The organism is Hwanghaeella sp. 1Z406 (assembly GCF_048892425.1).
In the GTDB taxonomy this organism is placed as follows: domain Bacteria; phylum Pseudomonadota; class Alphaproteobacteria; order UBA8366; family Aestuariispiraceae; genus Pacificispira.
The window spans coordinates 1-57,671 of the sequence record NZ_JBLZHU010000004.1; the positions used below are offsets into that span (position 1 = coordinate 1).

General features: G+C 53.6%; 51 protein-coding genes and 1 pseudogene (1 of these 52 running past the window's edge). 23 read left to right on the plus strand and 29 right to left on the minus strand.

Going from position 1 to position 57,671, the window contains the following annotated elements:
• From ACOSDR_RS09420 to hemP, 3 genes and pseudogenes are all read left to right on the plus strand, one after another.
• A pseudogene (locus ACOSDR_RS09420) lies at nucleotides 1-121 on the plus strand (ISAs1 family transposase); the annotation flags it as partial.
• Nucleotides 84-533 (plus strand): sensor histidine kinase, encoded by a 450-nt coding sequence (locus ACOSDR_RS09425; RefSeq protein ID WP_420731280.1) that lies wholly within the window; start codon nucleotides 84-86, stop codon nucleotides 531-533. The pseudogene ACOSDR_RS09420 and the gene ACOSDR_RS09425, both read left to right, overlap by 38 nt.
• Before the next feature lie 207 nt (nucleotides 534-740).
• Nucleotides 741-923: a hemin uptake protein HemP gene (gene hemP / locus ACOSDR_RS09430; protein ID WP_420731067.1), complete on the plus strand. Its 183-nt coding sequence runs from the start codon at nucleotides 741-743 to the stop codon at nucleotides 921-923.
• A 31-nt stretch (nucleotides 924-954) separates the two neighbouring features.
• Here the strand turns inward: hemP and ACOSDR_RS09435 are convergent, their stop codons facing one another.
• A complete protein-coding gene (locus ACOSDR_RS09435) occupies nucleotides 955-1,695 on the minus strand; it encodes a GntR family transcriptional regulator (protein WP_420731068.1) in 741 nt (246 codons plus the stop codon).
• Between the two features lie 130 nt (nucleotides 1,696-1,825).
• On the opposite strand from ACOSDR_RS09435, the gene ACOSDR_RS09440 reads away from it, so the two are divergent.
• The 5 genes from ACOSDR_RS09440 to menC all read left to right on the plus strand — a co-directional run bounded on the left by ACOSDR_RS09440 (nucleotide 1,826) and on the right by menC (nucleotide 7,614).
• Complete coding sequence (locus tag ACOSDR_RS09440; RefSeq protein ID WP_420731069.1) at nucleotides 1,826-3,397, plus strand: hypothetical protein; 1,572 nt, start codon at nucleotides 1,826-1,828, stop codon at nucleotides 3,395-3,397.
• A 112-nt stretch (nucleotides 3,398-3,509) separates the two neighbouring features.
• Entirely contained in the window at nucleotides 3,510-4,583 is a 1,074-nt protein-coding gene (gene dctP, locus ACOSDR_RS09445) for a TRAP transporter substrate-binding protein DctP (protein WP_420722854.1), read from the plus strand.
• A 6-nt stretch (nucleotides 4,584-4,589) separates the two neighbouring features.
• Nucleotides 4,590-5,144 (plus strand): TRAP transporter small permease, encoded by a 555-nt coding sequence (locus tag ACOSDR_RS09450; RefSeq protein ID WP_420731071.1) that lies wholly within the window; start codon nucleotides 4,590-4,592, stop codon nucleotides 5,142-5,144.
• A 14-nt stretch (nucleotides 5,145-5,158) separates the two neighbouring features.
• Complete coding sequence (locus tag ACOSDR_RS09455) at nucleotides 5,159-6,499, plus strand: TRAP transporter large permease (RefSeq protein WP_420731072.1); 1,341 nt, start codon at nucleotides 5,159-5,161, stop codon at nucleotides 6,497-6,499.
• Entirely contained in the window at nucleotides 6,496-7,614 is a 1,119-nt protein-coding gene (gene menC / locus ACOSDR_RS09460; protein ID WP_420731073.1) for an o-succinylbenzoate synthase, read from the plus strand. Before ACOSDR_RS09455 ends, menC begins: the two co-directional genes overlap by 4 nt.
• 4 nt (nucleotides 7,615-7,618) lie before the next feature.
• Here menC and ACOSDR_RS09465 read toward each other — a convergent pair whose 3' ends face one another.
• The 22 genes from ACOSDR_RS09465 to ACOSDR_RS09570 all read right to left on the minus strand — a co-directional run bounded on the left by ACOSDR_RS09465 (nucleotide 7,619) and on the right by ACOSDR_RS09570 (nucleotide 35,072).
• The gene (locus tag ACOSDR_RS09465; protein ID WP_420731074.1) at nucleotides 7,619-8,710 is read right to left on the minus strand and encodes a DUF1513 domain-containing protein; all 1,092 of its coding nucleotides are present in this window, start codon (nucleotides 8,708-8,710) and stop codon (nucleotides 7,619-7,621) included.
• 4 nt (nucleotides 8,711-8,714) lie between these two features.
• Nucleotides 8,715-9,818, minus strand: coding sequence for an imelysin family protein (locus ACOSDR_RS09470; RefSeq protein WP_420731075.1), 1,104 nt, complete (start codon nucleotides 9,816-9,818; stop codon nucleotides 8,715-8,717).
• A complete protein-coding gene (locus tag ACOSDR_RS09475) occupies nucleotides 9,818-11,353 on the minus strand; it encodes a di-heme oxidoredictase family protein (RefSeq protein ID WP_420731076.1) in 1,536 nt (511 codons plus the stop codon). The genes ACOSDR_RS09470 and ACOSDR_RS09475 overlap by 1 nt, the downstream gene beginning before the upstream one ends.
• Nucleotides 11,354-11,584: 231 nt before the next feature.
• The gene (locus ACOSDR_RS09480; protein WP_420722847.1) at nucleotides 11,585-12,853 is read right to left on the minus strand and encodes an imelysin family protein; all 1,269 of its coding nucleotides are present in this window, start codon (nucleotides 12,851-12,853) and stop codon (nucleotides 11,585-11,587) included.
• Between the two features lie 92 nt (nucleotides 12,854-12,945).
• Nucleotides 12,946-14,025, minus strand: a complete 1,080-nt coding sequence (locus ACOSDR_RS09485) for a porin (RefSeq protein WP_420731077.1) — start codon at nucleotides 14,023-14,025, stop codon at nucleotides 12,946-12,948.
• A 227-nt stretch (nucleotides 14,026-14,252) separates the two neighbouring features.
• A complete protein-coding gene (locus ACOSDR_RS09490; protein ID WP_420731078.1) occupies nucleotides 14,253-15,755 on the minus strand; it encodes a DHA2 family efflux MFS transporter permease subunit in 1,503 nt (500 codons plus the stop codon).
• Nucleotides 15,752-16,960: an HlyD family secretion protein gene (locus ACOSDR_RS09495; protein ID WP_420731079.1), complete on the minus strand. Its 1,209-nt coding sequence runs from the start codon at nucleotides 16,958-16,960 to the stop codon at nucleotides 15,752-15,754. The genes ACOSDR_RS09490 and ACOSDR_RS09495 overlap by 4 nt, the downstream gene beginning before the upstream one ends.
• Before the next feature lie 486 nt (nucleotides 16,961-17,446).
• Nucleotides 17,447-19,813 (minus strand): heavy metal translocating P-type ATPase, encoded by a 2,367-nt coding sequence (locus tag ACOSDR_RS09500; RefSeq protein WP_074624822.1) that lies wholly within the window; start codon nucleotides 19,811-19,813, stop codon nucleotides 17,447-17,449.
• Between the two features lie 42 nt (nucleotides 19,814-19,855).
• Nucleotides 19,856-21,193, minus strand: coding sequence for an APC family permease (locus ACOSDR_RS09505; protein WP_063093952.1), 1,338 nt, complete (start codon nucleotides 21,191-21,193; stop codon nucleotides 19,856-19,858).
• A 7-nt stretch (nucleotides 21,194-21,200) separates the two neighbouring features.
• Complete coding sequence (locus tag ACOSDR_RS09510) at nucleotides 21,201-21,650, minus strand: c-type cytochrome (protein WP_420731080.1); 450 nt, start codon at nucleotides 21,648-21,650, stop codon at nucleotides 21,201-21,203.
• A 109-nt stretch (nucleotides 21,651-21,759) separates the two neighbouring features.
• Nucleotides 21,760-22,095, minus strand: coding sequence for a YHS domain-containing protein (locus ACOSDR_RS09515; protein ID WP_064789705.1), 336 nt, complete (start codon nucleotides 22,093-22,095; stop codon nucleotides 21,760-21,762).
• Nucleotides 22,096-22,226: 131 nt separating this feature from the next.
• Nucleotides 22,227-23,362, minus strand: a protein-coding gene (locus ACOSDR_RS09520) for an IS3 family transposase (protein ID WP_420731081.1) whose coding sequence is annotated in 2 segments (ribosomal slippage) — nucleotides 22,227-23,128 and nucleotides 23,128-23,362 — 1,137 coding nt in all. Because the reading frame shifts where the segments join, the coding sequence is not laid out codon by codon here.
• 525 nt (nucleotides 23,363-23,887) lie between these two features.
• A complete protein-coding gene (locus ACOSDR_RS09525; RefSeq protein WP_420731083.1) occupies nucleotides 23,888-25,087 on the minus strand; it encodes an ABC transporter ATP-binding protein in 1,200 nt (399 codons plus the stop codon).
• A gap of 70 nt (nucleotides 25,088-25,157) precedes the next feature.
• Nucleotides 25,158-25,880 carry a copper resistance protein B gene (locus ACOSDR_RS09530; protein ID WP_022733249.1) on the minus strand — a complete coding sequence of 241 codons (723 nt, stop codon included), beginning with the start codon at nucleotides 25,878-25,880 and terminating at the stop codon, nucleotides 25,158-25,160.
• Between the two features lie 2 nt (nucleotides 25,881-25,882).
• On the minus strand, nucleotides 25,883-27,568 hold the full coding sequence (locus ACOSDR_RS09535) for a copper resistance system multicopper oxidase (RefSeq protein ID WP_339860595.1): 1,686 nt from the start codon (nucleotides 27,566-27,568) through the stop codon (nucleotides 25,883-25,885).
• A gap of 78 nt (nucleotides 27,569-27,646) precedes the next feature.
• Entirely contained in the window at nucleotides 27,647-28,213 is a 567-nt protein-coding gene (locus ACOSDR_RS09540; protein ID WP_114090726.1) for a cupredoxin domain-containing protein, read from the minus strand.
• 154 nt (nucleotides 28,214-28,367) lie between these two features.
• Complete coding sequence (locus ACOSDR_RS09545) at nucleotides 28,368-28,724, minus strand: hypothetical protein (RefSeq protein ID WP_420731084.1); 357 nt, start codon at nucleotides 28,722-28,724, stop codon at nucleotides 28,368-28,370.
• A gap of 295 nt (nucleotides 28,725-29,019) precedes the next feature.
• A complete protein-coding gene (locus tag ACOSDR_RS09550; RefSeq protein ID WP_064789708.1) occupies nucleotides 29,020-29,403 on the minus strand; it encodes a hypothetical protein in 384 nt (127 codons plus the stop codon).
• 7 nt (nucleotides 29,404-29,410) lie between these two features.
• On the minus strand, nucleotides 29,411-31,276 hold the full coding sequence (locus ACOSDR_RS09555) for a hypothetical protein (protein ID WP_339860589.1): 1,866 nt from the start codon (nucleotides 31,274-31,276) through the stop codon (nucleotides 29,411-29,413).
• Nucleotides 31,277-31,313: 37 nt separating this feature from the next.
• Nucleotides 31,314-33,170 carry a phage integrase SAM-like domain-containing protein gene (locus ACOSDR_RS09560; protein WP_063093910.1) on the minus strand — a complete coding sequence of 619 codons (1,857 nt, stop codon included), beginning with the start codon at nucleotides 33,168-33,170 and terminating at the stop codon, nucleotides 31,314-31,316.
• Nucleotides 33,163-34,458, minus strand: coding sequence for a tyrosine-type recombinase/integrase (locus ACOSDR_RS09565; protein WP_063093908.1), 1,296 nt, complete (start codon nucleotides 34,456-34,458; stop codon nucleotides 33,163-33,165). Before ACOSDR_RS09565 ends, ACOSDR_RS09560 begins: the two co-directional genes overlap by 8 nt.
• A gap of 176 nt (nucleotides 34,459-34,634) precedes the next feature.
• On the minus strand, nucleotides 34,635-35,072 hold the full coding sequence (locus tag ACOSDR_RS09570; RefSeq protein ID WP_420731086.1) for a MarR family winged helix-turn-helix transcriptional regulator: 438 nt from the start codon (nucleotides 35,070-35,072) through the stop codon (nucleotides 34,635-34,637).
• A 176-nt stretch (nucleotides 35,073-35,248) separates the two neighbouring features.
• Between ACOSDR_RS09570 and ACOSDR_RS09575 the strand changes: the two genes are divergently transcribed.
• Genes ACOSDR_RS09575 through arsH form a run of 5 tightly spaced genes read left to right on the plus strand, consistent with a single transcriptional unit; the run spans nucleotide 35,249 to nucleotide 37,895 of the window.
• The gene (locus tag ACOSDR_RS09575; protein WP_420731087.1) at nucleotides 35,249-35,581 is read left to right on the plus strand and encodes an ArsR/SmtB family transcription factor; all 333 of its coding nucleotides are present in this window, start codon (nucleotides 35,249-35,251) and stop codon (nucleotides 35,579-35,581) included.
• 25 nt (nucleotides 35,582-35,606) lie between these two features.
• Nucleotides 35,607-36,104: an arsenate reductase ArsC gene (locus ACOSDR_RS09580; RefSeq protein ID WP_420722841.1), complete on the plus strand. Its 498-nt coding sequence runs from the start codon at nucleotides 35,607-35,609 to the stop codon at nucleotides 36,102-36,104.
• On the plus strand, nucleotides 36,101-36,781 hold the full coding sequence (locus ACOSDR_RS09585; protein ID WP_420722840.1) for an MIP/aquaporin family protein: 681 nt from the start codon (nucleotides 36,101-36,103) through the stop codon (nucleotides 36,779-36,781). Before ACOSDR_RS09580 ends, ACOSDR_RS09585 begins: the two co-directional genes overlap by 4 nt.
• Nucleotides 36,778-37,182, plus strand: coding sequence for an arsenate reductase (glutaredoxin) (gene arsC, locus ACOSDR_RS09590; protein WP_420731088.1), 405 nt, complete (start codon nucleotides 36,778-36,780; stop codon nucleotides 37,180-37,182). The genes ACOSDR_RS09585 and arsC overlap by 4 nt, the downstream gene beginning before the upstream one ends.
• Entirely contained in the window at nucleotides 37,179-37,895 is a 717-nt protein-coding gene (gene arsH / locus ACOSDR_RS09595; protein WP_420731089.1) for an arsenical resistance protein ArsH, read from the plus strand. Before arsC ends, arsH begins: the two co-directional genes overlap by 4 nt.
• Here the strand turns inward: arsH and fumC are convergent.
• Nucleotides 37,888-39,297, minus strand: a complete 1,410-nt coding sequence (gene fumC / locus ACOSDR_RS09600; protein ID WP_420731090.1) for a class II fumarate hydratase — start codon at nucleotides 39,295-39,297, stop codon at nucleotides 37,888-37,890. The genes arsH and fumC overlap by 8 nt on opposite strands.
• Before the next feature lie 150 nt (nucleotides 39,298-39,447).
• Here fumC and ACOSDR_RS09605 point away from each other — a divergent pair, with 150 nt between their 5' ends.
• Nucleotides 39,448-40,704: a D-amino acid dehydrogenase gene (locus ACOSDR_RS09605; protein ID WP_420722836.1), complete on the plus strand. Its 1,257-nt coding sequence runs from the start codon at nucleotides 39,448-39,450 to the stop codon at nucleotides 40,702-40,704.
• Between the two features lie 19 nt (nucleotides 40,705-40,723).
• Here the strand turns inward: ACOSDR_RS09605 and ACOSDR_RS09610 are convergent, their stop codons facing one another.
• Complete coding sequence (locus ACOSDR_RS09610) at nucleotides 40,724-41,683, minus strand: LysR family transcriptional regulator (protein WP_420722835.1); 960 nt, start codon at nucleotides 41,681-41,683, stop codon at nucleotides 40,724-40,726.
• A 100-nt stretch (nucleotides 41,684-41,783) separates the two neighbouring features.
• Here ACOSDR_RS09610 and ACOSDR_RS09615 point away from each other — a divergent pair, with 100 nt between their 5' ends.
• From ACOSDR_RS09615 to ACOSDR_RS09650, 8 genes are all read left to right on the plus strand, one after another.
• Entirely contained in the window at nucleotides 41,784-42,650 is an 867-nt protein-coding gene (locus tag ACOSDR_RS09615) for an ABC transporter permease (RefSeq protein WP_420722834.1), read from the plus strand.
• Complete coding sequence (locus ACOSDR_RS09620) at nucleotides 42,650-43,435, plus strand: ABC transporter permease (RefSeq protein ID WP_420722833.1); 786 nt, start codon at nucleotides 42,650-42,652, stop codon at nucleotides 43,433-43,435. Before ACOSDR_RS09615 ends, ACOSDR_RS09620 begins: the two co-directional genes overlap by 1 nt.
• Before the next feature lie 46 nt (nucleotides 43,436-43,481).
• Nucleotides 43,482-44,621 (plus strand): extracellular solute-binding protein, encoded by a 1,140-nt coding sequence (locus ACOSDR_RS09625; RefSeq protein WP_420722832.1) that lies wholly within the window; start codon nucleotides 43,482-43,484, stop codon nucleotides 44,619-44,621.
• Nucleotides 44,622-44,705: 84 nt separating this feature from the next.
• Entirely contained in the window at nucleotides 44,706-45,791 is a 1,086-nt protein-coding gene (locus ACOSDR_RS09630) for an ABC transporter ATP-binding protein (RefSeq protein WP_420722831.1), read from the plus strand.
• Nucleotides 45,788-47,143 carry an aspartate aminotransferase family protein gene (locus tag ACOSDR_RS09635; protein ID WP_420722830.1) on the plus strand — a complete coding sequence of 452 codons (1,356 nt, stop codon included), beginning with the start codon at nucleotides 45,788-45,790 and terminating at the stop codon, nucleotides 47,141-47,143. The genes ACOSDR_RS09630 and ACOSDR_RS09635 overlap by 4 nt, the downstream gene beginning before the upstream one ends.
• A gap of 13 nt (nucleotides 47,144-47,156) precedes the next feature.
• Complete coding sequence (locus ACOSDR_RS09640; RefSeq protein ID WP_420722829.1) at nucleotides 47,157-48,083, plus strand: 3-keto-5-aminohexanoate cleavage protein; 927 nt, start codon at nucleotides 47,157-47,159, stop codon at nucleotides 48,081-48,083.
• A gap of 36 nt (nucleotides 48,084-48,119) precedes the next feature.
• Entirely contained in the window at nucleotides 48,120-49,142 is a 1,023-nt protein-coding gene (locus tag ACOSDR_RS09645) for a histone deacetylase family protein (protein WP_420722828.1), read from the plus strand.
• Nucleotides 49,139-50,239 (plus strand): NAD(P)/FAD-dependent oxidoreductase, encoded by a 1,101-nt coding sequence (locus tag ACOSDR_RS09650; protein WP_420731092.1) that lies wholly within the window; start codon nucleotides 49,139-49,141, stop codon nucleotides 50,237-50,239. The genes ACOSDR_RS09645 and ACOSDR_RS09650 overlap by 4 nt, the downstream gene beginning before the upstream one ends.
• Before the next feature lie 31 nt (nucleotides 50,240-50,270).
• On the opposite strand, the gene bhcA is transcribed toward ACOSDR_RS09650, so the two are convergent.
• Nucleotides 50,271-51,437 carry an L-aspartate--glyoxylate aminotransferase BhcA gene (gene bhcA, locus ACOSDR_RS09655; protein ID WP_420731093.1) on the minus strand — a complete coding sequence of 389 codons (1,167 nt, stop codon included), beginning with the start codon at nucleotides 51,435-51,437 and terminating at the stop codon, nucleotides 50,271-50,273.
• A 171-nt stretch (nucleotides 51,438-51,608) separates the two neighbouring features.
• Complete coding sequence (locus ACOSDR_RS09660; RefSeq protein ID WP_420731094.1) at nucleotides 51,609-52,502, minus strand: LysR family transcriptional regulator; 894 nt, start codon at nucleotides 52,500-52,502, stop codon at nucleotides 51,609-51,611.
• Between the two features lie 158 nt (nucleotides 52,503-52,660).
• On the opposite strand from ACOSDR_RS09660, the gene ACOSDR_RS09665 reads away from it, so the two are divergent.
• Complete coding sequence (locus ACOSDR_RS09665) at nucleotides 52,661-54,109, plus strand: MFS transporter (RefSeq protein WP_420731095.1); 1,449 nt, start codon at nucleotides 52,661-52,663, stop codon at nucleotides 54,107-54,109.
• On the opposite strand, the gene ACOSDR_RS09670 is transcribed toward ACOSDR_RS09665, so the two are convergent.
• Nucleotides 54,106-55,752: a hydantoinase B/oxoprolinase family protein gene (locus tag ACOSDR_RS09670; protein WP_420731096.1), complete on the minus strand. Its 1,647-nt coding sequence runs from the start codon at nucleotides 55,750-55,752 to the stop codon at nucleotides 54,106-54,108. The genes ACOSDR_RS09665 and ACOSDR_RS09670 overlap by 4 nt on opposite strands.
• A 25-nt stretch (nucleotides 55,753-55,777) precedes the next feature.
• On the minus strand, nucleotides 55,778-57,671 hold the 3' portion of the coding sequence (locus ACOSDR_RS09675; protein WP_420731097.1) for a hydantoinase/oxoprolinase family protein. It continues 188 nt past the right edge of the window; only the last 1,894 of its 2,082 coding nucleotides appear in the window; its start codon lies beyond the right edge, outside the window; it ends in the stop codon at nucleotides 55,778-55,780.

Sequence of the window (57,671 nt, forward strand, 5' to 3'; positions counted from 1 at the left end):
GCGCAAGCTCGCCCTCAACATCATCAAAGCCAATGACGACAAAGGCTCCATCAAGGGCAAAATCAAACGCGCCGGATGGGATGATGCCTTCCTCACAAAGCTCTTCGCTCATATGCGATAGCCCTGCGGTGTTGGGATGCCCGAATGAGTTAAATCAAGTGATCATCAATCTAATTGTTAACTCTGCTTATGCATTGTCAAAACAACCGGCTAAAGATCCTGATCATGAAGCCTGTGCACAGGAAGATAGAATCAGAATTGCCGCGGCTTTGGACGGCAGCGAAATTGTAGTTACCGTGCACGATAACGGTCCCGGCATTGCAAAAGAGATTGCACAGCGCATTTTTGACCCCTTTTTCACAACCAAGGCTGTTGGGGACGGTTCTGGACAGGGCTTGACGATCAGCCAACGCATTATCACGAATACATTTCATGGTTCACTTCAGTTGGACGACACGGTAACTGAAGGGACACGCTTCCGTATTATTCTTCCAGTCGCGCAAAATGATGCTGACTATAGGGACCTTAACTAGCCCCAGCCAACATCTAGACCTTCTGCTTTTTGCGTTACTATTGGCCCGCCAAACCAAGCCTCTAAAACACTTTCATATTCAGTATCCTGACTGTGCTTGACATCAATCCGATTAACCATCTACAAATCACTTAAACAATGTTGCGAATAACTATCATTCGCGTTTATGAGTAAAGTTTGTAAAGAGCGAGGCGACTACAAGAAAATTATGGAAAAAGAAGACCCTATGTTCATCAAGTCTATCACACACAAAACATCCTCGGACTCTGATCCTCTGATCGTCACAAGCACCGCCCTGCTGCAGAACAGGAATGAAGTGGTGATAGAACATCGCGGGGAGCAATATCGTCTGCGCAGAACCCGCCAGGACAAGCTGATCCTAACAAAATAATCCGGCTTACAATTTAAGATTTCCACTAAAATTACGTATCACCAACACGCCGTACCAAGGCAATTCCGGGCAGGCTGGGGCTAAGGCGCGCATTTTGCAGCGCTTCAAAATTAACCCGCTTGTTGCGTCCACTGCGATAGGCATGTTCCCGAATCAACGAAGCCGCACGTGTCCCCTGACGGTTTATGATCGCGTCCAGAATCTGGTGATGATCTTCTTCCGCAGCGCGGACCTGAAGCAAGCCTTTTTCAGGTTGGGCACTGTTAAAGACGATGGCCCTGGGCCCCGCCAAGGGGACACGACATATATTCCGTATCGCAGGAAACAACGCCTTATTAGATGCGGCTTCCAGAATACCGTCATGAAATGCCGCGTTCAAATCAATCCAGCGTGTTCGCGCGGCGACATCCGTCAGCCCCTGATCTGACAGGGCAGAGGCTTCTGCCAAAATCTTGCGCATCTGACGCTCCTGCGGGGCGGGCAGGCCACGCTCGGCTGCTTGCCGTGCCGCCAGGGCTTCCAACTCACCGCGCACCTCAATTGCGTCCGCAACTTCATCGACCGTGAACAAACGAACCCGAAAGCCGCGATTGGGCATCCGAGTTAACAAACCTTCCTGTTCCAGTGCCCCCATGGCCAGCCGCGCCAATGTGCGCGACACCATCAAGCCATCGGCAACCGCAACCTCGCGCAAGGCCTCCCCCGGTTCATAGACCCCGGAAAGGACTGTCTCTCTGAGACTTTGGGTTACTTGATCCAACTGCGTCGCCATACATCCCCCTCATCTAATTCTGCATGCAATACAATCAGTCATAGTGAAAATACGCCGAATTCCTGCTTGAAATCCACTGATATTGCATGCAACTTTACCACAACAAACATTTTTAGGGAGTACGCGTCCAATGCCAGACAGTCTCGACCCCCGGTCCCGGCCTGTTCAAAAGCCCCATTTCGATACGCCGCCGCTGCAATCCAGCCGGCCGCCGCGCTGTCCTCCCTTTGTGGAAATCACCAAGTCTGATCAATTGCTACCCTATTTGGAGCATGTCGCACAACGGCCCTATAACCATGGCCTGAATGCGTGCTGGGACCTCAAAGAGGGCGAGCGTGTGATGCTGCGTGTCGACAATTGGCACAGCGAGCTGACGATTGAGGCCTGCAAAAAGATCCTTGAGAAATACAAGGTCAAGTATGAGATCAAATACATCGACCGCGGCCCGATCCCGCAATGGGTCGGCGCGGATGAAGTCGATTACTACCTGTTCCGCACCAAAGAACTCGCTGAGTGGATGGACATGTGGGAAGAGGAAGAGAAGAACCAGAAATACGATAAAATCCTGATGGGCTATGGCGGTCCGGTATTGGCCGAACGCTTCATCAAGATTCAGCGCATGCCCTTCATCACGCCGGAAATCCTGGCCTCCCCGGCCCATGCCATGCCTATTGAAGTCATCAACGCCATGGACAAATGGACCTGGGACCGGATTCGCAATGCCAAACGGGCGCGGATCACCGATCCCGAAGGCACCGATATGTCCTTTACCAATCACGATGAATATTGGGACGCCAATCGCGAATTCTACAATCCAGAACTGACCGCGCGGACCTGGACCGGGAATGAGCATTTCGGCAAGACCTACCTGCCGGGCCACATTACCGGACGCCCCTGGATGTTCCACCCGTTCAAAGAAGACGGCTGTGGCATCATTGCTGGCACCACCAACCATATCGCGCCCTGTGACTGGACCCAGTTGGTCGTGGAAAACTCCAAAATCACACAGATCAATGAAGGCGGTGAATTTGGCCGCAAACTGCGCGATGTTATGGAGCAGACCAAGGATATCCAATATCCGACCTTCCCGGACAAGGGCATCATGCATTGGTGGGAAGCATCGATTGGCACGAACCCGCATATCCATCGCCCGCGCAAGGACTTCCCGTCAGGCTTTGTGAATTGCCTGTATGAGCGGGTACGCTCCGGCGTCATCCATATGGGCTTTGGCACCATCATCTCATCCATGGCAGAGCGCGAAGCCGCCCGTATGGGTCATCTGGTGGGCCATTGGCATATCCATCTGTACTTCCCGACCTATACTTGCGAAATGGACGGGGATAACGAGAATATCATTGAAAACGGTCGCCTTCAGGCACTCGACGACCCGGAAATCCGCAAGATCTGCTCGAAATATGGCGATCCGGAACTGTGGATGGATGAAAGCTGGAACCCCGCTGTCCCCGGCATCAATATGGATGGGGATTACTGGGACCATTATGCCAAAGATCCGCTTCACTGGGTGAAGACGGAATTGGAAGTTTGCCGCAACTATCATCCGATGTTCATGAAGATGGTTGGCGCGGACGACAAATATTGCCACGGTGCCGGGGCCGATTGGTGGAAGGGCGGATGCTGTGATCACAGCGGCGTCTCTGCACCCGTCCTACCCGGAAACTGCTGTGGACATGACCACGACTGAACACAGCAAGGGGGCATCCCGCCCCTGGAGTTATCAGGGGCATGGGGCCCCCAATAAATGAGGGGCAAAAGCCTCCGAAGACAAAATTTATGAAACCCTGATGGGAGGAAGAATGATGAGTCGTATTACAAAACTGGCTGCCGTTACGCTGGCGGCCGCGACATTGGTTGCCAGCGCAAGCCTGGCTCAGGCGCAAACCCGTGTTTTGCGTTATGCAGATTTTGGCCCTGACCGCGGCAGCCGCGCCGAAGTCATTAAATGGATGGATTCCGAAATGCGCGCCCGCAGTGACGGTGCATTGGGCCTGGACATCACCTGGGGCGGCACGCTGCTGGGCGCGAAGAATGCCATCGATGGCGTCGGCAATGGCGTGTCTGATCTTGCTTCCGTCGTTCCGGTTTACGAGCCCGGAAAGCTGACCGCGTGGCGCGTGTCGGATGTTCGCCAGATCGCTGATGAATATGTCGGCATGATGGCAACCTATGAGCTTATGACCCAGAATGAAGCGGCAATTAAGAACTTTGCCGATCAGGGCGTGCACTACGTATCCAACTTCACCACCGGCCCGACCCAGCTTTTAAGCCGCGAGCAGATCACGAACCTGGACGAGCTTAAAGGGAAGAAGATCCGGGCGACCGGCAGTTTTGGTAAAGCTTTTGAGGCAGAAGGCGCGGCGGCTGTATCGATGAGCCAGCCCGACGTTTACCAGGCGCTTTCAACTGGCACTATCGACGGCACCGCCAGCTACGCCTATGTCATCAATTCATACAAACAGTATGAAGTCGCCACCCATCTGACGACAATCGATATGGGTCAGAATCTCGGTTGGGGCATCGTGATGAACAGCCGTGTCTGGTCCAGCCTGACGCCAGAACAGCAAACGATGATGGCAGAGCTGGGTCATGATGCAACGCTGTATATGGCGCAGAAAATGTACGAAGACCGCACGCAAATCCTGGATAAACTGCGAGCTGGTGTTGACGGCATTACAATTGTCGAACATGACGGTGATCCGGCAATGAAAAAAGCCCTGATCGAAGCTGCTGAATCGGCTGGCATGGAATGGATGGGCGGTGCCCGGGATCAGGGTCTTCCTGCTGACGATCTGTTGGCGGCCTTTGATGCAGCCGTTGCTAAATACCACAAAGAAATGGAAGTACAGGGCTATCCCTGGGCTAAGAAGTAACCCACGATGAGCGGGACCCATGATGGCATGCCGGCCCTGCCGCCAGGCAGCAAGCTCGGCATCCTAGATCGTCTCCTTGATCGGGCAGAGCGCGTGCTCTCCTCCATCGCCAGCATCATCTTGCTGGCGATGGGGGTCCTGATCAGTGTCAGCGTTGCTGCACGCGAACAGATCAACGTGACCATACCGGATGATATCCTGATGGTTGGGTTGGCCATGGTGGCTGTTGTCGCCTTGCCGATGGCACATGTGCAACGCGACAAGGGTCAGATTGCAGTCACAGTGATCACAGACCGAATGCCACAAAGAGTTGGCGAGATCGGCCGTTTGCTGGGGAATCTGCTTGGCTGTCTGCTGTTTGGCGCTATTGCCCTGTTGGTCATGGACTCCATCCCCAAAGCATTTGTCGAAAATCACTATTACGACGGGCAGCTATCAATCCCCGTTTGGCCGACAAAGGTGATTTTCGGGATCGGCATGGGATTGTTCTCAATCCGGTTGGGCCTGTGCATGGTCGGTGACCTGGTGACAATGAAAAATCGGCCCAAGGCCGACCATTAGAGGCATTTCGAAATATGGACCCACATCTGATAGGATACGGCGGTTTCGCGGTTGTCCTCGTCCTTCTTGCATTTCGTGTTCCCATCGCCATTGCCCTTGGCAGTGTCGCGACATGTGGCATGCTGCTGGCCTATGCCTGGACGCCCTGGTTGCCCTTCTCCCTGTCCGCCGCCATACCACCGGTCAGTTCCCTGTTGGGCTCAACGCCCCTGGATTTTATTAACTCCTATGCACTCTCGACTGTTCCCTTATTCATTTTCGTTGGTCATCTGGCGTTCCAGGCCGGCTTTACCACCGACATATATGCCGCTGCCCGTGTATGGCTGGCGCGTATGCCGGGCGGGTTGGCGATCGCATCGATCATTGGCTGTGGCGGATTCAGTGCCATCAGTGGTTCGTCCGTCGCCTGTGCTGCGGCCATGGGGCGGGTTGCTGTTCCAGAAATGCTGGACAGTAACTATTCCCGCGCATTAGCGACAGGATCCGTCGCCATTGGCGGCACGCTGGGATCGCTGATCCCGCCATCCATTCTGTTCATTATCTTTGGCGTCTTTGCAGAACAGTCCATTGCAAAGCTGTTTGTTGCCGCTGCCATCCCAGGCCTTATCTCGCTGATCGGTTACGTTGTGATCGTTATCATCTGGGTTAAACTGCGCCCGCAAGATGCCCCCCAGCCCAACCTTACAAATGCGCGTGAAGCGCGGGGTCAAGCCCTGGCGAAATGTTGGCCGATCCTGCTGTTATTCGCCGTCATCATTGGTGGGATTTATCTGGGTGCGTTCACACCGACTGAGGCCGCTGGCGTCGGTGCCATCGCAACGCTGATTCTGGGCATCGTTTTGCGCCGTCTGGATATTGCCAAGATCAAAGAAGCCCTGCGCGAGGCGGTCAGTCAGTCCGGCCAGTTATTTGCCATCGCCATCGCTGGCAAACTGTTTGTCAACTTCATCGCCCTGACCAATGTCGCAGCGCAGTTAACCGGCTGGATCGGGTCTGCGGAACTGTCTGTCTTCCTGGTCATGGGGTTGATCGTGCTGTTGTATTTGGTGTTGGGCATGATGCTTGACCCGTTGGGCATCATCCTGCTCACCTTACCCCTGACCCTGCCAGTGGTGGAATCCTATGGGCTGGACCTGATCTGGTATGGCGTCATTGTTGTGAAACTGCTGGAAATGGGACTGGTAACGCCGCCTATTGGACTGAACGTCTTTGTCATAAAATCGATTGTTGGCGACAAGATCCCGCTGGAGCGTATATTCGCCGGGGTCAGTTTCTTCCTGATCTCTGATGTGATTGTGATGGGTCTGCTGTTGGCCTTCCCGATCCTGTCGCTGTATCTGCCCAGCCTGTTATGAGCGGCCAGCAGGATACCGGGTTGAGGGTTGACGCCGTTGAGGTCTGGACACTTACCCTGGACCGGCTGACGCCATTTTCCAGTGCGAATGAAACCATCCAGCGCGAAACGCACCCGATTGTGGCAATTCGTGCGGGCGGCCTGACAGGTTGGGGGGAAGCCCCCGCTCCCCAGGCCCCGCTATATTTGCCGGAAAGTGTTGCCACCGTTCTGGATGCCCTGAAGAACCATCTGGCACCAAGGCTGTTGGGCAAAATATTAACAGAACCAGATGATGCCGCTGTCGCAATGGGTCCGGTTCGCGGCAATCTGTTTGCAAAACATGCCCTAGAAACCGCCGCACTGGACCTGATCTGCCAAAAGCAACAGATCAGCCTGGCGCGCCTGCTGGATGCGACGACAGCCCATGTCGCCGCCGGGGCAACCTTTGGCCTGCCAAAGCATCCGGAAGACCTGTTCGATCAGATTGATGAAGCACTGGATCTGGGCCATACGCGCATTAAGGTGAAAATCGCGCCGGGACGGGATGCCACCGTGCTGAAGGCCCTGCGCGACAGATATCCCGGTATCGCGCTGACCGCCGATGGCAACAGCGCCTATAGTATCCAGGACGCCGCCGATTTGATTGCGCTGGATCGCTTTGACCTGACACTGTTGGAACAACCCCTGGCCTGGGATGATTTCGTCGATCACGCCGCCTTGCAGGCCCAGATGAAAACCCCGCTGGCCCTGGACGAGAGTTTGCAGTCAGACAGTGATCTGGCAACCGCGATCACGCTGAAATCCTGCCGTGCCATTGTCTTGAAACCCGCCCATGTCGGTGGCCCCTGGCAGGCAAAGAAGATGCATGATCGTGCACACCGCGCGGGCCTGCCCGTCATGATTGGGGGCATGCATGATTTCTGTATCGCACGCGCGGCAAATCTGGCCGTAGCCGCCCTGCCAGGGTGTATCGTGCCGGGCGATGTTGGTGGCACGGATCGATACTATGGAACTGATCTGGTGGATCCGCCGCTACGCATGGCGGCAACCGGCATGCCCGTTCCCGGCCGCCTGAACGTCAATGAAAGCGAAATTCGCAGAATTGCTGAGTTTCAGTTCAAATCGACGCTATAGACAATCACGCCAATTCAGCCGGAATCGGAACCAGATGATTGTCATAGGCAATACCATCGATACTGCTGAGAATCTGTTGATCATTTGAAATTTGTCCAATCCCATCGGTGACCACAAAGGTCTGACCATCGGGGGCGGCGCCACAGACATCAGGACGCATCAATGTGTCCTGAAGGGCCTGTGTCCGGGCGTCCCAGATTCCAACAATCCCGCCTCTGGGGCTGGTGGCAATTACGCGGCGCCTGTCACCGCTGGCAACGATTGCGCCAGTATAGTAATTCATGGCGTGAACCAGTGAGGCTTGCATTTCAACCGGGCGCATCTCTGCCCCCCCCTGATGGACCCCCAATAATCCGGGGCATTCTGACAAAGACCCTTCATACTGCCCGGCTACCCAAACCGTTCCGGGTGTCACTTCTGTAAGATGGCGAATGGATAACTTCTCATAACTGCGGGGCAGGCGTACCGTTTGCAGGATTTCCCCGTCCGATGCCCGCAGATAGGTCAGGCACGGGTCCATCTGTGCCAGATTCAATTTTTCGCGGGGATAATCCGGATGGGTAGCTATGCCGCCATTGGCGACGGCAATCGTTTCACCATCAGATAATAGGATTGCCTGATGACACCCAACACCACCGCCATCAAACTCTCCGACGCGCGCATATCCCTGTGTGGCGTCATAGATACCCAAAACGCTGCGCGCTTTATCGAAATCATTTTCGGCTGCAAATAACAGCTTTCCATCCGCGGAATAAAAGCCATGACCATAATAGAGGCGGTCGTCGCGGGCAGCGATGTGATGGGTGACCGTCCGCCGCCGCACATCAAAGACCAGGATAAAATGCCCCGGTCGACGCGCAAATAACACCGCCGACCGGCCATCAGATGACATCGCCCCATCATGGGCCCGCGCCTTTAAGGGAACACGATACAGCATGTCCCCCCGATCATTGATCAAGGCGGCGGCAAAGCCACCTGTGGCATCACGCATGGATGTCAGGAACAGGCTATGCTGCCCCGCAAGAGCATCACGCGCAGCCGCAGGGGCAGCCAACGCTGTCAGAAGAGCAAGTGCGTGTCGTCTGGACAGGTGCATGGCCTCAATCTCCATCCATCGCATTGAACCCGGCAATCAGACCCAGGGCCGCAGGAACATCGCCAGTCAGCAACGTGATCGCCCCGGTCAGGGGAAGGCTGGCATAGGTCAATCGATCATAATCCTCTTGCGTGCTTAAATGCCCTTCGAAGGTTCGGTCCGCCGACACTTCAGTTTGGTTCAAGGCATCGCGTGCCATGCCCAATTCCAGCGCCAATTGCTCCGTCAGATATTGCCGATCCGCCGGCAAGGCATTTTCCAGCGACCAACTGTCGACCAGATCCGCAATCCCTTCCACATTGCTGATCATCGACAGCAGGGTCAGGTCAGACCGCCAGAATGGGGCCAGCTTTGGCTTTGCCGTATCAACAGAGTCCTGCAAGGGCGGCATCAGTTTCGTGTCACGCAGGATTTGCAATTGCTCTCGCGCAGCGCGTAGAAATTCCTGCATCGCTTCACCGGTTGATTTATACCGCACATCTTCCGGACCGGCTGATTTCATCAGGTCGCCGTAGCCGCCGGGCGCGCTCCACCCATCATACAGCGCATTCGAGATATGCAGGACGGATTGCGCCATAGTCGCGCCATACCGACACCGGAATGCTCCTTCCGGGGTGGCCTGAGCCTCATACCCGGTTCCGAACAAGACGAAATCCAGGGCCAATAGACCCTGCACGGCGACACTTTTCTGTTGCAGCGTTTCCAGACTGGTTGCGCTTTCATCCTTTTCCAGAAGAAGGGATTGTACCTGTTGAAGACCGCGCCCACGCGGGTCGGGCCAGAACAACAGTCGCTCAAACCGGTTATCATCACGCGCTGGACCGAAACGAAATGCTTCAATACGAGAGAATGTTTTGACCACATCAGCAAAACTGTTCTGGACATCCGCCAACGCCTCTTCGCTGGGAGCCGAACACAGCCGCGCATAGGCGTCGTTTTGAGACTCCGCTGCACCTTTAAACTGCCCATAGGCGGGGATCACGAACTGATCCACGGCCAAGGCGACCGACTTCTTCAAGGCATCCGTTGGAACCGGCGCCTGTGTATCGGCCTGGGCAAAACCACAGAAGGCAAAGGTTGTCAGTAAAACACACGCAAACTTTCGCATCACAGGCTCTCCAAAAACTGTATCAGGGCATTTCGGTCTTCAAGGCTTAGCTCCACAACCTTATCACGGGCGGCCTGCGCCTCACCCCCATGCCATAAGATGGCTTCCAACAGGTTGCGGGCTCTACCATCATGCAGGAAGAATGTATGACCGCTAACGACCTCTGTCAGTCCAATACCCCACAGAGGGGGCGTACGCCATTCCTGACCTTGAGCGTCTCCGACCGGGCGGTGATCGGACAGACCTTCGCCCATATCGTGCAACAACAGATCCGTATAAGGCCAGATCAACTGAAATCGGTGTTCCGGTTGATCCGCATTCCGACTGGTCACATATTTCGGCGTATGACAGGCGACACAACCGCTTTCATAGAAGACCTTCTTACCGCGCAGGACCGTTGGATCTGCCACATCGCGCCGGGCAGGAACCGCCAGATTGCGGGAATAATGTTCGACCAGATCCAGGATCGGATCAGGGGCTTCCGTATCGCCCAAATTGACTTGAACACCCGTCGCCATTTGACGACAGGCTCTTTGAGCTTCGGTGCAATCGCCCCAGTGGTTGGGAACCATGGGCGTGGAAATACCGATATCCCCGGCGAAGGCGTCTGCTGCCTGTGCCTTCAGGGAAGCCTTGGACGCCTTCCAGCCAAACCGACCCAGCGCGATACCATCTGCGACCGGATCCCAAACCATGCTGGGCCGCCCAGAGATCCCATCCCCATTAAGATCATCCGGGTCCGCCTGGGACAGGATATCAGCGGGGGCGATAGCTTCCAGCAGACCCAGTCCGATCATGGGCGGAGCGACACGCGGTGATAGCATGACGTCTGGATCCATCGGACCATAGGCCAGATCCTTCACACTGTAGGTTGGAGCACGCAAGGAAACGACCTGCCCGCCATTCAGTGTTACAGGGCGCTCTTCATAAGTGACGACCATCTGGCCTTCGGCATCCAGGCCTGGCACGGCGAAGTCCTGAAACTGCCCGCCATAGGTTGGTTCCGGTATGCGCAACATTTTCTTGCTGGCAAGGGCCTGTCGTTCCGCCTCGGTCCGGGCCGGAACAGACAGGCGCAAAAACATGGTTGAAGCATCCGTATCACTGATGTCAGGGGGGTGACCACGCCCGTCCTTCAGATGACAGCGCTGGCAGGACCGCGCATTATAGATCGGGCCCAAACCATCCGACGCATTGGTTGAAGAAGGGCTGGATACCCAGATTTTCCGAAACAAGCCATTGCCAAGGTTAAACTGCTCCTGACCTGCAAAATCCAGATTTTCAGAGAAATGAGAAAACGCATTCCGGCCCGTATCAGATTGCAGGGTCCCCGCCCCGCCGGACATGTTTTCATACTTTTCTGCATCGGAGAAAATTTCCGTCGCCCGGGTGACTGCCGATACACGCGCCTGATCTTTGGCAGTCAGATCATTTCGCAAGATTGGCGCAGCGTCTTGCGCAGATGTTGGGGCACAAAAACCAAGAGAAAACAGAACAAACCCAACGGAAGCGGACAGAATGCGACTTCCTTTCATACTGGTAACCATCTCACGGCGTCTTTCTTATCAAAACGATTGGGACCCTAGAGCATCATGCGCTCGCATGAGCTCACACATGTTGCACTTACCACTTTCTTTTCAGCAAATACGTCGTCGGAAACAAGTCCGCTTGCGAAAGCTTTCTTCGAACGCGGTGTTAAACAAAACGAACCGGCTGATCGGACAATACGCCCAATCAGCCGGCTGTTACTTGCATGCTAACAGGGCTTACTGGAATACAGCGTTCGGATTGTCCAAGCTGTCGGACCCTTCGAAACTGGCCTGGCCCAGATTCAATTCGGCGACAGCCCGTTCAATGGGGCGTGTCTGGGCGACCAGACCGTCGACCACCGCTTGAATGATCGCATTGCCGGATTCATTCCCTTCCCCAATCATCTGATCATAGGCTTCGCCAGACTGTGCCCGCTGGCGCATCTGTTCCATTGCCGAAACGGTGGCGTCCAGCTTGGCGCGTAACTCCTTATCCACGGCTGGAGATTTTTCCGCCACCAGGTCAGAGATTGACGGCCCGGAGACCATAGACCCATCAATCCGTTCATACTGCCCCAGATAGACGTTCCGAATACCCATCTGATCATAATAATGGGAATTGTAAGTATTGTCTGAGAAGCAATCATGCTCTTCTTCCGGGTCGTGCAGCAACAGGCCCAGCTTGATGCGCTCGCCCGCCAATTCACCATAGGACAGCGATCCCATTCCGGTCAGAATAGCCAGGAGGCCCGCATCAGGATTTTCAAGCAGCGCGGCGCGTGCGGCTCCTCCCTCTTCCCAATTGCCGACCATCTCCTGCAGATCGGCGATCAACAAGGTTGATGCCGCCTTCAGATATTCAGCACGACGGTCACAATGACCATTGGTGCAGTTCTGGGTGTCATAATCGCTGGCCGGGCGGTTACCGGCACCAGGGCCCGTTCCATTCAAATCCTGACCCCACAACAGAAATTCGATTGCGTGATAACCGGTTGCGACATTCGCTTCAACGCCACCCGCTTCCTGCAGCGTTTCTGACAACAGCTCAGGCGTAATATTGGTGGCATCCACATTCTGACCGGCAATTTTCAGTTTTGGATTTGCAATCACATTAACTGTGTAGAGAGGATTCTGATCCGATTCCATGCCGTAGGACGGATCGACATAGTCAATCAACCCTTCATCCAATGGCCAGGCATTCACCCGCCCTTCCCAATCATCAACAATCGCATTCCCGAACCGGAAAGCTTCCGTTTGTTGATAAGGCACGCGCGCATCCAACCAGGCTTCACGGGCAGCCGACAGGGTTTCTGCCGTCGGATTGGCGATCAAACCATCAATCGCAGTATCCAGCTTCTTGGCGGTGATCAGCGAATCTTCATAACCCGCATGGGCAATATTCGCATAATTATTCAATATCCCAACAGGCTCTGCTGCATTTACAGAAACCACCGGGGCGGCCAGGACCATGGCACCAAAGGCGATGGCTCTTCCAAATTTCGACATGCTACTCTCCCATACAGTCGTTACGCATGATAATGATAGTCATTCTCATTCATCAGTCTGACGATGTCAAACCGCTGCGACAAAAAAACCACCTAGAACGAGACGGCGCTTCCAATCAGCACAACCGTCCCTTCATTTTCATTCGCGGCACCGCCAGCACCATTGCTGCTGTCGGCATGGACAACATCGCTGTAAACGAGCAGCCCTTCGGCAACTTGCGCATCAATTGAGATGTTGTAGACGGTCATTTCGTCTTTTGTGCCGTCCGTATTGGTGTTTTCGCCATAAGCATAGCCAACCGCAAATCGACCCAGGCCATAATCATAGCCGACGCCGAACTGATAATTGCTGCCAGCATCCGCCAGAGTGCCCTTTTGAACCCCCGAAGAACCATTATCGCCATAGCCAGCGCCGATCTCCACCGGACCGAAACCAACTTTTACCCCGGCGCGCCAGGCGTTGATTTTCTCCAGGTCTTGATTGATGACGCCCTGATCCGCATCCGCATGGCGATAGCCCAATGAGCCCAGGATTGAAACATCCTGCAGATCAACGCCATAGGTCACTGAGGTTTCCAGGACATTATAGGCGGCCCCATCATCGGTCTGCTGTGTTTGCCCTTCCACGCCATTTTGCGGGGTAAACGAAATGCCCCCTTCGAATCCTCCAAAATTTGGCGTGTAATAGGCGATCTTGTTCGCATCGTCGCTGCTTTCCGACGTGCCTAGAAAGGCGGCATCGCCAATCTGGGTATAGTAATCACCGAATTCACCATCAAATCCTTCACTGTGGGCCTGAACATCATGTCCGCCCGTTGCCATGTTATCGACGACATCGTCATCCGATCCCAGATGAATGCGCCCCCAATCCCCGAAGAATTTCAAGTACATCTCGTCAAAGGCACCGGTGTTTCCTGTGGCAAAACCCCATTGGATATTGGCCCCATAATGCAAACCGGTATCGGTGACCGCATCAACATCCCAAACCAATTCTGACTGGTCAGAAACCGCAGAAATGCTCGCCCCTACGCCAGGGGCTTCTTGGTCCGCATCCGCGAATGCAAACTGATAATCCAACATGCCGGAAAAGGTAACCACCACGTCACCGGCATGGGCGGCAGCCGGAATAAATCCCGCCAGAACGGTGCCAGCCAACAACCATGATCTTTTCATTTTTTCATCCATTTCATACAGAGTGGGTTTTGTGGTTTGGCTGGCGAAAAGACAATAAATCTCTATCCTCGGAATCGAGGCCGATACGCTCTTCGTTGGCTGATGTGCCACCCCCAAGTGAGCCAGAATGTCGGCATTTACCATGCAGACATCTTTATAAACCCAACTATTGATCAGGCGTTATCTCTTGTCAACAAAAATGCGAATGATTATTAATTGCAGTGTTTTTACTGCTTGCGTTTGGGTCTGATTAGAAAAAGCATAGGGATCGCCGCCAAGGTAATCCACATCATGAAAATAAAGTTATTCAGATAACCAATCGTTGTTGCCTGCCGGGTCACCTCTCCATTCAAGGCGGCAAGTCCTGACGTGGTGTGCCAATCCCAGGATTGCGGTAATAAAGGCTGATGCATCATTTCTCGGAACGGGTTCATCAACTCACCAATATTGGCATGATTGATCTGGGTGTTCTGGGCCAACAGCGTGACGACCACCGAAATTCCGATACTGCTGCCAATATTGCGCATCAAACTGAACATCGCCGTACCTTCATTTCGGTATTTCGCGTTCAGGGTGGAAAAAGCAACCGTGCTTAACGGCACGAAGATAAAGCCCAGACCAAAGCCCTGGATGATCCCGGTCCAAATCAGGGTAGCCATTGGGATATCGACCGTAAATGTGGACATTTCATAAAGCGAGACGGATATCAAACATATACCCAACAAAATCAGGGCACGGGCATCTATACGCCCGTTCAACCGACCGACGATAATCATCGCCACCATTGTCCCGATACCACGCGGAGCAAGAATGTACCCCGTGGTCAAAACTGGATACCCCATCAACGATTGCAAAAAGGGCGGTAACAGCGCCAGCGTCGCCAACAGGATAATCCCAACCATAAAGATGACAACCAGGCCTGCAGCGAAATTGCGATCCTTAAATAATCCGGGCTCGATAAAGGGGTTCTTTGCCGTAAACATCTGAACCAGGAACATGTAAAAACACAGGGCAGCAATGACAGTTTCGACAATGATTTCCGTCGATGAGAACCAATCCTGAGACTCACCGCGGTCTAGCATCATCTGCAATGCACCGATGGCGAGGCTTAATAGAGCAAAACCAAATATATCGAAACGACGGTCAAGATTCCGTACCGTTTCCGGAACGACTGTCAGGATACCCGCCAGGGCCAGCATCCCAAAGGGAAGGTTGATGTAAAACACCCAACGCCAATTGTAATATTCCGTCAGATAGCCCCCCAGGGTCGGCCCTAGAATTGGCCCGACCATCACGCCGACTCCCCAAAGAGCCATCGCGGACCCATGCTTTTCCTTGGGATAGCTGTCCAGCAGGACCGCCTGTGACAAGGGAACCAATCCCGCGCCAAATATTCCCTGCAGCAGGCGAAAAACGACAATCTGTTCCAGCGAGGTTGCCGCGCCACACAGCATGGACGCAATGGTGAACCCTGTCACCATAGTCGCAAACAGACGCTTGCGTCCAAACCGCGCAGCAAGGAATCCGGTTGGCGGTGTCATGATCGCCGCAGCCACGATATAGGATGTCAGCACCCAGGAAATCTGATCCTGCGTCGCTGAAAGACTGCCTTGCATATGGGGTAAGGCAACATTGGCGATTGTCGTATCCAGGGCCTGCATGATCGTCGCCAACATAATCGACGCGGTGATCAACCCCAGATGGGCAGGTTTGCCCTCCGTCGACGTCATTTGGGCTGCTCTGTTTCCGCTGCAGTCGCCTGAGGCAACGCCCCCAGCCAGGACAGGGTGGAATGCACAAAATCGGGCATTTCGCGCTGATAACCGGTATCAACTTCCACCGAAACGCTCATCCCCGACCGCAAGGCAAGGTCCGCCTGCTCATTTTTCAGGGAAATACGCAATGGGATGCGCTGGACAACCTTGACCCAGTTTCCCGTCGCATTCTGAGGGGGAATTACTGAAAATTCAGAGCCTGTCGCTTGGCTGACACTGGTGACGAAACCCTGTAGGTCCTGATCTGGAAATGTATCAACCGTGATAACCACCGGCTGACCCGGCCTGATATGGGTCAGGTCTGTTTCCTTAAAATTCGCCTCAATCCAGACACCGTTGCTGGCAATCAAACTCATTACCGGGCTGCTGAAGGCGCCATTGCCAACAACCTGCTGGCCCACTTCCGGTGTATTGCTGACCACCCCGGCGAAGGGCGCACGCACAACGGTCCGCTCTATATTCAGTCTGGCGCGTTCCAGATCCGCCATCGCTTGCTGGTAGGGGGGGTAATCCTCAATCTGGATATCAATCGATCCCCCCAGAGAGGCCAGTATCTGCTGCGCCTCTTGCTGAATGATCTGATTCTCCTGGCGCGCCACGGTCAGATCATGACTTACAGAATCAAACTTACTAGACGAGATTGTCTTGCTGGCAACCAACGGCTTTTGCCGATCATATTCACTTTTGGCATAGTTAATATTGGCACGAGCCAGCGCTAGTTCAGATCGCTTTTCCTGATAGCTGGCCTTCAAACTGGCAAATTCGTTACGAAGCATCGACAGTTTAGCCTGCGCCTCATTCAGCGCGATGCGATAGGAACGATCATCGATTTGGAACAGCACATCCCCGGCTGAAACGGCCTGGTTTTCCTTTACCATGACGTCAGAAATCAATCCGGACACTTCTGCGGCGATCATTACCTTATCGGCCTTGATATAGGCGTTTTCCGTACCGACAAACCGCCCGCCAGTGAAATAGGTATATCCCGCAACGGCGATTACGACCAACGGGCCCAGCACCAGAAGAAAAGTACGGATCCTGTTTCGCTTTCGCTGTTTTGGGATGTTGTCATTCCTTGGCCCCGCACCGGGCAGCGCGGCGCCATCCGGCACCATATCAGCAGAGGTTGAGTTAGAGGCGCTAGGTGCTTGATTTGACATTGTCTGTGCCTTCGGGTGAGGACTTGCGGTCGACATCACAAGCCTCGTTGTTTATATTACATTTAATATAGTTCGTTATTATTCAGATCTCTGATTTAAAAGAGTAAATACAAGTATATTATTATTTTTGTTCATACAAAAACTGTTCAGTCAAATTGTATAGGCGGTTAGAAGATAAATGCATCAACACTGACTCGATGAAAATAGATTGGCCAATTGATGATGATCGCATGTATGTAACCCTACAATGTAAATATACAGGATTGCATCTATCAGTGCGTATACCCGAAATTATCAAGGTGAAAATAGATTTCTGGCTACCAAGTGTAAAAAGCCGACAGATGAATTTTGGGAACGGATCAGAAGAGATTTAAAGTTCTGAGTGCTGGCTGGTATGTCATTTAAAATGGGCGAGGGGTGAACTGTCTTGTATTAAAGTCAGCCTTGTCTGGTTCACCCCTCGCCCAATCAGTCAATATTGGGATGCTAGTAACTTGCTCGACGTAACCTCAGTGCATTCGCAATGACTGATACCGAGGATAAGCTCATGGCTGCAGCTGCAAACATTGGTGAGATGAGAATGCCAAAGAACGGATAGAGCAGACCCGCAGCAACAGGCACACCGGCTGCGTTATAGACCATCGCAAAGAAGAGGTTTTGCCGGATATTGCGCATCGTTGCTTCCGAGAGTTCTCGGGCTCTAACAATCCCGCTCAAGTCACCTTTGACGAGGGTGAAACCAGCACTTTCAATTGCAACATCAGCGCCCGTACCCATCGCAATTCCGACATCAGCCTGAGCAAGAGCAGGGGCGTCGTTGACGCCATCACCTGCCATGGCTACCTGATGGCCTTCAGCCTTGAGTTCCATAATTAAATTGGCTTTGTCTTCTGGGGAGACATCGGCCCGAATCTCGTCAATGGAAAGTTTATTGCCAACGGATTTTGCTGTTCGTTGGTTGTCACCGGTTGCCATGACGATTCTGAAGCCTTGCTTCTTGAGCGCCTTTAAAGCCTCCAACGTCGTGTCCTTGATCGGATCGGCTACGGAAATGAGCCCGGCAATTCTTCCATCAATAACGACATGCATTACCGTCTCCCCCATATCTCGCCGATCATTTGCTGTTTTATCAACAGCAGAATGATCGATATTGAGAGTCTGAAGGAGTTTACTATTACCTAGGGCAACCGACTTGCCATCCACCTTTCCGGTGACGCCCTGACCGGTTACAGCTTCAAAGTCCTCTGCCTTATCAAGGGACAAGCCGCGCTCCTGAGCAGCACTAACAATGGCGTCAGCCAATGGATGTTCGGATCCTTTTTCGAGCGCCGCAGCGACAGAGAGAACTTCCTCCTCCTGATAGTCTGATTGAGCGATTACACCTGCTAGTTTCGGTTTACCCTCTGTCAAAGTCCCGGTTTTATCGACGATGAGCACATCGACCTTCGCTAATCGCTCCAGGGCCTCTGCATTTTTAATGAGCACACCAATTTGCGCACCACGACCGGTAGCGGTCATGATTGACATTGGTGTTGCCAAACCAAGAGCGCAAGGACACGCAATGATCAGAACAGCGACTGCTGCGACAAGCCCGTATGACAATGACGGATCTGGTCCCCAGATGGCCCAAGCGACGAAGGCAACTAAAGCAACCAGGATAACAGCAGGCACAAACTTGCCTGCAACCGTGTCTGCAACCTTTTGGATTGGCGCTTTGCTTCGCTGAGCATTAGAGACCATATCAACGATTTGGCTCAAGACAGTATCTTTGCCAACCCGTTTGGCTTGGATAATCAGGCTGCCATTCCCGTTGATTGTTGCTCCGGTTACATCATCATCTGGATTCTTTTCAATTGGAACGGGTTCACCCGAGATCATGGATTCATCAACTGACGATCGTCCTTCAACGACAACGCCATCGACAGGTATCTTGTCACCTGGACGAACTCTCAAGCTCATTCCGACGGTCACATCTTCAAGAGGAACTTCCCGTTCAGAACCATCATCTTCAATAATGCGGGCTGTTTTTGCAGCAAGACCCAATAACGCCTTGATTGCCGAACCGGTTCGTTCCCGAGCCCCCAATTCCAACAGTTGGCCAAGAAGCACAAGTACAACGATGACAGCTGCAGCTTCGAAGTACACACCGACATGTCCCTGTGCATCTCTGAATCCATCAGGAAAAATGTCAGGAGAAATCACTGCGACGACGCTAAATATATAAGCTGCGCTAACACCCATCCCGATCAATGTGAACATGTTGAGAGAACGGTTCACCACAGAATTCCATCCACGAACCATGAATGGGAAGCCAGACCACAGGACGACAGGCGTTCCAAGAATTAACTCAACCCAAAGAGTAACGCGTTCTCCAATCATTTCTCGGATGAAACCCAAACCAACAAAGGGCCCCATCGTTAGGACAATCAGCGGCACCGTAAGAGCTGCGCCTAACCAGAATCTCTTTTTGAAGTCTTGAATCTCGGGGTTTGGTTCCTCATTTTCTGTTGGTATATCCATCGGTTCCAGTGCCATTCCGCAGATCGGACAGGAACCAGGTTCGGATCGTATGATCTCCGGATGCATCGGGCAGGTGTAGCGGCGAGAAGCGGATGACGAAGCGCTGTTTGCAGCAGATGTCTCTTCCTTTGCGGATAATACGCTTTCAGGAGAGCTATCGAACTTGCTCTTACATTTCTGGGAACAGAAGTAATATGTCTCATCGCCGTACGGTGAGCGTGGTGTATCGGAATCCAGCGTGACCGACATGCTGCAAACAGGATCGGTTGCATGTTCTGCTTGATCCGACGTTCTGTGATTATGCTGGTGCTTTTTATGATGATGCTCAGACATGGTCTGCTTCCTGCTGTTATGCCTCAATGTCACTGCGGTTTATCAATGTCCTGAGTGATCGTGACTGTGCGCCTTGGCCGATTGGTTTATCCGGTTTGACAGGAACCAACGTTCAAAAATGAACACAGCAACAATCATCAAGGTTGCAATGAGAACAATGGATGGGTCGCTTTGCAATTTCATGCCGGCGAAAACGAGCAATACGATGATGTCAAAGACAATCGCTGTAATCATAACAAAGCCGCGTGCACCTATTTCCTGCCGTAGATACTTAAAACATCCCCAGTGGATGAGCACATCCATGACGAGATAGAAAAACACTCCAAGTGAAGCGATCCGGCTTAAATCAAAAAAGATTGTCAACAGCGCTGCCACGACAACCGTGTAAACAAGCGTGTGGTCTTTGATTGAACCGGACATTCCAAAATGACTGTGTGGGATCATCTCCATATCAGTCAGCATCGCGAGCATTCTTGAGACAGCAAACACGCTTGCAAGTAAACCGGAGGCCGTCGCAACGACTGCGAGCAGCACAGTCAGATAAAATCCGGTAGGGCCCAATGCAGGCGCTGCGGCTTCGGCAAGGGCATAGTCTTTGGCTTTTATCAGTTCATCCAAGCCAAGACTTGAGCCAACAGCGAGCGCCACGAGAATATATACGACAACGCAAATCAGGATTGAGAACGTGATCGCACGGCCAACATTCTTGTGAGGGTTCACGATTTCAGCGCCGCTATTCGTGATCGTAGTGAATCCTTTGAAGGCTAGAATTGAAAGAGCAATTGATGCTACAAAACCGGCTAGAGGAAAACTCGCGCCGTCAGTTGATGACGGCTCGAACGAATATCCACCAGCCCACAGAGCTGCAATTGCAAACAAAGCAATTCCACCGATCTTCAGTGTGGCCATGACCATTGAAAACACACCAACCGATTTGTTCCCAGCTCTGTTGACAGCGTATGCAAAAATGATCAGGCAGACACCCAAGACCGGTATAAGAACTTCAAGCTCTGTCAAGTCAAATGCGCGCAAGACATAGGTTCCGAATGTTCTTGCCACCAAACTCTCGTTGATAACCATCGAAAAGGCCATCAGTAATGCTGCGCCACCTGCTATGGCTCCTGACCCGTATGCTTTTTGAAGGATCATTCCGATCCCACCCGCGGACGGGAAAGCATTTGACATCTTTATATATGTATATGCGCTAAAAGCAGTGACAAGTGCGCCAAATAGGAACGACAACGGGAACCACTTTCCTGCAAGTTCGGCAATTTGTCCCGTTAAAGCAAAAATTCCTGCCCCGATCATAACACCGGTGCCCATGGATATCGCGCCAACGAGCGAGATACTGTTTTTCTTGTATTCTGATTGATGATCCATCCCTGCCTCACATTTGGTGTTTTTGGTACGCGATGCCGTTTGCTTCCTGTAGCTCACGTACGTAACGAATGATCCGTGATACCTGTTCCGAACTTACCTGAGGTTGGGGCGGCATATCGCCGAAGGGCCAGTGATGTTGTTTCGCCCCGTTTCCAACAGCAAGGTAGAATGCGCGGTCTGAATGATGACCCGGATTGTAGATCCGGTGTATCAGCGGCGGACCTTGTTCCGTACCGGTTGCATTGCGTCCGTGACAAGCAACACAGTTCATATCGAAAAGCTGTTTTCCTACCATTGCTTCCTTGCTGAAGCTGGGGAGCGCAATCCCGTTATCGGTCAGTTCAAGATCTTTGATGTCATCTTTCCCGGGCAGAAACGAATTCAGGGTCATGGCGATGATCCCTACTGCGAAAAAACCGATGACCAGGTACTTTAACCAATTGATTTCTTTTTTCATTTCCTTCTGGCCTTTGTTTTATGCGTATACATCGAGTAGTCGAAGAAACGTCAGACAATGCGAACTAAGCAACCTTGGTCAGGTTGCTGCTGCCTATGATTTCGCTGAACTAGCCTTGCGATACATGAGTTTTTCGGGTGATTGCGCTGCCACCGACATAATTGTCTGGTGACGCTTCAAATGCTGAACGGCAGGTGTCTGAACAGAAGTAAAATACGTCGCCGCTATGAATGGTTGTTTTGGCGATGCGCGGGTCGACAGTTTTATGACAAACCGGGTCAACGGCGGAATGAGGGTGCTCCCATCGGATTGCCTCAGCATGACCGTCCGCTTGTTTCTTATTGTGGGTGTGCTTTTTGTGGCCAAACATGTGAGCACCGCAACCAAAGCGCATCATCAATATGATGAAGGCTCCCCAAAGCAACCAACTGAGAATATTTTCCATTTCTCTTTGCCATCCCATAAATACCTTTAAGTCCGACTGTTCTGAATGAAAACAGCATGGTGCCGAATACCGACGCGCAATCTTCACGCAAGTGGACTTGTAACGGTTTGGTTCCGATCACTTGTCTCTCATTATGCCACCTTAGCTTCGAAAGCCAAGGGGCTTATGCCGCCCAGATATGAGTGGCGCCTTCGGGTGTTGTAGAACCCGTTGATGTATTGGAAGATGGCAGCCTCAGCCTGATTGCGTGTTGGCCAGCTTTGCCGCCAGATCAACTCCGCCTTGATCGTATTAAAGAATGTCTCCACCGAGGCATTATCGTAGCAGTTGCCCTTACCGCTCATTGATGGACGCAGGCCATAGGCCTGCAACTTCTTTTGATAATCATAAGCACAAGCACAATATTGGCTACCACGATCCGAATGGAAGATGCACCCTTCCGGCGGATTGCGAAGGCGCACTGCCATATCGAGCGCCTGGATCGCCAGATCCTTCTTCATCCTGTCACTGACCGCCCAGCCAACGACGCGGCGTGAGTGCAAGTCAAGGATCACGGCAAGGTAGAGCCAGCCCTGGGTTGTCCAGATATAACTGATGTCGCCAGCCCATTTACGGTTGGGTGCATCAGCGACAAAGTTGCCTTCCAGGACATTGGCCACAATACCCAAGCTATGGTTGCTGTTGGTCGTGATCTTGTGTTTACGGGTGCGAACCGGCTTGATCCTGTTGATCTTCATCAACCTGCCAACACGGCGTTCGCCAACGTCAAGGCCAGCTTCCTTCAACTCCATTGTCATCCTCGGTCTGCCATAGCTGCCAAGGCTTAGGCCATATTGCTCACGGATGTGCGCCAGCACCTTCATGTCACCGCGCTGCCGCTGGCTCATCGGCTGTGTCAGCCATTTGCGAAAGCCGCGCGGGGTTACCTGCATGACGTTGCACAGCAGTCCCACTGACCAAATATGCCGCCACTCTTTGACAAATCCGAACTTCACGGGCGTTGGCTCGCGAAGAACTGCGTGGCCTTTTTTAATATGTCCCGCTCCTCCTTAAGGATACGGTTCTCCAGACGCAGGCGTTCATTCTCGCGGGCAAGATCAGCTTGCGGCTGCGCAGTCAGATCACTAGGCCGATATTGTGACACCCACTTGCTCAATGTCGAAAAGCCGACCCCTAAATCCGATGCCACCCGACGGCGCGGTAACCCACTGGTCAGTGCAATCCTAACTGCCTCTTGCTTGAAATCATCAGTATGCTTGATCGCCATGTTCGGTCTCCTTGAGTGAGGTATATAATCTCAAGTGACCGGAACCAAACCGTTACAAGTCCAAAGCCATCGGCACGCGCAGAAACCAGAACAGTTATTCGCTATTTGTTTGGGAGGATCAGAATATGGGAGGTTGGAAAATCCATGACCGAGATACCGGTTGAAGGGACATTTCTTCTATCCCGTTCTGTACAGGAGAAAACTCGGAAATCGGTAGGATAATCTCGGTAAGGACCGCTGATGTGGAGTGACAAGAAACCTGAGGGCAGCACGAAGTCAGATCATGTTGGTGATCAATGTCGAAATCACTGATTTCTGCAGAATGCGCAGGAAAGGAGCCACTGGACGCGACTGCAATATGGGGAGCAAGCATTATAGCACTGATCCCGACAAGCAGGATCAGTACGGCGCGTATAAGTGCTTGCTGTGCATTCATTGATCAAATCCCCTCTGGGCAGAAGGTAACACATATGCCCCTGAATATCGAGTTACGTTGACCTACCTCAACTATGGGTAAGTCTTTTTTTACCCTGCTTCAGATAGAACCGTTACATCTGCAAACTGATTGTCCGTAATCTCGATTTCCTTGGAGATGTAAGGTTTGATTTCGGAGTATCTGACATGAGCATCGGCTTGCGCCTGATAGTAACGAAAGAGCTCTTTGAGCGGAGCGCCCATGTCTTTGTATGCAGTTAATACTGCGATTAGTGCTCCGAGCGTGAGGTCGCCCTTTATCACCAGATACCCCCCTATTGTGTAAAAGAAGAATGGCGTCATCTGAGATATAAAGTTGTTTAAAGACTTCATGGCGAACTTGTTTTTGTGGATAGAAAGACGAAGATCATGAAGTCGTTTGTATGACCCGTAAATATCCCGAGCACTTGGCTGGTGGTCGTTTGAGATATTCCCGATCTTCTCCCCGAGAACCCTGACTTCTTTCAGCCGCGTTCGAGACAAAGCATTAATTTTCTTTTGAAATCTGGGAATGACAAAAATCTGAAGCGGCAACAGTGCTGTTGCGGCGATGCCCAAGACCAAATCTTGCACGAGCATGAAAGCCAGAATAGTCAGGAACGTGCCACCTTGTAACAAAGGTAATACAATGGACTCCGATGCATACCCAGCTACGGGCTCTACCTCCTGAACAATAACCGGAATTAATTCCCCGCCTCTGGGGGACGGCTTTCGAAAGCTGAATTTTGAGATATCGAGCCGCAGGCGGCGTGACATGTGTTCTGCCAATGCACCGGATTGCAAATTGACCTGGTATTTCAATCCACCATGTAAGCCAATAGCCAAGAGGAACAGCATGCATAGTGCAAGCAACGTCTGCGTCTGTGACAGTTCTATACCCATATACATGATTGGGAAGTGTCCGGACTCTATGGCATTGTTGATGATTAGCTTCGGTAGTTCGAGACTCATGTAAAGTGCCGGTAGTGACGTTATTGCCAGCAGGCCCAGTTTTAGCTGTCGTTTCCATGATGCTCTGAATATGTACTGCAGGAGCGGTGTTCCGTTCTTTGAGAAGGACTTTTGAGCTTGCCACGCAAGAACAGATTTGCGGCGTTTTAAAAGCCTGTATCCCGTTGCACTGAGAATAATAATAAGTGCAACCGGAACCCCAAACACAACCAAATGGAAGACAAAATGAACCCACCAGTGTGCATCGCTTGATGTGTAGTGCGTTAAACGGTGCCCCATATCGTGGACGATTTCCATCATCTGTGTCAGGTTCCTTCAAAAGGTTCGATAAAAACAGACAGGGAGGAAAATCCTCCCTGTCAGATGAAGCTTAGAAAAGAAGGCGGAGACCGGTCACGAGGTAAGTTGCTTCGTAATCCTCGCCGTCGTCTTTTGCAAAGTCTGCGGTTTTGCCAAGTTTGCGTTCATAGGCAACCCCAATGTACGGTGCAACGGCTCGGTCGATTAGATCATAGCTAAGCCGCAGTCCGATTTCTGCGCTTGAAAACCCGCGCCCGACCTCTATTTCGCGATCCTCAGAGAATGCTGCATTCAGCTCAAGCGAAGGTGTGAGGATTAAACGATTGGTCAACAAGCCTTCGTACTCAACATCAAGTCGCGCACTACCGTCTCCGGTTTCGCTGACAAACAGGTCAGCGTCGACTTCAAACCATTGAGGAGCAAGCCCCATGATACCAACCGTTCCATACCAACGATCTGTTGTGCTTGGCGTATCCAGACGAATACCGGCCTTGGCATCAAAGAAGTCACTGATTGGTGTTTGCAAGACCAGCCTGTTCTCGAAGTTTTCGTAAAGGTCGTTTTTGAGATCACGCTCGCCTTCGCCTTGCCAGCGCAGCTTCAACTCATCGGTTCCTACAAATGCGTCACCATCCCAAACAAAGAGATTTTCGTCTTCATCACCTGATCGGTATTCAAACTGCTCCATTTGAATGCCATAGAAGATGTGATTGTCTGCTTTGGCAGTGAACGAGAAGGACAGGATCGTGGCAAGAACACCACCACCAATCGCGGCCAAAGTTAGGGTTTTCATTGTTATTGAACTCCATTCTCAAGTGCTGCGACGGCTGGACCGCCCTCAACAATCACTTTGCGGAACATTCCAGAAGCCATGTGATAGCTCAAATGACAATGGAACGCCCATTGCCCTGGTTCATCAACTTCGGTTTCCGAATAAACAGTCATGCCTGGATTGATATTGATGGTGTGCTTTACCGGATCCCATTTACCGTTACCGGTATCGAGGATTGACCACATCCCGTGCAAATGCATCGGGTGTGACATCATGGTCTCATTGACGAACTTGAACCGTACCCGTTCGCCATATTTCAAGCGGATAGGTTCTGCATCTTCGTATTTGACGCCATTGATTGACCAAGTATAGCGCTCCATGTTTCCCGTAAGACGCAGTTCAATTTCACGCGTTGCCGGCCGCTCCGGATACAAGGGCTTCTGTGCTTTCAAGTCGGCATAAGACAAGAACTTGCCGCCATTCGCTGCTTTTGGTGTCAAACCACTGCCAGCGGCATAGAAAGGATCATCTTTGGACATCGCCATCTGAGAGTGATCCATCCCGGCCATATTCGAATGGTCCATTCCAGCCATACCGTTTCCGTTACCGCTGCTCATCGAAGAATGGTCCATTCCGGCCATGTCACCGTGATCCATTCCCATATCAGCCATTGTCAGCAACGGAGCGTCCATGCGTCTGGCTGGCATTTCAGCTTTCAGCCCTTCTTGCGGTGACAGCGATCCGAATGCATATCCCGAGCGCCCCATTGATTCAGCCATGATTGCATACGGCTTTTCAGCTGTCGGCTGAACAATCACATCGTAGGTTTCTGCAACCGAAATGCGGAATTCATCAACCTTGACCGGTTGAACGTTGTTGCCGTCGGCCTGCACAACAGTCATTTCAAGTCCCGGAATACGGACGTCGAAGTAAGTCATGGCAGATGCATTGATGAAGCGTAGGCGCACACGTTCATTGGCCTTAAACAGGCCTGTCCAGTTCTGCTCTGGTGACTTCCCGTTGATCAGACCGACAAATCCCTGAACATCTTCGATGTCGGTCGGCATCATGCGCATGCTGCCCCAGTCACCACGTTCCGACAACGTCGCACCGAAGCCATTTTCAGAGACATCACTGATGAAATCGCCAAGGGTGCGTTGGTTGCGATTATAATAATCGGGCATCATTTTGAGGTTGCGCAAAATACGTGCGCCGGAATGCGGGTGCTTGTCTTTCAGGACAACCACATACTCCCGGTCGAACTTGAACGGTTCTCGCTTTTTGGGTTCGATAATGATCGAACCATACGCCCCGTCCGGCTCCTGAAAACCGGAATGGCTGTGGAACCAGTAGGTACCGCTTTGCGAGACTGGAATGCGATATGTGAATGTTTCACCAGGCGCAATCCCCGGAAAGCTGATTTCCGGCACCCCGTCCATCTGATAGGGCAAAATAAGTCCGTGCCAGTGAATGGACGTTGCCTCATCAAGATTGTTGGTCACCTTGATGACAGCCTCTTCGCCTTCCTTCAAACGCAAGGTCGGGCCAGGGGAAGACCCATTATATCCGATACCTGTGGTTTTCATTTCACCGGTATCAATTGTAACGTAATCAACAGACAGATCGTAATTCGCCGCATTGGCTGTCGAAGACACAGCAATAGCGGCCAGCACACCCCAAAGGGCACTGCGGGCAAATTTCTGTTTCATTTTTTGAAATCCAAAAAGATCAGGTGCGCCAGAGGCCCAAGGGAGAAAAACCTCTGGCGCAGGAAGGTGGATGACCGATTACTGCAGGCGGACTTTGCCGACCATGCCGCTTTCATAGTGACCCGGGACATTGCAGGCGAACTCAAGTTCCGCTTTCTTGGGGAACGTCCAGATCACCTCAGCCGACTTGCCCGGTTCCAGCAAAACGCTGTTGGGGTCGTCATGCTTCATGGTCATTCCATTCCCCATGTCCATTTCCATCATGTCCATGTTGATCTTGTCGGCCTCAAGCGCTCCATGTTCCATCATCATCATCATTTCTTCCTGATGACCTGCATGCATGGCTGCAGTTCCAATGTTGAATTCGTGAACAAATTCGCCCTTGTTCTCGATAACGAAGCGAACGGTTTCACCGCCCCGGACAATGATTTTTTCCTTGTCGTAGAAATTGTCTTCCATAGTGATTCTGATCGTGCGCCGCACATCGGATATCTCGCCGGGTGCCCCGATTTCCGATGCACCGTCATTATGACCGCCACTATGACCCGCACCCGCAAAGGCAGGTGACTGAAGACCGACAAGCGCGCCAAGAATAAAGGTTGAAACGCTAACGCGACGCATAAGGGAATTCTTGAAGTTGGGCATGTATATGCTCCTAATAGATATTCAGTAAGAAGGCCCTCGTCCCATGTTCAATCACGACAACAGTCTGCGCTGCTGTAATTCAGGCAAAACGCTGTTTCATTCGAGGAACAGTGATTGAACCAGGCAAAGGGATGTTCGGAAAATCTGAAATATCTCAGGAACGCGGAGGCTTGGCTCTAACGTCCAAATCTGCGGAAGTCAAAGTCAGGTCCTGATACCAGTATGTTACCGCAAGCACCGTTGGGCTGGAAGACAGAACACCTTCTACTTCTTTAACGAACGGGCCGCAAACCGCCATACCGCAAAGATCCGCATGCATGTCACGTCGATCATGTTGCGAGCTATCAGAAACATCGATCATGACGCCGTGATGATTGTCACGGCCATGTCCCGAACCTGCTTGCACACCCTCAACCCCCGACAGCAGAACTGTCATGGCTATCGCGATTGCAAGAAAGCAGGAAAGAATGCGCACGGAACGTTCCTTAGTGATGCGTTGCAACATACGCAATATCGGGCTCCCCCGGTTTCGTCAAGTGGCAATATTGTGGCAAAGCCAGACCATTTCACGAATTTACATCTGCTGCTTGAGCCATCAATCTGGTTCGGGCTATTTGTCAATCTGGCAGACTGGGCAAAGGCATGAACTTGGGGAGGCGCCTCTCTGCTGATCTGCGGAAGTGATCTGTCGTAAGTGGGATGATTTATGGAAGATGGGAGACATGTGCATTAGGAGAGGCTTGGCGTAGACACCACGATTGATGTAAAAGGCTTGTTAAGAGTCTTCCTGTGTTGTGGAAGGCCCATTACGTATCAGAACCTTCTGCTTGTGTCATACGTACTGCCTGACGAATTCTTGAAGCCGTTTGTCGTTCCATCTCGCGCATTTGAAGCAGCATTGCTGCCATCAGGTCTCTCGCCGTCCCAGTTTCCTGTTTTAATTTGGCGATTTCCTGACGCAGACTCATGATCTCATTTTGTTTTGATGATTTTGCTGTTGCCTCAAATGATTTCAGTCGTTCGAGCACTTTGGGATATTTGTAAAGCGTTGTCCGGCTATGCCCCGCTTCGCGTGCTACCATGCTTTTGCTGATTCTGGGTGTATCACTGGTATTGGCTTTCTGAGCATGACGCGCGAGGAGCCGATCAATCGCCATCATGAATGCGGCTTCAACAGATGTGGTGGACATGGTTTCATTACCCGGGATTGCTGTTTTCTGCAGCTGCAGTTTCGGTGGTTTCAAGCTTGTTCAGCACCATAATGCATTGTTCGAGACGTTGTTTGCAGAGTTGTGCGAGAGCAAAGTCATCATTGGTCGTTGCCGTTTTCAGATCATCTTGCAATTTGACCCGGCGGTCTTTCCAGAAGGGCAAATGAGTTTCGTCAAGGACAAGGTTTTGACATTCCCAACACAAATCGGGGCGGGCGGCCGACCATAGCGGCGCACTGATCACCCATCGGGCTGAACAGCCAACCGTGCAATTTCCGGTTCCCTGTCGAAAGAGACAGGTGCCGAGGGATGTCTCTCCCCAGCGAATATCATGTGCCCGTATACCCGAGGTACGAACCAGTTCTTCAATATCGCGTCGGCGGTCATCTTCGGGACGGTTGTCCAGAGATCTTCCGAGTTGATTCGCAGTCTCTTTCAGTTTTCCACTGAGGGCCCCCGTGACGTTTTTTCTGCCGGCAATCATTTCGCCAATGAGAGAGACCGTTGACTGAACCGCAGCATCATCAAGGATCTGTTTCAGTTCTGGATCCGCATTTATATATCCCTGTTCGGTCATCGCCATACTGATGTGTTTGAAATGCTCCTGAAGCACCGGGAGCATGCGGCTGTCGCTTCGGATGACATATTGGGCGAAGGATTTGCGCCATTGATGAGAAGTAACAGTCCAATCCTTTACACCGCTTCTGACAAAGAACCTTCTCTGGCAGCGATTGACCCAACTTAAAGTATGGGCTTTCACATCTTTGGTCAGGCTTTTTGTTCGGCTAAAACCGACAATCAGTTCGTTGATGTTTCTTCGAGTGCGCCAGGGGGCGTACAACCTTTCGATGACAGATATTGCCTTGACCGGAACAGGAAGGTGATCACTCCCGACCGGGCGCAGTCCGGTGACCCAGGTGGCCGGGCGAGGCGTTTTCGTCGTCTTGTAGATATGACCGGAAAGATAAAATATCTCATGAAGACCGCTGGCCGACGGTTCAATTTTTATGCAATCGGGCAAGGCATTTTGTGCCAGTGGCGTATCAGAGGCTTGCAGTCCCAGCAATTCACTCACTCTGATACCCGACAATCCCTGGATGAGGATCAGGCACGCGTCAGTCAGAGAGTTCATGCGATCGCGTAAATGCTTCCTGTCTGGTGCATGTTTTTCGGCAACCTGCAGGTCTTTGGTGTCCGCGAAATGCCGAGCCTGTAAAATAATATCCTCTGCCGCGTCAAGCATGCACAAGGCGCTGGTCATTATGTGCAAAAATATGGGGTCGGGGACTGGCGGGACGTATCCCTGTTCCCTGCCTGCCAACTGTTTCGCGACCTCGAACGCTGTCATGCCATGCCAGGGGGCGCTGCCCGGTACAGGAATTCCCGCCTTTGCCAGAACAGGGGCCTGATATCCCAGAGAAACAGGCAATGCGAGATGTTCCATAAGATACACGGCGTTGAGATTGGCTTTATTCTGCTTGTCGATGAGCAGGTTGTCGAGATACTGGTCAAAAGCACAGGTATCAAGCGCGCCGAAATGAGCGTAGCCGGATTTGCCCATCCAGCGAGCAAGATAAAGAACCCGTCGGGAGAGTTTGCCCATTGAGCCCGGCTTGTATCTATGCCGCTGTCTTGGGTCGACAATCAGTGACCAGACCAGTCGACGATGTGCGTCGAGCAATATCGCCCATTTCGGGTCTACGAATTTACTGCCGTCCGGCATGATGAAATCCCAGCGTATGGTGCTGGCTGCAGCGTCGTGACCTGGCGTCAGATTGTCGAAGAACCATCTGTCATCATACCAGCGGGAATGGCGGTTGATCCTCGTTTCCCGCAGATCTTCCGCTGCCATGAGATGATATGCTGTAGCGGTTTGTATAGGGTTCATGTCATTCGATCAGAATGGCGTGGGTTCTTTGAATGTTTTTGGCCTCATGCCAAACACTCCTGGCCGGGAACTTGCTGAGCCAATTGTCCAGGCCCTTTTGTACCGTTGACCAATATAGCCAGCGACCTGGCGGTAAATCGTGACGTGCTTTCTCAATGGCATTGTGGAGATGAAGCAGTTGTGCCAAAGCGTGTGAATTGTCGGGGATCACGGCGGCGCGAGGACATAGCGGACACTCTCCCCAGGCGGTGCAGAGTTGTCCTGTGGACTGGGATGCGAGAGGAGAATCATAGGGGTCGGTGCATTCAAACCCCGGCGTTGCGGCGCGACCTGTATTGTTTGGAAGATTGATACGGTCATCGGACTTTCCAGATGTCCGGATATATCGTTCCCGTCGGTTCAAAAGATTGCCCAATGTTTCCCGTCTGCGGTGCCGGGCCGCTTCCGACACATAATGCGTTTCCGTTGTCTCTGTGTGCCAATGATTGAGAATTGCCTGTTGTGCCTTGATATCCCCGTTACTCAGTTGATTGACAATCTCCGAGATGGTGGGGCGAATGTTCGACAAGCTGAAATCAGGGAGTTGATTGTCTTTTCTGAAAGCAGAAAGTGCGTTAGGGAAGGTGCAGGTTGCATTGAGATAATGATGAGCCCTTCCGTAATTTCTGCCCTGAAATATGAAGAGCATATCATGGTCGGGATCGTGCTCGGCATTTGGGAGGCGACGGGTCAGCTTTCCGACATTGTTGAAAATGGAAATCGGGCTATCAATCTCTGTGCTATCCTGAGGATAGGTTCGAACCTGATCGCCTCGCGCGCGTTTCTTCCCGCCGACCACCCGATATCTCGGCGCCAGTTCGGCACTTCCTTTAAGTAACGAGCTCTCCCGAAGGGCGGATTTTCGTAAAGCCAGTATGGTTTCCGGATTGAAGGCCGTCCTGATTGCCATCATCACGACAAACGGGACCAGAGAGCGCTTTGTTGCATACAGCCACGGAGCAATACCCTTGATCCCTCCGAAAAACTCGATTTGTCGTCGCCGGCCATCGCCGTCAGCAAAGAATTGTTTGCTGTTCGTCACATAGCCACCATAGCGGTCTTCAATGATTGCCAGCAATGTTTCAAGTCTATGCTCGGTGGGTGAAGCACCCGCCTGCAGGCGTTCTCTACCTGATTTAATAAAGTCGTTTCCTTCTTCCCATTTGCGCATCCATGTCTGCATTTCTTTGATGCAGGCGCGCTCAATCGTTACAAGATCGGTGATAGCCAAAATTGGTCGATGAGCAATTTGCTCGTTTATTCCAGGCCAGGGATTTGGCTGGATATAAGCATCCCCAGGGACTTCGCTTGTATATTGTGGATTTTGTTTAAGATAGTGCAATACAACACGGAGTGGGGAGATTAACCCGGCTTTCGTTTTGCTTGTAAGCTGTTGGGTGTCGAGCCAGAAAATGTACTCATTAAAAAGAGTTGTGGTCAGATCCGACAGTTTAAAATGTGCTTTTCCCTGTTCGCACATAAAAGCAAAGAAGCGATTGAGAGCTTGAACCTTGTTGACCTGGGTAGAGGGACCAAACTTGCGAATATGCGAGAAAATGGCCGTAGCAAACGGAACAGACAGATGTTCGGCTTTCAGCCAATCGTCGCTGACATTGATCTGGGCACTGCCGCGGTTGGATTTTGCGGTACGGGGACAGTTTAGCGTGAGTTGACACAGTTTTCCGTCAGGTGACAGCTTTTGGATAACCCCGTATTCTCTCTCTTCCTTTTCCGGACGGGCCAGGTTGTTCCTGTCGAAGGCAGGTGCCGCACCCGGGCGATACGTGAGAAAAGATCTGTCCATGCGCTTTCTAGCCATCGCGTAGGGCCTTGAGATACGTATTCAGGGTATCTGTCATGAGTGCTTCCCGAATTTGTACACTCCGCAAATATGTATTGATTGTTGTCGTTATGTGACTATGGCCAAGCAATGTTCGCAGGCTGAGCCAGGGTTCTGCTTTGCCCGCGCGAACCAGTTCAAAATACATGGTAACCGCAAAGGTATGACGGAGGTGATGAAAGCTGTGCAGGGCTTCAGGTCTGTCTAAGGGGCTGGTTGTGCCGTTTTTATGGGAAGGGCATACAAGACCGGCTTTCAGAACCGCGCGCTGAAAGTGGCGCCAGATGGAATGAGCTGTCATTGCTTCACCCGGATTTCTTTTGGCATGGGCGTGATTGACAAAAAGAGCCTCGACAGATGTTTTCGCGCGTCGAACCGCACGGGCCCGTTCTGTTTTTACGTAATGTCGCAGATCATCATGGATTATGCCCGGTACGACAACTGTGCGCGGCTTCAGGCCTTTGGTTTTGTAAAGAGGCAATGCGACGTTGCTGTAGCTACCATCTTTCTTGAGATTCTTGTATTGCGACAGAGTGAGGTTGGCGCATTCGTCAAGTCGCATTCCTGTGGCGACAGCAAGGCTGGCAATGAGCCGGTCTCTGCATGGACGACGATCAGCTTTGTCTCCGGGGATCGAACCAAGTTCGGCGAGCACTCGTTGAAGAGCTTCGGGAGAAAATGCCTCAGCCGTTTCACTGTTATAGGTTCTCGGAAGCAGTTTACTCGTTTTGACCGTATTGTCGCCGGATTGAACATGCGCCATCCGGGTAATTGCATAATTTCGGGGTTTGATACGTTCTTCGTAAAACTCTTTCGCATCAAATTCAATCAAGCCTTGTCTGGACGCCCATTCATAGAAGTCAACGATGGTGCCAAGCCTGCGGCGTACTGTTGCAACAGCATATCGTTTACCGGTTTTAGGTGATTTGCTGCATAAAAGCTTGTCGCGATATAGTTCGATGTCATCGAAACAAGCAGCGTCCCAATCCCTATGAATCAAGCCTAGATATGTGAACCACTCATACAGGTCATAGGTTAAAGCTGTTTGTGTGTTTCCTACCGAGGGAATTCTCGAGGACCGGACGCATTTGTCATGGAGATAGAATAAGACCGGCTCAACAATTCTGCATCCGTCATAGACAAGATAGTGGAAACCGGTAGGGAGACTGTGGCTCTTCACTTGATCCCACTCGGTATCGCGGATGATCGTTGCAGGTCGAACGACATCCGCTGTTTTGGCAACCGTGTAGTAGGGAACTGTCAGCATGCTTCCCTCATTCCAAATGTCGGGCACCGGGTTTTGTTTGTCATCTTGAGGCTGTGATATCAGACCTTACCTGCACCGCCAGCATGCTGGCGGTGCAGGTAAGGTCTGTAGGCACAGTGGCAGCTAAACAGCCATGTTAGCAAGGAAGTTTGTGTATGTGAACAATGTTAGTAATGTCATATAACGTCATTTGATAGGAGATTAAGTTTGACGCGCTGCAACAGTGTCAACAGCGCGTCGTGTTCATTCTCTGGGATTCCATTCAGTGCGGCTTTTTGTGTTTCAGCGGCATGTTCCCATAAACGTTCCAGAACAGGCTCCGCCGCAGGGGTTAGATAAAGCTGAATAGCCCTACGATCTGTGGGATCTGGTCGTCGTTCGATTAATCCGTTTTCCTGTAGGTAATCCAATTGGCGACCCAATGATATGGGCTGTATTTCCAGGTATTCTGCCAGCGTCACCTGCCGTATCCCTTCATGATGGGACAAATACGCCAAGGCGCGCCATTGCGCCTGAGAAAGCCCTAAATTGACGGCGCGCTGATTGAAATCGCGCCGCAGCAACCGGGCTACTTCATGCACAATGAAACCAAAGCTCTTTTTGGGATGGCGCATAAACAAACTTTCTGAGGATTTAGTAAACATTATATATTATATAAGAAGCTGACAAACAAGACTGTCAGCAAATTTCGCAAAAACATCACAATTCTGTCCCCGAAATGGGCCATCTTAGCGCCAGAAGCGACGAGCCGGATATTGACAACAAATGATATATCCATTATTCATGAATTATGGATATAAACAAAGCACTCGCGGCGTTTTTCGCCCTCAGTCAGCAAACCCGCCTGGATGTGTTTCGGCTTTTGGTAAAGGCGGGATCAGACGGGCTGAACGCCGGGGAAATCGCGTCTCTGCTGGACGTGAAACAAAACACCATGTCTGCCAATCTGACCGTGCTGCTGAATGCCGGGATGGTGCGCAATGAACGACACGGCCGCACAATCCGCTATTTCGCCGATTTTGATGCCATGCGCGCTCTGTTGAGTTTTCTGATGGAAGACTGCTGCGGCGGCCGCCCTGAACTTTGCCAACCTGTTATCGACGAAATTGCCTGCGCTTGCTGAGCTCGGGCTTGCTGGGGAGGAAACCATGAGTGAACATGTCTACAATGTGTTGTTTCTGTGCACAGGAAATTCTGCGCGGTCCATTATGGCCGAAGCCCTTATGAACCGTCTTGGCCAGGGCCGGTTCAAGGCATTTTCAGCAGGATCAAACCCCAAAGGGGTGGTTCATCCACAAACCATCGACCTGTTAAAGCGAATGAATTTCGATACAAGTTTTGCGCGGTCAAAAGACTGGGCGGAATTTGCAGAGCCTGGCGCCCCGGAAATGGATTTTGTCTTCACCGTCTGCGACAATGCCGCTGCGGAAGTGTGCCCAGTCTGGCCTGGCCAACCAATGTCTGCACATTGGGGTGTTCCTGACCCCGCAGAAGCGGAAGGGACTGAGCCGGAGAAAGCCCTGGCCTTCTCTGACACCTATCGCATGTTGAATTCCAGGATATCAGTCTTCACCTCTTTGCCGATAAACAGCATCGATAAGCTTTCACTGCAGAAGAGGCTAAATGATATCGGAACGAAAGAGTGACCACGCTGTTTCGTAAGCTGGCGGCGGAGTTTGTTGGCACTGCTTTTCTGCTGGCTACAGTCGTCGGCTCAGGGATTATGGCGGAAACGCTAGCCGGTGGGAATGTGGCGGTAGCCCTTCTGGGCAACACCATCCCCACCGGTGCCATCCTGATCATTCTGATCACGCAATTCGGACCTGTCTCCGGGGCGCATTTTAACCCGGCCGTAACCCTGGTTTTCGCCTTAAAGCGAGAAATTTCCGTCCAACAGGGCCTTGGCTATGTCGGCATTCAGGTTCTGGGAGCCTTGGTCGGCGTTTGGGCTGCGCATTTGATGTTTGGCGAAGAGGTTTTGCAATTTTCCCAGAAAATACGCAGTGGCGGGGCGCAATGCTTTGCAGAAGCTGTGGCAACATTTGGATTGGTGATGACGATCCTAGGAACAATCCGGGTTAAGAAAGAAGCAGTTGCCATGGCTGTTGGTTTATACATCACGGCCGCTTATTGGTTTACTGCGTCAACATCCTTTGCGAATCCGGCCGTCACCATTGCGCGCGCCTTTTCCGATACCTTTGCGGGGATCCGTCCCGAAGATGTGCCCTGGTTTATTGCCGCCCAATTGGTGGCCGCCGTGTTGGCCTTGGCGTATTGCAACTGGCAATTCAATACTCCTAAAAGTGAGGCGAATGACGCATGAGTATTGTTATCCATCACAATCCAGACTGTGGCACATCCCGCAATGTGCTGGCGATTATCCGCGCCTTTGCGGGAGAGCCGACTGTCATTGAATACCTGAAAACCGGCTGGACCCGGGAGCAATTACTGGGATTGTTCGCGGCAGCAGGCCTGACGCCACGCGATGCGTTGAGAGTTTCAAAGTCACCGGCTGAGGAAATGGGGCTGACCGATCCAACTGTGTCTGACGAGATGATCCTGAATGCGATGGTGCAACACCCCATTCTGGTCAACAGACCCATCGTCTGCACGAAAACGGGTGTTCGATTGTGCCGCCCGTCAGAGGCTGTGTTTCCCCTGCTGCAGGTTCCGCCCGGCACACGCTTTACAAAAGAAGATGGCGACATAATTATCGCTCCATGAACGACACGCTTCCCAACATCCAGAAACCCCAGCTGCACCCCATTGATATCGGTCGTTTGGCGCATGCGGGTGAGCCGACCCACCCACCCCGCATACTTATGCTGTATGGATCACTGCGGGACCGATCCTATTCGCGTTTATTGACGCAAGAAGCGGCGATGGTTTTGCGCGAATTGGGGGCAGAGGTAAAAATCTTCAATCCATCCGGCCTGCCATTGGTCGATGATGCGCCCGATACCCATGAAAAGGTCCAGGAATTGCGCACATTGTCGTTGTGGTCTGAAGCACATGTCTGGTGTTCTCCGGAACGTCACGGGGCGATGACGGGCGTGATGAAGACACAGATCGACTGGTTGCCACTGGCCCCAATTGGCGGCTTTCGTCCGACCCAGGGGCGAACCCTGGCCTTGATGCAGGTTTCCGGTGGGTCACAGAGTTTCAATACGGTCAATCAAATGCGCATTTTGGGGCGCTGGATGCGCATGATAACCATCCCCAACCAATCCTCCGTCGCCAAGGCCTTTCTGGAATTCGACGAAGACGGGCGCATGACCCCATCGCCCTATTACAATCGCATGGTCGATGTGATGGAGGAATTGATGAAATTCACCATCCTGACCCGGGGACGTTCCGACTATCTGGTGGATCGATATTCCGAACGGGTTGAAAGCGCCCAGGACCTGTCCAAACGCGTGAACCAGAAGTCTATTTAGCCGCCGTGTCTGTTGGCCCGGTCATGGCCAGTGGGTCGACCCAGTCGTCATATTGTTCGCCCGTCACCAGCCCTGAATTAAGCGCTTCGTCGCGCAGCGTCGTACCATTCTTATGGGCTGTCTTTGCGATCTTCGACGCATTGTCATAGCCGATATGCGGGGCCAACGCGGTCACCAGCATCAAGGATTGCGCCATCAGCGACGATATCCGCTGCCGATCCGGTTGAAGGCCCTCGATACAGTTTTCCCCAAAGGAACGACTGGCATCGGTCAGCAAGCGGATGGACTGCAGGACATTAAAAATCAGCACAGGCTTAAACACGTTCAATTCAAAATTACCCTGACTGCCCGCGATGGTGACGGTCATGTGATTGCCCATCACCTGAGCACAGACCATGGTCATAGCCTCACACTGTGTCGGGTTAACCTTGCCCGGCATGATCGAAGACCCCGGCTCGTTCTCCGGCAGGATCAGTTCCCCAAGGCCGGACCGCGGCCCCGATCCCAGGAAGCGAATGTCCTGGGCAATCTTAAACAGACCCGCCGCGATTGTGTTCAGCACACCAGAGACTTCTACCATCGCATCATGGGCCGCGATGGCTTCAAATTTATTCTCCGCGCTGACAAACGGCAGGTCTGTTAATTCCGAGACATGCACGGCAAAACGATCCGCAAAGCCCTGTGCAGAATTCAGCCCGGTCCCCACCGCCGTTGCCCCCTGCGCCAGGGGATACAAGCGCGGCAGGCAGGACTCCAACCGGTGTAATCCCAATTCAACCTGGCGGGCATAGCCGGAAAACTCCTGCCCCAGGGTCAAGGGTGTCGCATCCTGCAAATGGGTGCGGCCCAGCTTGACAATCTCCTGCCAGGCGGTCGCCTTTTCCGCCAAAAGGCGATGCAGATACGTCAGGGCAGGCACCAGTTCTGAGTGCAGCTGGCGCACCGCCGCAATATGCATCGCGGTGGGAAAGGTATCGTTGGACGATTGTGACTGATTGACATGATCATTGGGATGCACGGGGTCTTTGGACCCCAAAACCCCGCCCAATTCCTCAATAGCGCGATTAGCGATGACTTCATTGGCGTTCATATTGGTTTGTGTGCCAGACCCGGTCTGCCAGACCTTTAAGGGGAAATGCGCATCCAACGCACCATCGGCGACCTCTTTCGCGGCATTCACAATAGCCATTCCCAGACGCTTATCCAGCAAACCCTGTTCCATATTCGTCAGGGCAGCAGCCTGCTTAACAATGCCCAGCGCATGAATCAGCGGCAACGGCATGGTTTCCGTCCCGATCCGGAAATTCTGCAGGCTGCGTTGTGTCTGGGCACCCCAATATTTCGCGGTTGGCACATCAATACTGCCAAAGGCATCTGATTCCTGGCGCATCGTGTCGGTCATTGCTGCAGTCTCCCATCCGTCTGGTTTAGGCATTCAACCTGTCGCCTATTACATGGGGGTGCCCCTGTTCAAATCCACAGCGCTGTGCCATCTTCTGACAAAATCACACACGATTGATCCGCGCCAGCAGGCTGGATATCAGGGGATGTTATGCGTGTTATTGTTTTAGGGGCTGGGGTCATTGGCGTCACAACGGCCTATTATCTGGCCCGGCAAGGGGCGGAAGTCGTGGTCATCGACCGCCAGCGCGGCCCCGGTATGGAAACCAGCTTCGCCAATGCCGGGGAGTTGTCTTATGGCATGAGCAGCCCCTGGGCAGCGCCCGGCATTCCCCTGAAGGCACTGAAATGGCTGTTCATGCGCCATCGCCCCCTGTTCATCTGGCCGCTGATCAGTCCGACCATGTGGAAATGGTGCCTGCAATTATTGATGAATTGTAACGAGGCATCCTATGCCCTGAACAAAAGCCGCATGGTGCGGGTTTCAAACTATAGCCGCGATGCCCTGACCGAATTGATGGACGAGGTCACCATCGACTTTGATCAACGAGACCAAGGCACGCTGCAATTGTTCCGCACCGAAAAGCAGGTCAAGGCAGCGAAGGCGGATCAGGCCGTGCTGGATCAATTCAATTCGCCCTATGAAGTACTGGACCGGGATGGCTGTATCGCGGCAGAGCCGGGCCTGCGCCATGTCGCCGATAAATTTGTCGGGGGCCTGCGCCTGATGGCGGACCGCACCGGCGATTGCCGTGCCTTTACCCAGGCTTTGTCGGAAAAAGCCGCAGAGCTGGGTGTGGAATTTCATTACAATGTCGTGATCGATCGGTTCGTTTCCGAAAAGGGTAAGATCATCGGGGTGGAGACGGAACAGGGTCTGGAAACCGCCGACCGCTATGTCTGTGCGTTGGGTCCCTATGCACCGATCCTGTTAAAGACGATTGGTATTCGCCTGCCGATTTATCCGATAAAGGGTTATTCCATCACCCTGCCCGTCACGGATTCCGACGCAGCCCCGCAATCGACCATCATGGACGAAACGCATAAGGTCGCGATTACCCGACTGGGCGATCGCATCCGCGTTGCCGGGCAGGCGGAAATCATTGGCTATAACAAGCGATTGGGCGGGCATGCGACCGACAGTGTGCGCCATGTCGTCAGTGACCTGTTCCCCAAAGGCGGAGATGTCAGCAAGGCGGAAGGCTGGACCGGTCTGCGTCCCATGACGCCCGATGGCACGCCGGTGATCGGTCCGACACGGTATGACAATCTGTTCCTGAATACCGGTCATGGCACATTGGGATGGACCATGTCCTGTGGTTCTGCCCGTGCTGTTGCGGATCTGGTCATGGATAAAAAGCCGGAAATCGATATGGACGGCCTGACAGCTGCGCGTTTTGGGCAATAACGACCCGTCCTGAGATGTCCTATAAATAGGTGCGCTGCTCAATCGGCGTGATATTGATCTGTTCCAGTAAGGACTCCAGCAAGGCGCTTTCCGCCCTATTCATCTTGGCCTTTGGATTCCACAAGACATGAACGTCTATCGCCGGGGGATCCTCATAGGGGGGAATGCGCCACAGCAACCCGTCTTCGATATCCCGCCGCACAACATGAATTGGCAAGGGACCCACCCCCAGGCCTGCGACGATCATGCGTCGCACCTCTTCCAAATGGGCAGACGTCCCCACAACCCGCTCGTCCAATTGGGCAGCCGCCCGCATCAAGGTGACAGGGCGCAAGGCATCCCCCATCTGATCGGTCACGAAACTGACCGATGAATGGCCGACCAGATCCTGCTTTGTCAGATTAAGCCGCCCGAACAGCGGATGTGTGGGGCCGCAGAACAGTCCGAAATACTCACGATACAGCCGCCGATATTCAAGTTTCGGATTTGGATCTTTCACCAGACATACAGCCATGGATGCCCGGCGGGCCAGCACGGCGGCTGTCGCCTCCCGACTGGCAGAGACGTCAATTTGCAGCGTCGCAAGCGGATGATTGGTGTGAAATGCTGTCAGCGCATCATTAAACAGGGGGGAGATCACATGGCTGGCCATGGCAATGCGAACATGACCGCGCACTTGATCCGTGACATCGCGCATGACAGTTCCCAGGCGCAGGATCATGCCATGAATGTCGATTACTTCCCGCTGTAGCAACCGCCCCGCTTCCGTCAGTTCAAACCGCCCGGGGGAGCGCTCTATCAGTTTTTTCCCTATGCGATCTTCCAACCGTTTCAAAGCATTAGAAACGGTGGGTTGTTTCAGGCTGAGCCGTTCCGCCGCATCCGTGACACTGTTGGATTCCGCCAGGATCAGAAATGTCCGCAGTAGATTCCAATCAAGATCGCGGGCAAGCCGTTCCGGGCTGGGATACAGGGCCATATTACCATTCCTCAAATCTATAGTCATCATTCTAACTATCTATTTGCTGAATAGTAAACCGCATGCAACCTTTTCTGTAATAAGAAATGGAGGCTCAGGGATGTCGGTAGAAGCGCGCGAAGCGCGTCAGCCTTGGATTCTACTCTCGCCAGCGCTCACCGCTGTGGCGTTGCTGCTATTCGTACCTTTGCTGTTCATCGTGGTCTATTCCTTCTGGCTGAGAACCGCCACAGGCGCAGATCAGGTTGGCTTTTTCCTGGACAATTGGCGTGAGGCACTGTCGGACGCTTTTTATCGCGACATCTTGCTCTATACGCTGAAGATCGGGGTGATCACGACCGTTGTCTGTGCCCTGATGGGCTATCCGGCCGCCTATTTCATCGCCCGTTCCAAAGGTAACAAGGCGATCCTGTTGCTGTTGCTGATGCTGCCATTCTGGATCAGTTACATTATCCGCACGATGAGCTGGATTAACATTCTGGGCGTATCTGGCGCGTTGAATTCAGCGCTTCTTGCGATTGGCCTGATCGATGAACCGATCCAGATGCTGTATAATCAGGCAACGGTCGTTCTGGGCCTGGTTCACTTCCTGCTGCCCTTTATGGTGCTGAATGTCTATGTCAGCTTGGAAGGGATTGATGCGTCGCTGGAAGACGCCGCGTGTTCCCTGGGCGCGACACGCTGGAACAGCTTCGTGGAAGTTACCCTTCCCCTGTCGCTGCCTGGACTGGCGGCGGGCGGGTTGCTGTGCTTCGTGCTTGGATGTGGAACCTATATCACGCCCCTGGTGCTGGGCGGGCCGACCGATGCCATGTTCGCCAATCTGGTCTACGAGGCGATAATCACCCAATTGGACTGGCCGCTGGGTTCTGCGCTGTCGCTGATGCTGTTGGCCGTACTGGGCGCGCTGGTGCTGATCTATAACAAGTATCTGGGCATGGCGCAGTTGATGAAGGGGCTGGGCTGATGGGATGGTCATTGATCCGCCTATGGACCATTCTGGTCTATCTGTTCATGTTCCTGCCGGTCGCGGTGGTGGTGCTGTTAAGCTTCAACGCCAGCCAGTTCGGCAGCTTCCCGATGACAGGCCTGTCCTTCCGCTGGTTTATCGAACTGGCCAATAACGACGCGATCTTGCGGGCGTTTCAAACATCCCTTGTGTTGGGTGCACTGACGGCTGTGATATCGACGACATTGGGTGTTTTAGCCAGTCTTGCGCTGGTGCGCTACACGGTGCCGGGCAGCAACCTGATTTCCACATGCCTGATCGCGCCGATCCTGGTGCCAGAGGTCGTGCTGGCGGTTGCCCTGTTGCTGTTCCTGAATTTCCTGTCGATCAACAAGAGCTTCTTCCTGCTGTTGATGGGGCATGTGATCTTCACCCTGCCCTTCGTCATTCTGGTGGTTCAGGCCCGGCTGGTGGGCATTCGCCGCGATATGGAAGAAGCCGCCTTAAGCCTGGGGGCAAGCCCGATCCAGACTTTCTTTCAGATCACGCTGCCTTTGCTGGCGCCTGCGGTCTTCGCGGGCATGCTGTTTGCCTTCACGATCAGCTTTGACGACATCACGGGAACACTGTTCTGGAAGCCCGGTGGCGTAGAAACCGTTCCCACTCAGATTTTCGCGATGCTGCGCAATTCGATCTCTCCTGAGATCAATGCGCTGGGCAGCGTGATGATCGCCCTTACCGTTGGTCTGCCGCTGCTGGGTGCAGCGATTGCCCGACGCATGGCCATGAAACGCGGCGGCTAGAACCGCGTAAAGCTTAATGAACCCAACCTTGAACAGGAGAATGAGCATGGATAACACAACACGGTATGAACGCCTTCGCGAACGCTATTTAAACGGCGATTTGGATCGGCGCAGTTTCCTGGGTCTGATCGGTGCAGCCGGTCTGGCCTATGGTGTGCAAACCCCCTTCAACAAAGGGGCCCTGGCAGCAGTCAGCCAGGTGCGTTTCGATGGCTGGGGCGGTGTCGTCTCTGAAGCCTTCCGGGAATATGCGTTTGGTCCCTATACCAAGGCAACGGGCATTGAGGTTGTCGATGGCACCTTCGGCGGGGGCGATGAATATCTGTCCCGCGTGAAAGCCAGCCAGCCCGGCGAATATAACATCGCCCATCTGTCCGGCGTGTTTGACTATGCCCGGTACCACAATCTGGGCCTCAGCTCCGAACTGAATGAAGACAATATTCCCAACCTGCAATACGTCATTCCCAAATTATCTGACGTGTTCCGCAAGGTGTCGGACGGCAAGCTGTCCTGCGTGCCTTATGACTATGGCACGACCGGCCTGGCCTATAACCGCAAGCATATCTCTGATGAAGAGATGAAGGAAAAGGGTGCCAAAATCCTGATCGACGAAAAGCTGAAAGGCAAAATCGGCGGTTGGAGCGATTGGCGTACGCGCATCTGGATGGGGGCCCTGCAAACCGGTCAGGACCCGAATGACATCAAGGATATGGATGCCGTCTGGGATGCGGTGCGCAAACATCGCGACCTAGCCCTGAAATACTGGACTTCCGGCGCTGAACTGATGAGCCTGCTGGCAGAGGAAGAAATCTATGTCACCGAAGGCTGGTCTGGCCGCATTTATGCCTTGCAGGAGCAGGGTCATGACATCGGCTATATGGATCCGCCCAACGGCTTTGGCTGGCAGGAATGTCTGTTCGTTCTGAAAGGCTCCCCCATGGAAGCCTGTGAAGAACTGCTGAACTTCATGCTGGATCCGGCAACCTCCATCGCCGTCGCGGAAGGACAGAACTATCCGCCAGCGCTGGACCCGCAGAAGGTTGATCTGGGCAAGAAAATCCCAACTCTGCCCGCCTTTGACCCGACCGGCACCTTGTCCGGCCTGACCTTTGCCGATCCAGATTACTGGAACGGGAACGAGCAGGACTGGTCCAAGACCTTTGGTCGCGTCCAAAAAGGCTATTAAGCCTGAAACAGGTCCGGGGGTGGGTTACGATCCACCCCCGGCACCTTGGAATTCCTAAGTGAACCCGTAGATCGGAGACAGCCCGTGAGCGCCGTCACCCTAACAGATATCGTAAAACGCTTCGGCAGCTTTACTGCCCTGCATCAAACGTCGCTGGAGATTCCGGAAGGGAATTTCGTGACCTTGCTGGGGCCGTCTGGTTGCGGCAAGACAACGACCCTGCGCATGATCGCCGGATTGCTGGACCCCACCGAAGGGGAAATCAAGATCAAGGGCAAGCGCATGAATGATGTGCCGATCCACAAGCGCAATCTGGGTCTGGTGTTTCAGAATTATGCGCTTTTCCCCCACAAAACTGTCGCAGAAAACATCGCCTTCGGGCTGAAATATCGCAACATCTCGAAAGCGGATGCAGAAGAGAAAGTAAAAACGGCCCTGGATCTGGTGCAGTTGCCCCATGTTGGTGACCGCTATCCCAAGGCCTTGTCCGGCGGGCAACAGCAGCGTATCGCGCTGGCCCGCGCGATTGTCATCGAACCAGACGTCCTGTTGCTGGATGAACCCCTGTCCGCGCTGGACGCCAATCTGCGCGAAGATATGCGCGTGGAACTGAAACGCATTCAACACCGCATCGGTGTCACCACAGTCTTTGTGACCCACGACCAGTCCGAAGCCCTGGCGCTGAGTGATCATGTGGTCGTGATGTCCAATGGTCGGGTCGAACAGATCGGCGCGCCAGAAGAGGTTTACAACACGCCAGCCAGCGAATTCGTCGCCAGCTTTCTGGGCACATCCAACATCCTGTCGGCCCAGTGTCTGGACCTGGATGGCACGGAGGTTTCATTGGACGTGCCGGATCTGGGCCGGTTGAGCATTCCCAAATCCCGCGCCCCGAAGCTGGACAGGAAAGGTCCTGTCAAATTTGTCGTTCGGGCAGAAAAGGTAACCCTGTCGTCAGATGGTTCTGCTCCGCAGGACGGAATCACCGCGAAAGGCACCATTGAAGCGGTTGACTATCAGGGTCAGGCGGCGCGCTATTTCGTCCGTGTCGGCGCACATCAGATGCAGGTCATCAACATGATCGATCAGCATCCATTCGCCGAAGGAGACACAGTATCCGTTCATCTGCGCGGTCGCGATTGCACCGCCTTACCAGGAAACCAGGAATGAGCACACCGCCTAAGAGTCACCTGTTTTATCAAACCCGTCGCCGCCGCCCGGTTCTGGATCGGGCGCGGGGCGTTTATATGTGGGATGTTGATGGAAAGCGCTATCTGGATGGGTCATCCGGCGCGATGGTCTGCAATATCGGTCATTCCAATCCCCGCGTTCTGGAAGCGATGCGCGCCCAGATGGAGAAATCCAGCTTCGGCTATCGCCTGCATTTTGAAACGGAACCGGCTGAGCGCCTGGCGGCCAAGACTGCGGCCCTGGCCCCACCCGGCCTGGAGCGGGTATTCTTTGTCTCCGGCGGGTCCGAGGCGGTTGAAAGCGCCACCAAGCTGGCCCGGCAATACACTTTGGCGATTGGTCAGGCCCAGCGCTACAAGGTGATTTCCCGCATGCCCAGCTATCATGGCTGCACCCTTGGTGCGCTGGCGCTGACCGGCTATGCCCCGATGACCGCCCCTTTCGACCCGATGATGAAATCCATGCCAAAGATCCCGGCCCCTCGCGCCTATCTGGATGGATTGAACGCCGATGATCCAGCGACTGGGCTGTATTACGCCAATATGCTGGAGGCAAAAATCCTGGAGGAAGGGCCGGAAACCGTGCTGGCCTTCATCGTGGAGCCCGTGGGCGGCGCGTCGACCGGTGCGCTGGTGCCTCCGGCTGGCTATGCCCAGCGCATTCGTGAAATCTGTGACAAATATGGCGTGCTGCTGATCCATGACGAGGTCATGACCGGCGGCGGACGTACCGGGAAATTCTTTGCGGCCGAGCATTGGGACGTCGCCCCCGATATCTTGGTCGTATCCAAAGGGTTTGCAGCAGGCTATTCCCCCTTGGGCGCGATGGTTGCGCATGAGCGCCTGGTGGAACCTGTGCTGGACAAGGGCGGCTTTATCCATGGCTTCACCTATGCAGGAAACCCGCTGGCCTGCGCGGCAGGACTTGCGGTGATCGAAGAAATTGAAAGTCAGAACCTGATGGTCAATGCGACCGCCATGGGTGACCTGCTGAAGGCGGGCCTGACAAAGCTGATGGATCGGTTCCCCTTCATTGGTGATGTGCGGGGGAAGGGGTTGCTGCTGGCCTTTGAATTGGTGTCGGACCGCAGAACAATGCTCCCATTGCCAAAGCAATTGGCGGCGTTTGATCGGCTGGTTGAGATTGCCTATGACAAGGGACTGATCATCTATTCCCGGCGCACGCGCGGCGGATATGAAGGCGATCATTTCCTGGTCTGCCCCCCGATGACCATTACCGAAGAACAGGTCGGGGAAGTTCTGACAACCCTGACTGAAGCGCTGGGCGATTTTGCGAAAGAGGTGGATCTGCCCGTCTCTGCCGCAGCGTAAGTGAGGCCCCTTTATGAGTAAGATTATCATCACCTGCGCGGTTACGGGGTCCATACACACGCCCTCCATGACCCCCTACCTGCCCATTACAGGGGAACAGATCGCGGAGAATTCAATTGATGCCGCAAAAGCTGGCGCATCGATTTTGCATCTGCATGCCAGGGACCCGGCGGATGGTCGGCCTTCCGCCAGTGCCCAGCATTTCATGGCCTTCCTGCCGATCATCAAGCAACGCAGCGATGCTGTGATCAACCTGACCACCGGCGGCAGCGCGACCATGACCCTGGACCAGCGGCTGGAAGCCCCGTTGCAGGTGGAACCGGAAATGTGTTCCCTGAATATGGGCAGCATGAATTTCGCCCTGTATCCGGCTGTTGATCGGATCACCGACTGGAAATACGACTGGGAAAAACCATTTCTGGAAAACAGCGATGATCTGGTGTTCAAAAACACCCCCCGCGACATCGCTCATATCCTGACAGAAATGGGACAGAACCGTGGCGCACGGTTTGAATTTGAATGCTATGATGTGGGCCATTTGTACATGCTGCGCCACTTCGCCGATCGCGGTCTGGTCCAGGCACCTTTCTTCATTCAGTTCGTGTTTGGCGTGCTGGGTGGTATTGGGGCAGACCCGTCCCATCTGATGCATATGAAGCAAACCGCCGATGCCCTGTTTGGCACCGACTATCAGTTTTCGGTCCTGGCCGCGGGGCGTCACCAGATTCCCCTGACGACCATCGCCGCAGCCATGGGCGGGCATGTGCGGGTCGGGCTGGAAGACAGCATTTATCTGTCCAAAGGCGTCCTGGCGAAATCCAATGCAGAACAGGTTGCCAGAATTCGGGAAATCGTGGAGCGTCTGGGCAGAGATGTCGCCAACCCCACAGAGGCCCGCGCGATCCTGGGCCTGAAGGGCGCAGACCGCACTAGTTTTTAAGTTCACGCAAAGGCCACCCGGCCGGTGAGGAGCGTTATGAAAGCCATCTTCGACGAAACCCAACGCCAGCATGATCCCAAGCATTTCATGGCCAATGGGGTCGTTCTGCCCAGTCCGGAACAGCCCGCCCGCATTGATGCGCTGATGACCGGGGCAGAGAATGCCGGTTGCGCCTTCACCGCTGCGGAAGATCATGGCATGGGGCCGTTGTCGATTGTGCACAGTGTTGAATATCTGTCCTTTCTGGAAACCATCCACACACGCTGGTCCCGGATTGAGGGGGCGTCGGATGAGGTTATTCCAAACATCCATCCTGACCGTCGTTTTGCCAGCTACCCGAAATCTGCTGTCGGTCAGGCGGGATATCACCAGGCAGACACGGCCTGCCCAATCGCGGCAGGCACCTGGCAGGCGGCATATTGGTCGGCGCAATCTGCCCTGACTGCCGCTGATCTGGTGATCGATGGAGACCGCGCCGCCTATGCCCTGTGTCGCCCACCGGGCCATCATGCCTTTGCCGATATGGCAGGCGGCTTCTGCTTCCTGAACAATGCTGCGATTGCAGCGGAACAATGCGTGCGTGCGGGCATGCGCCCGGTCATTCTGGATGTCGATGTTCATCACGGCAATGGCACCCAGGGGATTTTCTATCACCGCAGCGATGTCTTCACCGTGTCGGTTCATGCCGACCCGATCCGCTTTTACCCTTTCTTCTGGGGCCATGCGCATGAGCGCGGTGATGGCCCTGGCCTGGGCTATAATCTGAACATCCCCCTGACGCGCGGCACCTCCGATTCCGATTATATGGAAGCCTTGGAACCTGGCCTGAATGCGATCCGCAGTTTTGGGCCAGATGTCGTAATCGTGGCCCTGGGCCTGGATGCCTATGAAGAAGACCCGCTGAAAGGTCTGGCGATCACGACGGAAGGCTTCGGTCGCATCGGAGCGGCGATTGGGGGATTGGCCCTGCCCACTCTGTTGATTCAGGAAGGGGGCTATCTGTCCGATGCCCTGGGTGCGAATCTGACCAGCGTGCTGAAAGGCTTTGAAAGCGTATGAGCAAGACCGCCGATATCATCGTCATCGGAGGAGGCATTGCCGGGATCGGCGCAGCGGCCATGATGGCATCGGATGCAAAAGTCATCGTGCTGGAAACCGAAGATGTTATCGGCAGCCATTCCACGGGACGATCCGCAGCGATCTATATCCGCAACTATGGCAATGCGACACTGCGCGCACTGAATGCCGCATCAGAGCCGCTGTTACAAAACCCAGAAAAGATTGGGGAAACGTCCGTCCTGTCCCCAAGAGGGGAAATGCTGGTTGCCCGGGAAGAAGAGATTCCAGAGCTTGAAGCCTATCTGAATGGGGCGGAAGGGATTGAACGCCTGTCCCCGGCCGAAGCCATCAATCTGTTCCCCCTGTTGCGGGAAGAGGCTGTTGCCGCCGCAGCGATTGAACGATCCGCCCAGGATATCGATGTGGACAGGCTGTTTCAGGCCTTTGCCCGCACCCTGCGCCATGCCGGTGGGGAGATTATCACCAAGGCCCCGGTTACCGCCCTGACACGCGCGGGGTCTGTCTGGCATATCAAGACACCACAGGGCACTTTTGAAGCCCCCATTGTTGTCAATGCAGCAGGGGGCTGGGCCGATACTATTGCCAGGATGGCGGGACTGAAGCCCCTTGGCCTGACCCCCATGCGGCGATCCGCAGCGCTGCTGCCCGCCCCGGATGGTTATGACATCACCCATTGGCCGCTGGTCGCCAGCGCGTCTGAGACCTGGTATGCCAAGCCGGAGGCCGGGCTGCTGATGGTTTCCCCTGCGGATGAAGACCCGGTTGAGGCGCATGACGCCTGGGCCGATGACATGGTGCTGGCCGAAGGGCTGGACCGATTTGAACAATCGATGAAAATGACTGTAACCCGGGTGGAACGCAGTTGGGCGGGCTTGCGAACCTTCGCCCCAGACCGCACGCCGGTCGTTGGATTCTCCCCACAGACAGAGGGATTCTTCTGGCTGGCAGGACAGGGCGGGTACGGCATTCAAACCTCCCCCGCCCTGTCCCAACTGGCCGCAGATTTGTGCCTTGGCCGTGATAGTACCCTTGGGGCCACAGTCCTGGAAGCCCTGTCCCCGGCCAGACTATCTTGATCTGACCGGGGGTTGAAACGCTAGTGTGCGCTTACCGGCCCTTGCGATAGTATTCCTGGGCAGCAGCAACACCAGATCCCAGTTGGATAGAATAGCCCAGATCCTTCATTGCCATTTCGATTGTCGCCAACCCAGACAGCATCAAAGTATCCGTCAGCATGCCCAAATGACCGATCCGGAAGACCTTGCCAGCCACCTTCCCCAAACCGACACCATAGGAAACGCCATAAGTCTTATAGGCGTGATTGACCAATTCATTGCTGTCAAAGCCATCTGGCACGTATATCGCGCTGACTGAATCAGAATTGAATTCAGGTTTCGTCGCACACAGGCGCAGGCCCCAGGCCTGTACTGCCAAACGCACACCTTCGGCCAGACGATGGTGCCGGGCAAAGACCTGATCCAGTCCTTCTTCCAGCAGCATAGCGACGCTTTCGCGCAATCCCATGATCAAGGGCACGGGCGGGGTATAGGGAAAATTCCCCTTCGCATTTGCGGTGGCCATATCACGAATATCGAAGAAACAGCGGGGGCATTTCGCGATCTCAGCGGCCGCGAATGCCTTTGGACTGACGCCAACAATCGCCATGCCGGTCGCCAGCATGAACCCCTTTTGCGAGCCACTAACCGCCAGGTCAACACCCCAATCATCCATACGGAAATCAATCGATCCCAAGGAGCTGACCGCATCGACATACAGCAGTGCTGGATGCTGTGCTGTGTCCATCGCTTTGCGTACCGCCGCAACATCACTGGTAACACCGGTTGCGGTTTCATTATGGGTCACCAGGACCGCTTTGATCTTGTGGTTGGTATCAGCGGCCAGGCGTTTGCCATATTCATCCGCCGGGGCACCTTCACCCCAGGCGCAATCAATCACATCCACGTCCAGGCCAAGATGCTGGCACATCTCAATCCAACGATGGGAGAACATGCCAAAGCGCGCGATCAGAACCCTGTCACCGGGCGATAGCGTATTGGTCAGGGCCGCTTCCCACCCACCGGTGCCACTTGCCGGGAAGGTGATTACTGTCCCTGCTTCGGTTTTGAATATCTTCTTCAAATCCGCCAGCAACGGTTCCAGTATCTTAACGAAATCAGGGGCACGATGATCCATGGTAGGGACATTCATCGCATGGCGCAGACGTTCCGGAATGTTTGTCGGGCCGGGAATAAAGACAGGATTTTGTGTGGACATGGACGTTCCTCGGAAAAAGGTTTTTATGGTTTTGAGCTTTTTAGGCAGACAATAAACTCAACACAATTATTCTACACACAGGTCTTGACTATCGACGGCAATACAGTCGACAGCCAAATACATCGATAAAAATAAAAATCCACCCCCTGCGCTAACCACAGTGATCAGACGTTAAAATTTATCGGGAATGGGGTCTTTGCAAATCTCTCTTATGCAGGAGCGCAGCCAACGATGCACCGGATCTGCATCCATTCGGGGGTGCCAGAACAAGGATATGGAAAAACCAGGCATCGGAAACGGTAAGGGAAAGCTGAACAGACCTGTCCGCAAGTGCTCCGTAAAACGCTCCGGCACCGTCGCGATCAGATCAGATTTCTGAACCAGAGCCAAAGCGGTCGTGAATTCTTCCACCACGATTGCGATATCCCGACCTTGCGTCATGGCTTTCAACATCTCATCCGGGCGCGATGCGTCGGGACTGCGCCGTGCAACCAATATATGCCGCCCCTTAGAAAATCGATCCACTGTCACGTCGCCTTGGCTCAAGAAATGACCGTGTCGCACAACACAGATAAATCGGTCTTCGTACAGGGACTGCATGCGCACTTCAGGGCCGGTCAATATGTCCAGAACCCCGGTTTCCAGATCAACGGACCCATCACGCAGTGCCTCCGAATCCTTGTTGGATTTATGCACGAACCGAAGACAAATTCCCGGTGCTTCCTGCTGAATTCGCTCCAACAGCCTGAGGGCGTAACTTTCAACAAATCCACCCCGTGTGCGGATTGTGAAAGTTCTGGTCACGGTCTTTAGATCCGGCACTTCTGTTGGGCTGAGGACCCGTGCGGCCTCCTGCACCAATGTTGATACGGAATCGCGCATTTCTAAGGCGCGCGCGGTTGGGACAAGCCCCCTGCCCGCCCGAACCAGCAAGGGATCACCCGTTGCCTCCCGCAGTCGGGACAACGCCCGGCTCATCGCGGAAGCACTCAGATTCAAACGCTTCGCCGCCCGCGTGACACTGCCTTCCGACAGCAGCACGTCCAGCGTAATCAGCAAATTCATATCGGGCCGTATCATCGCAGAAGGATAACACAGTTCGATCCATTTGGTATGGCGTTAAACGCAATAATAAAATGTAAATGATGCACCTTCCGCAATACCAGGAAGCGGGTTAAATTTCACCAATAGCAAACACAATTCGTTCAAGGTCGGAGTCTTCTGTGAGTTTCAATTCACCATCCCCTACCACACCCACACCGCCACGCAGCACGTCCCCCTGGGCGCTTGTCGCATTGGCGGTCTCTATGTTGCTTGCATCGCTGGGTGTCAGCATCGCAAATGTCGCCCTGCCCGCAATTGCGGAAGCCTTCGATGCGCCCTTCCATACGGTTCAATGGGTGGTGCTGGCCTATCTGCTGGCGATAACAATCATGATCGTCACGGCGGGTCGCTTAGGGGATATTCTGGGTCATAAACGTGTCCTGACCGGTGGCTTGATTCTATTCACCCTGGCTTCCCTTCTGTGCGGGGCCTCTCCAACGCTGCCCATTTTGATTGCCGCCCGCGCGTTACAGGGTGTTGGGGCTGCCGTCCTTATGGCATTAAGCTTGGCCCTGATCCGCGACACGGTGCCGCCTGAAAAAATCGGCACGGCAATGGGGCTGATGGGAACAATGTCCGCTATTGGCACCGCATTGGGCCCCTCTCTGGGCGGATTGTTGCTGGCAGGCCCAGGATGGCATGCGATATTCCTGATCGTCGTGCCCTTGGGCCTTGTGAACACAGTGTTGGTTCTGCGCACGATCCCGGCACATGACGCACGGGTCAAAGATACGCGATCCAGACTTGATGGATGGGGAACGCTTTTCCTGGCAGGGGCCCTGGGCACCTATGCATTGGCCGTAACAATTGGCAACGGAACGCTGGAATGGCTTAACATTGGATTGATTATAGCGTGTGCCATCGCGATTGGATTGTTTATCCGGGTCGAAAAGGCTGCATCGGCCCCTTTAATCGAATTATCCGCACTGCGCGATTTAAGTCTAACCACCGGCCTGATTACCAATTTCTGCGTCGCGACCGTTATGATGGCGACCCTGGTCGTGTTCCCGTTCTATCTTTCGCTTGCCTTGGGCCTGAACGCGGCGCTGGTCGGATTGATCCTGACGGTTGGCCCGGTCCTGTCCGTAATCTGCGGCGTCCCATCAGGATGGCTGGTTGATCAATTGGGCGTATCCAGGATCATGTTCCTGGGGTTGTTTGCGATGGTTCTGGGTTGCCTGGCCCTGGCCCTTATGCCCACAGAGTTTGGCATCATCGGCTACATCGCCGCCATCGCAGTATTGTCGCCAGGCTATCAATTATTCCAATCAGCAAATAACACAGCGATCATGTCTCCCGTCCCGACCGATCAGCGCGGCGTTATTTCCGGTATGCTGAATTTGTCCCGTAATCTGGGGCTGATCACAGGGGCCGCTGTGATGGGGACGATTTTTACCTATGGCGTTGGCAGGTCCGATATTGTCAAAGCGGCCCCGACGGCCGTTGCAACGGGAATGCACACAACCTTTGCTGTGGCGACCATTATAATTGCCTTTGCCCTGTGCCTGGCGATCATAACCTACAAACGCGCATCGGGTAGGGTCCCGTTAGAGACCCCGCAACACTAAGCAGCCCCGTCATACTCATAGGTTTCACGCGCTTGTTCAATGGTCAGAAAGCCATCTTCAATATCCTGGCGCACGGCGTCCTGGGGTCGGTCTTTTGGGGATCCATAGCCCCCGCCGCCTGCTTGTTTCAAGGTAAGAACGCTGTTGGGGGGCAGCCGGAACGATCCCTGCCCGCTGGTTTCGCGCCCGTCGATCAGATGCGCCCTGGGCGCGCCATTGCCACCCCCGAACAATCCTTTCGCGGGGAAGCGGGTGCGGTTGGACATGGCATGTACGGTTACATCCTGACCAGTCATATTGCGCATGGATACGACCTGACCAACGCCGCCGCGATACTGTCCCACACCACCGGAATCGGGACGCAGGATCTTTTCTTCAACGCGCAGACCACTCAGCGATTCAAACACTTCAATCGGGGTTGTGCCCATATTGGACGATCCAGGCGTTGTCTGTCGCCCATCCAACCCCTGCAACGCGCCAAAGCCCCCAGCAGCGCAATACGTCACCGACATGCCCGACCCGTCCGGCAAATGCCCTTGCAAGGTCAGGAAATCAATCAGGCCACTATCTGCCGCAACCTGATCGGGCAGAATCTTCGACACCGTGTCAAAGACCAGCGGCACCACGAAATGCCCGATTGCATGACGCCCTGCCGATGGGGCGGGCGGTACCGCATTCAGGATACAGCCGACCGGGGCTGAAACCTCAATCAGGGCAGAGGAGCCCTCATTATTGGGAATCATGGGTGTTGTCAGGCACTTTGCAGCATATAGCGCCATGGAGCGCGTATAGCAGATCGGCACGTTCGAGCCGAACCGAACACAGCCTTCCGTGCCGGTAAAATCAATAGACAAACGGTCGCCAAGCTTTTTCACGGTACAGACCAGACGCCTGGTTTCCTCCCCCGCTTCCACCAGCACTTCGCCGGTATGCTGTCCGTCCGGCCAGGCCAGCAAGGCCTGACGCAAGGCGTCTTCCGATTGTTGCAGGATCGCATTGGCCAGCGGCTCCAGAGAAGAGCAGCCGTAGGTTTCCATGAAATCCACCACCTGTCTGGTCACGACGGAGGTGCAACTGATATTGGCGTGAATATCGCCGATCACCTGATCGGGCACCCGCACATTCAGGCGGATCAGGTTCATGAAATCCTGATTGACCACACCGGCTTTCACCAGTTTTACGACGGGAAGCCGCAGCCCCTCGTGATAAATCTCCGTCGCGGAGGCGGAAAAGCCCATCCCCCCGATATCGGGCAAATGGCTGATGCTCATAGCATAGCCGACCAGATCACCCTTCAGATAAATCGGGCGCATCACCGCGATATCATACATATGACCGGTGCCAAATACCGGATCATTGGACACAACAACATCCCCTGCTTCCAGGCTTTCCGGTGGGATTTTGTCCAGCATATGGCGCAGGGTAGTTGATGCCGTTCCGATAAAGACCGGAATACATTTTGCGGATTGTGCGATGATCCGCCCCCGCAAATCAAAAATCAGAACGGACAGATCAAACCCTTCCCGAACCAACGTGGAAAAGGATGTACGCACCAGGGCCGCAGCCCCTTCATCTGTGATGGAGATAAGCCGATCCCACATGATGGAAAGATCGATAGCGTCGAAAGACTGAGGGGCAGACATTCCACCAAACTCCTAAAATAATACGTTAAGCCTGACCGATTTCGGCCATCAAATGACCACTGGGATGAACCGAAGCCGTATCCCCCGCATCCAACAACACCGTGGATTCGTTTTCCTCGACCAGGCAAGGACCTTCCACGACATCCCCTGCGCGCAATAAATATCGATCATAGACCGGACAATCGATCATTCCACCGGCCAGTCCGAAATAGGCCTGGCGATGCCCCTTCAAGGCATCTTTCGATACGGTGCGGGAGGTTACTTCTCCCCCAATCAGGGGAAAATCAGGATCGGGGCCACGGGCCTCCACCTTCCAACTGACAATTTCCAGGGGCAGGTCCAGCAAGGTTTCGAAGACGTCACGATAGGCCGCCTCAAACAAGGGGCGCAGTTGGGACACCAGATCGACTGATGAAACCCCATCGGGCAGGCGGATTTCAATATCATAACCCTGACCGCAATATCGCATGTCCAAACGCCGATCCAGCGTAATCTGGGACCGGGACAGATTGTTTTCCAACAGATAGGACATCGCCGACGTTTCAACCGGGGCCATGGCCGCATCGAAACTGTCGGCATCCAGGTCATCGATCTTCATGCGATTTGATCGAACGGTTTCAAAAGCCATGGCACCGACCAGCATGCCAAAGGCGGACATGACACCAGCACCGGCTGGAAAGATCACTTTCGGCACCATCAGCTTCCGGGCGATCCGCGCGGCATGCAACGGTCCCCCGCCTCCGGATGCCGTCATCACGGCCCGACGATAGTCAAATCCCCGCTCTGTCGCATGAACGCGAAAAGCGCGGCTGATATCTTCATTGGCGACATCATGGGCCCCCCAGGCGGCGCGAATGACATCCAGATTCAAAGGATCTGCATATCGGGAAATGGCACCCTGTGCCGCCCCTGCATCCAGCGTCATGCGGCCGCCCAGGAAGCCTTTTGGATCCAGATATCCCAGCGTCAAATTGGCATCAGTCAGTGTTGCATCCTGCCCCCCGCGCCCATAGCAGGCGGGACCGGGTTCAGAACTGGCACTGCGCGGCCCAACCCGAAGCCTGTTCAGGCTGTCAATTGACACGATGCTGCCACCGCCCGACCCGATTTCACACATATCGATGACAGGAATACGCAACTGCAAACCACTGCCGCTTTTATGCTTATAGGTTCGCGCTGCCTCAAATTCATAGGTCTTATAGGGCAGGCCCTTCTTGACCAGGGCTCCCTTGGCGGTTGTGCCCCCCAGATCAAACGACAACAGATTATCAATACCAAGATCCCGCCCAAGACGAGCAGACATCAAAACCCCTGCCGCAGGCCCTGATTCCAACAGGCGGACCGGGAATCGTCGCGCTGTGTCCGGCGTCGTCAATCCACCACTGGAACCGATAATGACCAACTGACCGTGATATCCTAACTCCTCCAATCCCTGTTCAAGCCGCTTTAAATAGGCATCCACCAAGGGCTGCGAATAGGCGTTCGCACAGGTCGTCGTCCATCGTTCGAATTCACGGGCATAGGGGAAAACGTCTGAAGATGTGCAGGCGAACAGATTCGGAAACCGCCGGGCGACGATCTGACGGCTTTGTTCTTCGTGATCGGGATTGGCATAGGAATGCATATAGCAAATCGCAATCGCCTCCACGCCCTGCTGTTCCACCAAATCCGCGACCTTCTGTTCGACCTCTGCCGGATCCAGGGGGGTCAGGACGCTGCCATCATACCAAATCCTTTCGCCAATCTCCGCCCTCAGCGCCCGTGGCACCAGCGGCTCGGCAAATTGCAGGCGCAGGTCATACAGGTCATAGCGTTGTTCTTGACCAATATCGAATGTGTCGCGAAAGCCCTGGGTAACCAGCATGCCGACACGCGCGCCCCGCCGTTCGATCAGCGCATTTGTGACCAGCGTCGTGCCG

Excerpts from the sequence above, each read along its gene's own strand:
- ACOSDR_RS09425 (WP_420731280.1), top strand. The coding sequence starts at position 84 with ATGCCTTCCTCACAAAGCTCTTCGCTCATATGCGATAGCCCTGCGGTG.
- hemP (WP_420731067.1), top strand. The coding sequence starts at position 741 with ATGGAAAAAGAAGACCCTATGTTCATCAAGTCTATCACACACAAAACA.
- ACOSDR_RS09435 (WP_420731068.1), bottom strand. The coding sequence starts at position 1,695 with ATGGCGACGCAGTTGGATCAAGTAACCCAAAGTCTCAGAGAGACAGTC.
- ACOSDR_RS09440 (WP_420731069.1), top strand. The coding sequence starts at position 1,826 with ATGCCAGACAGTCTCGACCCCCGGTCCCGGCCTGTTCAAAAGCCCCAT.
- dctP (WP_420722854.1), top strand. The coding sequence starts at position 3,510 with ATGATGAGTCGTATTACAAAACTGGCTGCCGTTACGCTGGCGGCCGCG.
- ACOSDR_RS09450 (WP_420731071.1), top strand. The coding sequence starts at position 4,590 with ATGAGCGGGACCCATGATGGCATGCCGGCCCTGCCGCCAGGCAGCAAG.
- ACOSDR_RS09455 (WP_420731072.1), top strand. The coding sequence starts at position 5,159 with ATGGACCCACATCTGATAGGATACGGCGGTTTCGCGGTTGTCCTCGTC.
- menC (WP_420731073.1), top strand. The coding sequence starts at position 6,496 with ATGAGCGGCCAGCAGGATACCGGGTTGAGGGTTGACGCCGTTGAGGTC.
- ACOSDR_RS09465 (WP_420731074.1), bottom strand. The coding sequence starts at position 8,710 with ATGCACCTGTCCAGACGACACGCACTTGCTCTTCTGACAGCGTTGGCT.
- ACOSDR_RS09470 (WP_420731075.1), bottom strand. The coding sequence starts at position 9,818 with ATGCGAAAGTTTGCGTGTGTTTTACTGACAACCTTTGCCTTCTGTGGT.
- ACOSDR_RS09475 (WP_420731076.1), bottom strand. The coding sequence starts at position 11,353 with ATGAAAGGAAGTCGCATTCTGTCCGCTTCCGTTGGGTTTGTTCTGTTT.
- ACOSDR_RS09480 (WP_420722847.1), bottom strand. The coding sequence starts at position 12,853 with ATGTCGAAATTTGGAAGAGCCATCGCCTTTGGTGCCATGGTCCTGGCC.
- ACOSDR_RS09485 (WP_420731077.1), bottom strand. The coding sequence starts at position 14,025 with ATGAAAAGATCATGGTTGTTGGCTGGCACCGTTCTGGCGGGATTTATT.
- ACOSDR_RS09490 (WP_420731078.1), bottom strand. The coding sequence starts at position 15,755 with ATGACGTCGACGGAGGGCAAACCTGCCCATCTGGGGTTGATCACCGCG.
- ACOSDR_RS09495 (WP_420731079.1), bottom strand. The coding sequence starts at position 16,960 with ATGTCAAATCAAGCACCTAGCGCCTCTAACTCAACCTCTGCTGATATG.
- ACOSDR_RS09500 (WP_074624822.1), bottom strand. The coding sequence starts at position 19,813 with ATGTCTGAGCATCATCATAAAAAGCACCAGCATAATCACAGAACGTCG.
- ACOSDR_RS09505 (WP_063093952.1), bottom strand. The coding sequence starts at position 21,193 with ATGGATCATCAATCAGAATACAAGAAAAACAGTATCTCGCTCGTTGGC.
- ACOSDR_RS09510 (WP_420731080.1), bottom strand. The coding sequence starts at position 21,650 with ATGAAAAAAGAAATCAATTGGTTAAAGTACCTGGTCATCGGTTTTTTC.
- ACOSDR_RS09515 (WP_064789705.1), bottom strand. The coding sequence starts at position 22,095 with ATGGAAAATATTCTCAGTTGGTTGCTTTGGGGAGCCTTCATCATATTG.
- ACOSDR_RS09525 (WP_420731083.1), bottom strand. The coding sequence starts at position 25,087 with ATGATGGAAATCGTCCACGATATGGGGCACCGTTTAACGCACTACACA.
- ACOSDR_RS09530 (WP_022733249.1), bottom strand. The coding sequence starts at position 25,880 with ATGAAAACCCTAACTTTGGCCGCGATTGGTGGTGGTGTTCTTGCCACG.
- ACOSDR_RS09535 (WP_339860595.1), bottom strand. The coding sequence starts at position 27,568 with ATGAAACAGAAATTTGCCCGCAGTGCCCTTTGGGGTGTGCTGGCCGCT.
- ACOSDR_RS09540 (WP_114090726.1), bottom strand. The coding sequence starts at position 28,213 with ATGCCCAACTTCAAGAATTCCCTTATGCGTCGCGTTAGCGTTTCAACC.
- ACOSDR_RS09550 (WP_064789708.1), bottom strand. The coding sequence starts at position 29,403 with ATGTCCACCACATCTGTTGAAGCCGCATTCATGATGGCGATTGATCGG.
- ACOSDR_RS09555 (WP_339860589.1), bottom strand. The coding sequence starts at position 31,276 with ATGGCAGCGGAAGATCTGCGGGAAACGAGGATCAACCGCCATTCCCGC.
- ACOSDR_RS09560 (WP_063093910.1), bottom strand. The coding sequence starts at position 33,170 with ATGGCTAGAAAGCGCATGGACAGATCTTTTCTCACGTATCGCCCGGGT.
- ACOSDR_RS09565 (WP_063093908.1), bottom strand. The coding sequence starts at position 34,458 with ATGCTGACAGTTCCCTACTACACGGTTGCCAAAACAGCGGATGTCGTT.
- ACOSDR_RS09570 (WP_420731086.1), bottom strand. The coding sequence starts at position 35,072 with ATGCGCCATCCCAAAAAGAGCTTTGGTTTCATTGTGCATGAAGTAGCC.
- ACOSDR_RS09575 (WP_420731087.1), top strand. The coding sequence starts at position 35,249 with ATGGATATAAACAAAGCACTCGCGGCGTTTTTCGCCCTCAGTCAGCAA.
- ACOSDR_RS09580 (WP_420722841.1), top strand. The coding sequence starts at position 35,607 with ATGAGTGAACATGTCTACAATGTGTTGTTTCTGTGCACAGGAAATTCT.
- arsC (WP_420731088.1), top strand. The coding sequence starts at position 36,778 with ATGAGTATTGTTATCCATCACAATCCAGACTGTGGCACATCCCGCAAT.
- arsH (WP_420731089.1), top strand. The coding sequence starts at position 37,179 with ATGAACGACACGCTTCCCAACATCCAGAAACCCCAGCTGCACCCCATT.
- fumC (WP_420731090.1), bottom strand. The coding sequence starts at position 39,297 with ATGACCGACACGATGCGCCAGGAATCAGATGCCTTTGGCAGTATTGAT.
- ACOSDR_RS09605 (WP_420722836.1), top strand. The coding sequence starts at position 39,448 with ATGCGTGTTATTGTTTTAGGGGCTGGGGTCATTGGCGTCACAACGGCC.
- ACOSDR_RS09610 (WP_420722835.1), bottom strand. The coding sequence starts at position 41,683 with ATGGCCCTGTATCCCAGCCCGGAACGGCTTGCCCGCGATCTTGATTGG.
- ACOSDR_RS09615 (WP_420722834.1), top strand. The coding sequence starts at position 41,784 with ATGTCGGTAGAAGCGCGCGAAGCGCGTCAGCCTTGGATTCTACTCTCG.
- ACOSDR_RS09620 (WP_420722833.1), top strand. The coding sequence starts at position 42,650 with ATGGGATGGTCATTGATCCGCCTATGGACCATTCTGGTCTATCTGTTC.
- ACOSDR_RS09625 (WP_420722832.1), top strand. The coding sequence starts at position 43,482 with ATGGATAACACAACACGGTATGAACGCCTTCGCGAACGCTATTTAAAC.
- ACOSDR_RS09635 (WP_420722830.1), top strand. The coding sequence starts at position 45,788 with ATGAGCACACCGCCTAAGAGTCACCTGTTTTATCAAACCCGTCGCCGC.
- ACOSDR_RS09640 (WP_420722829.1), top strand. The coding sequence starts at position 47,157 with ATGAGTAAGATTATCATCACCTGCGCGGTTACGGGGTCCATACACACG.
- ACOSDR_RS09645 (WP_420722828.1), top strand. The coding sequence starts at position 48,120 with ATGAAAGCCATCTTCGACGAAACCCAACGCCAGCATGATCCCAAGCAT.
- ACOSDR_RS09650 (WP_420731092.1), top strand. The coding sequence starts at position 49,139 with ATGAGCAAGACCGCCGATATCATCGTCATCGGAGGAGGCATTGCCGGG.
- bhcA (WP_420731093.1), bottom strand. The coding sequence starts at position 51,437 with ATGTCCACACAAAATCCTGTCTTTATTCCCGGCCCGACAAACATTCCG.
- ACOSDR_RS09660 (WP_420731094.1), bottom strand. The coding sequence starts at position 52,502 with ATGAATTTGCTGATTACGCTGGACGTGCTGCTGTCGGAAGGCAGTGTC.
- ACOSDR_RS09670 (WP_420731096.1), bottom strand. The coding sequence starts at position 55,752 with ATGTCTGCCCCTCAGTCTTTCGACGCTATCGATCTTTCCATCATGTGG.